Raw genomic sequence first — 48,868 nt, forward strand, 5'->3', positions numbered from 1 at the left:
TATCCTTGTTGTGCTTTACTTTTTTATATCCCCAGTGACCTTTCATCTGGTATTTTTTCTTACCATAATGGTTGTCATTGTACTTGTTCTTATTATCGTATTTGTGTTTATCATTGTACTTGTTATTGTCATTGTACTTGTGCTTATCATTGTACTTGTTATTGTCATTGTACTTATTCTTGTCATTGTACCTGTTATTATCAGGAGCCGCACTTGCTGCAGCAGCTGTCACTGACAGTACAAAACAAAATGCTAGCAAAATACCAAGTATTTTTTTCATTTTCAGCATTTTATTTACCCCAAAACGTTTGTTGTCCATATAGCTTTATTTTTATTATTTTAATTATCTCGCTGACTATTCGCAGCTTGACAATCCTCAATATAAGCCGGTTAAAATATAAACATACTTATATATAAAAATATATAAAAGTATCTCGATTAATAAAATACGGGTTTTAAAAGGTTTAATTAAAAAAATAAAAGTTATAAAAGGTATTATTATGAAACTGGTTGCTAAAAAAGGATAATTATCAAAACGAAGGTTTTGAAACTTTTATTACATTTATGCCCATAAATAAAACATTATATTCCGATATTACTCTTTTAAAGCCGTATATTTAAAAATAAGTTCATTCTAAACCAATTCTATTCCTAAATCCATAAAGTTTCAGAACTGTTCTTTTGATCAGAAACTCGATTGACTATTCGAAATATGAAATCCAGAAGAGCAATTTGAGTTTCGGAACCAGTTCATAGGCAACTTTCTAAAAGTAGTTTTCCGTATCAGACTTAAATTTCATATAGAAGGGCCTTTTAGTATTTATTGACAGGCGAGTAAAAATGTATGCTGAAAGCGATAATCTTCAAGACTACCTCAAAAAGAGTGAAGTCATAGACTTTGATAACAAGCTGATTGTTGATAAGTGCCTTGAACTACAGAAAGGCACCGATGACGAAATCAGCCTGATTAAGAAGGTTTACGAGTTTGTTCGGGATGAGATTCATCATTCAGGCGATATAGGGGAAATGAGAGTTACCTGCAAGGCATCAGAGGTTCTGGAAGCCGGTCACGGGATATGTTGTGCTAAAGCTCATCTGTTTGCAGCCATGCTGAGATATTTTGGAATACCGGCTGGGTTTTGTTATCAGAAACTTTCTTCAAGTCAGGACGTTAACACGAAATTCTTGCACGGCTTAAACGCAGTATATTTAAAAGATCTGGATAAATGGATAAGATTGGATGCAAGAGGCAACAAGCCAGGCCGTGATGCTCAGTTTTCCATATACGAAGAAAAGATTTCCAGGGCAGTTAATACAGAGCTTGGGGAAGAAGATAGTCCCGTAATCTTCACAGAGCCCAATTCGACTGTTGTTGAAATATTGAAGAAAAGTAAAGATATGAAAGAATTATGGGCGCAGTGGGAGCTTGGGTTGAAAGATTTATTTAAAATTTAAAAATTGACCTGGAGAGCTTCAGAGGATCTTCAGGGAGTTTCGGGGAGGCAGAGCTAGCAGCGTTTTTCAAATCCAGCCTTTTGATTCGAGAAATTCAAGGGCTTCCACGGTTCCATCTCCAAAGGAGGCTCCTGTCACGTAATCCGCAGCTTTCTTTATTATTTCATCCCCGTTTCCGACAGCGATCCCGAAACCTGAGACTTCAAACATTTCTACGTCGTTTTCCGAATCTCCTATGGCTACGAAATCTTCGGATTTTAGCCCCATCATGCCTGCAAGTTTCTGAAGGCCAACACCTTTGTTGATTTTCGTGCTTTTGAGATGGATGGCATATTTGGTATCAACCATTTCTACGTCCAGATTCTGGGTTTTGAGAAGGTTTCTGGCTTTTTCGAGATCAAAATCCCTCCTGAGGGCAATCTCGGTTTTTCGGTATAAGGGGTCAAGTTTGGTGAGCTTGAAATATTCGGAAATAAAAGAATAGGCTTTTTCACATTCCTCAAGGCTTTCTTCAAAAGTGCCCTGCAAATCGAAGCGGACAGTAATAGCCCCTCCGTTTTCCGCAATTACTGCTCCTTCCAGGCCGATAAGCCTTGATGCCGTCCTTGCATAACATAGAATATTTCCTGTTGCAAGCACGACAGGAAGTTTAAGAGAACGGATCTTTTTGACGGCCCCCAGATGAAGTTCCCTTTTCTCGCAGGTGATTGTACCGTCGATGTCGGCAACAATAGCTTTGAATTTCATAAAAAAGATTGGGTAAGGGTAGATAAAATATTTCCCTACCCGGCTTTGAATATATTTACCGTTTATTGATCGTTTACTTCAATGACACCGACATCTTAATACGCTTGATTCTTACTTCTACTGATCTGCGTTTCACTGGTCCGTGAGTCCGTCTGTAGTGACTGCGATAACAGCTTCCCCTTCGGGCAGGTTGGGAGAGTCCACCAGACGTATAATCCTTTTATCTCCTTTGGATTTCCGCAGATAGAGCCTGAAGGTTGCTGTATGTCCAACTACGTGGCCTCCGACAGGTCTTGTGGGATCACCAAAGAAGGCATCGGGTTTTGCCATGACCTGATTTGTTACAACCACGCAGGCATTGAATAAATCCCCGAAGCGGAGCAGGCCGTGCATGTGTTTGTTTAGTTTCTGCTGCCGATCGGCAAGGGTTCCCCTTCCTACGTATTCAGCCCTGAAATGAGCCATAAGCGAATCAACAATCAGCAGGCGAACGGGTTTTCCCATATCCCGAAGCTCGTTTGCCAGATCTGTTGCAGAGTCCACAAGAAGGATCTGGTGATTGGAATTGTATGCTCTTGCGACATGGATATTCTGGAGGAACTCTTCTGGGTCAAGCTCCATGCCGTATTTCTCGGAAAGCCCTTTTACCATCTGGGCAATTCTTTCAGGTCTGAAAGTGTTTTCAGTATCTATGATGATAACCGAACCATCAAGTCCCCCGTGCTCCCTGTCCATCTGAACATTGACTGCAAGCTGGTGAGCCAGCTGGGTCTTTCCGGAACCAAATTCTCCGTATAGTTCGGTAATTGCCTGGCTTTCTATGCCCCCGCCCATCATTTCATCAAATTCCGTACAACCGGTCGTCAGCTTGCCTACCATTTTCCGCCTTTCAAGCACGACGTCTCCGGTTTCAAACCCTCCTATATCAGCAGCTTGCCTTGCGGCATTGATGATTTTTGCAGCCGTCGATTCCCCGATTTCGGCTGTAGTTGCAAGTTCAGAAGGAGAGGCTACAGCCACTGCTTCAACGGTGTTAAATCCGGCTTCTTTGAGTTTTTCTGCGGTTGCAGGGCCAACTCCGGGCAGCTCTTCGAGTGTTATTTCGCTCATTACAAGTTCTCCTAAGATGCACATGTTTGTATAAGGTGCATAACAGTTGCTCCACAATGGTTTTGCAGGTATAAATAACTAGAGGGAGCGAGGTGAAAGTATTCTAAAGCGCCTCTAAAACACGGTTATATTGCTGGGAAACCTAGAAAATAGAGGAAGAAAAAAGAGGGAAAAGAAAAAAGAAGAAAAGCAGAAAAAAAGAAGGAAAAGAGAGAAAATGAGTGAAAATTTCCAAAAAGCCGGAAAAAAACCAAAAATTCTTTTTACTTGGTAGATTATCACCCTTCATGCCAAAGGTCGCAGTCGGCGGTACGTTTCAGTATTTTCATGACGGGCACGCCAAACTGATTGAAAAAGCATTTGAGATAGCAGAGGATGGAAAAGTCCATATAGGGCTTACCTCGGACGAGATGCTAAGTAAAAGCCACAGCGTTGATAACTATGAGAAAAGGAGAACTTGGCTGCTGCAATACATAAAAGAAATGGGAATCCCAGATGACAGATATGAAATCACAAAGCTGAATGACCCCTACGGCCCTGCTCTTAAAGAGGATTTCGACTATATAATTGTCTCTCCTGAGACTTATCCGGTCGCCCTTAAAATGAACCGTGTCAGGGAAGAAGAAGGAAAAAAGCCCCTTAAAATCGTATACGTTGAATATGTAATGGCTGAAGATGGAATCCCGATTTCCTCTACAAGGATTGCAAAAGGGGAGATTGACAGGCACGGCAAGTTGAAAAAGAACATTAAGCATTAAGCATTAAGCATTGTAACACGAAGTATTAAACGTTAAGCATTGAGCAATAAGCAATTTCACTAACACTAAACAGTTAAAATCTATTATAATTATACTAAAGTAACTATAAATCAGGACAGAGCTATAAAGTGATAATATGCCCAGAGAATTTACACCGAAGGACATCGAGATTTTTAACAAGCTTGCTCCTGAAGCCAGAGGAAGCTTAACTTCCAGAGAAGCAGGGCACCAGTTCCCTTTTATCCTGCGCCCGGTCTCGCACAAGTTTGCCGAGTCATCTGAAGATTTCAGGAAAAGGCTGGAAAGGCTGGACCCTGAGGAACTTGATTACCTTGTAGGGCTTGCGCTGGAAGGAAAGGAGGATGTTCAGTCCCTAGACGAAGACATCGAAGAGCTGATTGCAGTAGTTACCGAAAAACTGTCTCCTGAGAGAGCAAAGAAGCTAAAGGACTTCGTAGGAATTTTCTGAAAGGACCGTTAAAAATGCCCTCAAAAGAACTACTTTTCGGAACCGGAGGAATACCGAGAAGCACAAAAGGAACAAGCAGTATCTCAGGTATCAAACAAATTAGGGAACTTGGCCTTGACTGTATGGAGCTTGAATTTGTTCAGGGAGTGCGCATGAGCGAAGATGGAGCAAAAAACGTCCTGAAAACTGCAAATAACGAAGATGTAGCCCTGAGTGTCCATGCACCCTATTATATCAACCTGAATTCTTATGAAGAAGAAAAATTAAAGGCAAGCCTCGAAAGGATCTACCATGCTGCAAGGATAGGCAGCCTCTGCGGAGCTCAATCCATCGTGCTGCATGCAGGTTTTTATCAGAAAAGCAGCAAAAAGCACACCTCTGAGAGCATCTCAAAAGCCCTGAAAGAGCTTACCGGACAGATCCGTGATGAAGGAATCCCTGCAATCCTGCGTCCTGAAACAATGGGCAAGCGTACGCAGTTTGGAACGCTTGAAGAAGTGCTTGCTCTGAGTGCAGAAATCGAAGGGGTTATGCCCTGCCTTGATTTTTGCCATCTGCACGCAAGGGAAGGAAAGGAAAATTCCTACTCCGAGTTCACGAGAATTCTCTCGCGAGTCGAGGAAAGCCTTGGAAAAGAGGGTCTTTCGAATATGCACATGCATGTTGCAGGAGTAGAATACGGCATTAACGGGGAAAAGAAACATCTGAACCTGAAAGAATCGGACTTAAACTATCCAGAACTTATGAAGGCCTTAAAAGAATTCAAAGCCAGAGGAAGGGTTATACTTGAGAGCCCTATTCTTGAAGAAGACGCACTTATGCTGAGGAAGCTTTATAACGAGATCTAAGTTTGATTTTATTATCTTTTTAAAATTTACCTGGGGTGCTCATAGCCCAAACAAAAATGTATCCGAGATTCCAGATAAAACTATCTAATATATAATTCTTATTTTTTGATTAAGTCTTTTTAGAAAAAAGCTACTAGGTAAAAGAGATTAATATGTACTTGGCGCTGCAAGCACATATTATTCAAGATAATATTAAGGATACATTTTAAGTAAATACGATTGAGAAAGCAATTCCCATATTTTATGGAATGCCGCTCCAACTGTATTGCTTACCGCTATATTGGTGTTCGCCTTTTTTAGCCTCACGCTTTGCTAAATACTTTGCCTTGTATTTAATCACCATGTAGACTCCAGCCAGGCCCACAAGAATGTAAACCAGCCTCGAGATAAAAGATCTCTTACCAAATATAGCTGCTACTAGATCAAAGTTCAGGAGCCCTACAAAACCCCAGTTAATAGCCCCTATAATTGTCAGCAGCTTAGACGGAATGCATAGATTATCCGCAAGTATCTTATCCATTTTATGCATCTTTATCAAACCTCCCCATTGAAATAGTGCATTCGCAAAGACAGATCATTTTTTTCTGACTGGAAAAGCCAGGTTTTTGATGGTCTAGTCATTTGCTCTTATAAGCAATGTTGGAGCTAAGATATTATGAATCTATTCCTTAACCTTGCTATCGGGTGTAAAAATGAATTTTGAAATTATCCCATAGATCTCAAATCCTATAGATCTCAAATCCTATAGATCTCAATATACTCAAAAGTGCTATAGTGAAATTAGTGAAATCCAAGAGAATCCCGGAAAATAGGAGAAAAAAGGAAAAATTATATCTTTAGCGTTTCAAGGCTGTCTTCGGCCTCTTCTAGCCACTGGCAGCCTTCTTCCCTGTTAATCACTCCAACTGTAAACTCTATCCCGCTTGTTTCCACATATTCCTTTATTCTCTTGAAGGCATGGTCAACCATCCCACCAGCCGTAAGGATAAGGCAGCGTTTTCCGCAAAGTGCCATCAGGATAGATTTGTCTATAACCCCTGAGGAAACGTCCAGCCGGAGTCCATTCTGCTCGGCAAGGATTTTACTCTTTTTGCCCATTGCTCCAACAAAAGCGATTTCTCCTTCCTCAAGGATTTGCTTTATTTCCGGCAGGGAATAGTTGTCAGTATCATAAATCAGAACTCCACCGGCTTTAATTCCTTTACGCTTTAACTCGACAATAGCCCTTCCATTCGGATGTATATGCAGAACTGTGGCGTTAATGGCCTCATAAGGGGACTGAGTCGCATATTCGCCATACATAACCCCAATATTCAAGCTATCGCCTTCCCGGACTCTCGGAGGGACATCAACCCACATAAGGTCCAGTGGTTTTAAGGTATTGACAAGTTCGGGTATGGTTTTTGGGGAGTTCCTTCCATATGCAAGCCCTCTCCTTTCAATTTCGTGATAGATCTCAAGGGTAGTGGGCTGGCGGAGTCCAGCCTTTTTTAGTAGTTCGGGCTCTTTGAAAATCTCTACCGGTGTGCCTTGTCCTATGATTTTGCTGTTTGACAGGAGGAACACATAGTCGGACCATCGGTATGCAAGGTCCACATCATGCGTAGAGATTATTATGGTGCTTCCTAATTGGTTAAATTCATTTATCAGATCCATAATTTCATCGGCGCCCACCGGATCAAGGTTTGAGAGGGGTTCGTCCAGGATGATCACTTCAGGTTCCATCGCCATGACTCCGGCGATTGCAACTCGCTTTTTCTGTCCCCCGCTGAGGTGATGGGGAGGCTTGTCCTTCAAGCGAGAGAGTCCTACTTGCTCAAGAGCTTGCTGCACGCAAGTCTCGACCCTTTCTTTTGAATAACCCAGGTTTGCCGGCCCAAAAGCTACGTCCTGGTACACCGTGGGAGCAAAGATCTGGTCATCGGAATTCTGAAAAACTATTCCTATGGATTTCCTGATGTCCCTTAGCGACTTTGAATCATACCTGAATGGAACGCCGTGAAAAAGAACTTCGCCCTGAGCTGGTTTAAGCGTTCCGTTCAAAAGCAGGAAAAGTGTAGACTTACCTGAGCCATTCTGCCCTACAAAAGCAACCTTTTTTCCTTTTTTAATTTCAAGATTCAGATCCTGAACAGCCACTGTTCCGTCAGGGTAAGCATATTTAAGATCCCTGGCTTCAAGAATAATCATAATCTTTTACCTCAGACAATAGATGCGTTTTTTGTTAGATAAAGAAGTGCAAGAGTAAGGAAAAAATAGGCTGAAGTAAGAAGCAATTCAGGGGCTCCTACGGGCCTGTGTACTTCGAAAAGCGCCATTTTTCCATCATAACATCTTGAATTCATGGCAAGGAAGAGTTTATCTCCCTGTTCCCAGGAACGGACAAAAAGCGTACTTCCAAGCATGCTCAGGGAATGAAGAGACCGCCTGAAACTCGAGTACCCTAGCCTTACAGTCTGGGCATACCTGATGGAAAGAGCCATGTCAAGAAAGACGAAGATATAACGGTAAATCAACATGGAGAGTTCTATAAAGGCTTCAGGAAGCCTGGAAGCTTTAAGCACTGCAAAAAGCTCGATCATCGGCGTTGTCAGCGCCAGGAAGTAAAGGCAGCACATCCCGCTTATTGATCTTGCAAGTACCAGCAGGGCAAGTTCAAGTCCATCTTTCCTTACAGATAGAGGATACCCCATAAGTTTGAAGGATAACAATTCCTGCCCCGAACCTGAGAAGAAGGCAATTATAAGGATACCAACTACTGCAAAACCTAACGGTGCGAGCAAAAGTTTCAGGTATATTTTTAAGGGAGCTCGGCCGAGAGCAATTGTTGTAAAGCTCATACAGAGGGCTATGAAAAGAGGAGGGACCGGGGATGTGGAAGAGACTCCGACAAGTAGCCCGAAAAGAACTATTGCCAGTTTCAACCAGTTGTTTCGGTGCCTTAAAGGGCTTATAAGGGCATAGTCATCAAGAATGTTGGTCATAGGTAACCCCACGGATTGTGGATGAGATTAAAAATAAATATTAAAAATAAAAGGCAAAAGATAAAAACTTTCCTCCCTTTAAGGAAAGAAACAAACATGGTGGAAGAAGAGATTATAGAGAGTGCCTGTCGCTCTCGGGTTTACTTTTTTCCTTGTACCCAAGCTTGTTTTCATAGTTTTTTTTGGCCCTGTAATAGCCAAGGAAATATCCGAGAATTCCTGCACCTATGGCTGCCTGTAGAGCAAATAGAAGGCTTTCAATTTCTGCGCTTGGAGGTTCCCAAATAGGGTTTGCAATGGGTTTGTAAGTTCCACCGGTAATTTGCTCAATAACACCTGCAGGTTTGTCATCAGCTCCACCATATTCGGCATTTGTGGTAGAAGATATGTAGAAAAACTGAGCTGCGAAAATCAGGAGGAGAGCAAGTACGATAAGTTCCAGTTTCCTGCTCATGCAGAAAGCCCCCTGATCTTGCGGACAACTGAGTCTTCGAGTACGTGCATTTCAACAAGGATGTCACTCTTTACCTCAATCACATACTTGAAGAGCAAAGCACTGACAGCACCTTCTACTATTGCCAGAGGCACCTGGGTAATTGCGAAGATTGCAACAAACTTGCTGAATGAACTGAGGAAACCTGCAAAGGAAAGTACGTCTCCTGCAGGAAATGCCAGAGCAAGTTCTGTAGAAGTCACAATGTAAGTGGCCCAGTCTCCGAGAGTTGTAGCTAAAAAGACAACAAAGTAAAAATTAAGTTTTGCCTTCATTCCAGCTTTATAAATCAGATATGACAACACCGGACCAACAATACCCATTGAGAAGACATTTGCCCCAAGGGTGGTCAGGCCACCATGTGCAAGGAAAAGAGCTTGATAGATAAGTACAATTGTCGAGAGAACCGCAGTAATAGCAGGCCCAAACATGATTGCACCTATTCCGGTTCCTGTAGGGTGAGAACAGCTTCCGTTAACTGAAGGCAGTTTAAGTGAAGAAAGTACGAAAATAAATGCACCTGCGACGGCGAGCAAAGGTAAAATTTCACGTTTTTCTTTCACTAACTTATTCAGTTTGTAAATACCTAATGCAATAACAGGTATTGATATTGCAAACCACACTATACACCAAATAGCAGGCAAAAACCCTTCCATTATATGCACTGGATCACCATTAAATATCAGGTAAACATAATAAGTCACTCAAGTAAACATTATTGAGGTTAAGACAAGTTAAATTGCGTTGTTTTATACATAAAGGTTGCGGTAAAGGGGAAGCAGGCGCATGAGAGCTTACAAAATTATTTTTACTACAAAAATGTTTTCAGGGTGATAAATATATAGAGCAAAACAAGATAACTTGAATTAATATTTACATATACTTAAAAAATATCTTTGCTTCTTTCGATTTATGCAGTCAAGAATAGACATGCAATGTCCAATTCTAGCTTTCTGTTTTCACAATCTTGATTTTTCGGAAACATCCAGGCCCTTGAACATAAAGCAAAACTATACCATCTAATTATTTATTAAGATTAATCTCCCGAAAGTTATTAGGGATTATAAGGAAGAAATAAGTAATTTTTATCAGGTCAGCTCGTCTTTTAATTACCTGTCTTTGTATCACTTACTTGATATCAGATGTGGAAACAAAATTTGGATAACTGTTTAAATGTTTTTTTATTCGGTCGATGTCTCAGTCTGTGAAACTTATCCAGGTTCTATTAATAGATTCGATTAATAGATTCGATTAATAAATTCAATTAACAGGTTCAGTGAACAAGTTCAATTATAGCATCTTATGCCGTGCTTTGTACTTTTCCTTTATTTTTTACCTGATCCAGAAAAGCTCCATTCCTTTATTAGAGAAGAAATTAAGGCGAATTCGATAATTCCAGTGAAAAAAGGAAAAAGGACCAGGATAATTGGAGAATATAGACAACAATTGCATAAAAACTTCGACAAAAAAGTGTATGACAGAAGAAAACATTGTTGAAACAGTATTTCCAGTAATAAAAAGAAAGTTTGGAGAAAGAGTTAAAGCAAGAAAATTTTACAATTAAGTAAAATAAATAAAAGTAAAAATCTTAGTGTACAAAATAAATAAAAATAATATCAACTCGTTTTGGCTGAAATTGAGAATTTCTACAAAGCCAGTAATTTTTTTATAGACATTTTCAAGCTCCAGGCTCTTAATTTTATATGGATTTTAATCTCTTTCATTATTTCCGGGAAAGGCGGCAAGTTTTAGTATTTCAACTTCAACTTCATCCCGCAGAAAGGACAGAAGTTGGGAGCAGTGACGAGATTCAGGTTTCTGGAGCAATATGGACAGATCAGTCCAATCCCTTTTTTCTCATTGTGACTTGCGTTTTGGTGGGCTCTGGACTCCTCGGCCTCCTCAACCGAAATTGAGAGTTCAAGCTCTTCAAGAGAATTCATGTCGCAGATATCACCTGAGAAATTTGAAGCTTCGGTCCGAACTTCAGAATCATCACTTGTCAGGCAGCCCCCAAAAACAGGCTCCACGCCAGGGCTTTCGGTCTTATCAGGAGCAGTTCCCGGTGAGGTATTGGATTTATTAATTTTTTCGAGAGCTTTCAATGCAGCCCTTCGCACGCAGGCATCTGGATTTTTTGTAGCTCTGACAAGCCCTGAAACTGCCTCTGGGGTACCGATTTTCTCAAGTGAGTAGATAGCGACTTTTTGTATCAGGCTATCGGGGTTCTCAAGGATTTCCACCAATTTCGGAACAGCTTGCCGCGCCTTGAGATCCCCAAGCGCGGAAACCGCAGCTTCTCTTACTGCTGTTTTAGTGTCATCAAGGGCTCGTAAAAGACCTGAGATAGCCTCAGTAGTGCCTGCTCTTCCAAGACCCAGAACTGCTGATTCTCTGACCGAACTGTCAGGGTCGTGAAGAGCTTTAATTAGCCCTTCTATGGCTTCAGGGGTCCTGCTTTTTCCAAGAGCACAGGTAATTGCCTTCCTGACGGAGTTTTCATAGATATCTAAAGCTTTAACCAGCCCACGGGCCGCTTCAGGAGAACCTATATCTCCCAGGGCATCTGCAGCGCGGCTTCTTAAATACCAATCCGGGTCATCCAGGGCTCTCAAAAGCCCTGAAACTGCTTCAGGCGTTCCTATCTTCCAGAGGGTTTCAACTGAAACTTTTCTCACATCCCTGCTCGAAGCTCCGAGCGCCTTGACAAGCACAGGCACTGAAGTTGACACACTTACGATTTTGCAAAGGGTTTCAGATACAGTTTCCTGTACGGGTTGTCTTGGGTCCCTGAGGGCTTCCATCAGCTCATCAAGCACATCCGACTTGCCCCTTTTTCCCAGGGTTTCGGCGGCTTGCTGCCTTATTTTGTTATCCGAATTTTCAATTGCCTTTACCAGACAGAGAGCAGCTTCATAAGTGTCAATTTTCCCAAGGGCTATTATTGAAATCCTTCTCAGTGAATCATCCGGGTAAGTCAGGGCCTTCTCAAGGCCGTTAATCGCATCTTTTGAGCCTATCCTCATTAAGGATTTCACTGCTTCCTTCTGGACAAATCTGTCCCTGTCCCCAAACCCTTTCACAATGCCTGAGATAGCTTCAGGTGTGCCTATTTTTTCAAGGGAAGCAATTGCAGTCTTTTTAACAGGACTATCAGGATCATTAAGCACCTTTATAAGACCAGGGACAACTCCCGGTATATTGAATTTTCCCAGGGCTTCTGCAGCGGCTGCTCTTACCTTCGGGTTTGAGTCATCAAGCGCTTCAATCAGCGCGGGTAAAGCATAAGGATTTCCTAGTTTTCCAAGTTCTTCGGCAGCAATTGCTCGGTTTCCTGCAAAGACCGAGCGTTCCAATTTCTTAATAAGATCTTTTATATTGTCATCCATTTTCCTTCTATCCCCCATTAGTGTAAAGCTTATCAGGACCAGCCACAAAATAAAATATTTTATTGCATACAGCCCACTGAAAGTAAATAGGATTTCCTTCAGTCTGCTAATTCTAAAATTGGCACTTTCAATTCCCGGTTTTCTAGCCTGGTGCCCATGTAATTCTTACACAACTGAACTCATCTGTTTAAGCTCGGGCCTGAAAAGTTGCAAATGCTCCCCCTCTTTACACCATTAAACTCAGCCCTTAACATTCTGCATTTTTAAATAGATTACATTTTAAGATATATGAAGTTTTAGATTGTTATTACAAATAATATGTAAATTTCGGTTACTCTGAGTTTTATCAGGTTATTCCCCAGGTTGCAGGCAAATTTTAAAGATCTGAGTTTAGAAAGAAAATGTATATTAAAAGTTGAAAAAGGAAAGGTAAAATGAAAAAAGAAACAAATTAAAAAAAGAAAGGCATGTCAGGAAGTTTGCCGAGAAAATCAGTAAAAGGAGGCCATAAGCGAAGGGAAGTAGTAGTGAGCTGTGAGCAGGATAAACAGGCCAGATGCAGGCACTGTAATATTATCATCTAAATTCTCGATTCTTTCTATAAGTGAACATATTATTCCTGCAAAGATCCCAGCAAAGCCCATTTTTGCGCCGATAATTATGCAGAGCACGAGCATACCTGCAGTGCCTTCCCAAGCTTTTGTCCTTTTGTTATATTTAAAATTCCTTATTATGCCAGTAATTCCGTCTCCATACGCCATGAAAAGTACCGGAACCACTCCAAGCCAGAAACTCCTGTCAATGTACCAGGTAAAAAGCACTATTAATCCCCAGCTTAATGTAAAATCTACGTCATAGAGATTTTCGGGGTCCTGAAACCAGTACATTCTCCTGTTGAATTTATGCGGAAGGTATGTTATAAGAGCAAGCCCGAAAGCAGTAGCTGCCGGTACAATGGGCTCATGGGCGACAAAGGGGAGTAGCATTGCTGTCAATCCGCCAGCTAGGAAGTGAATTACTTTTCTTGAAAAATACATTGAGGAATTAATCGACCTGCCCTTTTTCAGAGATATTTGATATACCTTTTTTGAGAGAAACAGGATCACAAACAGATTCCATACTGCAATTACTGTAAAGGCGGGCAGGTCTGCCAGTATAGATTCCCATGAAATCTGAAACACAGCCTCCATAATACATTCCACATCTCTTAAATATAAGACTTTTTTGAATTTATTGTCGTTTCTGTTGAATAAAATTTCTCAGAAAATATCTCTGGTTATAAACCCTGGTTACAGAAGCATTTCTAAAAATAAAATTTCTCCATTTTTATTTTTTTAACTTTTTCAAATAAAAATAGAAATGTCTATATATTTTATAATCTTCCTACTGTCAATGGAGGACCTTTATGAGATTCAACAAGCAGATCATTACAGTACTTATTCTATCTCTTTCACTGGCCCTTTTAGGGAGCGGATGTGTCTCCGAAGGTGAAGGAGCAGTGGACAATGCAACACAGGGAATAAACGAAAGTGAGTTTTCTAATATCAGGGAAAATCCGGTAACACCGTGGAATTCCGTACCTACAGCACCTGTTATTGATTCCACAGCCTGTATTGATCCCCAGGCTTCAGTCATTGGAGACGTGACAATAGGTGCAAGTGTTATGGTTTCTCCCATGGCATCTATTCGGAGTGATGAAGGAATGCCGATTTTCGTAGGAAACAGGAGCAATGTTCAGGACGGAGTTGTGCTTCATGGCCTTGAGACGATCAATGAGGAAGGTGAGCCTGTAGAAAAGAACCTTGTTGAGGTTGGTGGTAAGAAATACTCAGTCTATGTAGGAGAAAATGTTTCACTTGCCCACCAATCCCAGGTTCACGGCCCGGCTTCTGTAGGCAACGATACTTTTATTGGTATGCAAGCTTTCGTTTTTAAGTCAAAGATAGGAAACAACTGTGTACTTGAGCCGACATCGGCAGCAATTGGCGTAACTGTTCCTGATGGAAGGTATATTCCAGCAGGCATGGTTGTCACTTCACAGGCTGAAGCGGATAAGCTACCAGAGATTACTGACGATTATGCATACAGGCATACTAATGAAGCTGTAGTGTATGTAAACGTCCACCTGGCTGAAGGATACAACGAAGCCTCATAATTAGGAATGGCTTACACAGCAGAGAATTAATTTAAATGAAGAAAGTCAATTAATTAAAACCAAAAACTTTTTAACTTAAGGTTTACCCGGGACTTTAGCCTTTATTCCGGGTAAAACTTCTATTTTGCGTTCAGATTTCTTCTCCATATTGATAAGAATAGAAATTTTATCTAGTTCTATGGGTGTGCGTTTAATTCTCAAATACAATTATAAATTTCTTTTAGTAAGTATAGATAATCAAAGATTCTAACTAATAATCCAATTAATTATTTATATTTATATACCTACTTTTGTTAAGTTAACGGTGATAATTTATGAGAATCGCGTACAGGTACTTTTCTTTATTTTTAATATTTGCATTTCTTACCTTATCTGCAGGAGCAGAGCCGGGCATCGTATCTAACTACGGTAACTTTACGGAAGAATCTGGGTGGAACGTAACCCAGAATGTTTCACAGAACTATTTTTCTTCCGATTCGAACCTAACTTATATCCCAAACGGAGAAGTCGGAGGTCATGAAGAAGAAACGTATGCTAACAACCCTGTAGAAAATTATACTGATAACCCTGTAGAGAATATTACTTTTCTTACTGACAGTCCTGAATCAGAATTGTTTCCTGTATGGACTGCCGATGGAAATTATATCCTGTATACGGTTCACAGGGATGGATCCGATAATTTTGAATCTTACATAATGAAAGCAAATGGAAGTGAAATCGAGCGAACACGCATTGGAGAGGGAAACCTTACTGGCTTTAGCGAGATAAATCCCAATGGAACAGAATTGATTCTAACAAAATCAACTGGCTCCCAAACCGGCCTCTACCTTGTGAGCCTGGAAAACGGAACCGTAACCCCTGTTGCGGATGATCCTGACAAATCCGAAGGCTGGGGTGCGTGGTGCCGCCTCGGAAAAAAAGTCGTATACACTCAGAAGTCCGGAGACGCCCCTTCCCAACTCTGGATAGTTAATCGGGATGGAAGCAATAAGACCAAGCTTGGCACCTCAGAAAATGTTGGAATTGGAAAAGACTGGTGTCCTCTTGGCCTGAAGATAATATACAGTGCTAATAATTCAAAAGAAAAACCAGATCTCTGGACAATAGAATGGCATGGAACAAACCAGACCCAGCTTACCGATACCCCATACGGGGAATGGAATCCCTCCTACAGCCCTGATGGAAAATGGATAGTGTACGTATCCGACGAAGGAGGAAAACCTGAAATCTGGCTTAGGGATGCCGAAGGAAACTATAAGACCCAGCTTACAAACAATATCGGAATAATTGATTCAAATCCTAAATGGAGTCCTGACGGCTCAAAAATAGTTTTTACTGCGCATAATCCGCAGAATAACTCGGGCAATTTTACAACGAATAGCTCGGATATTGGTTTGATTAATATGTTTAACAACTCTATGATAATAAATAACTCTATAATCACAAATAACTCTATGATCACAAATAATTCTACAGCAGAAGGTAGTTCTGCAATAGTAAATAACTATGTAACAGTTAATAGTTCATTCGTGAGGCCATAAATGAAAGAAAAGAATACGATACATGGGGTATTAATTTGAATCTAATTGTCAAAACTTATCGTATTCAGTTCCAGAGTTCTGCAGCTGATTTAAACAAATCTTCTACAAAGCTGAGTTTTCTACTTAACTACTGTCTGAAAACTTTTATTTTTGCAACATAAATCAAACAGTGCCGCGATGTATTTATATGAGCGTCGTTAAGTAGTGACAACTATAAAAATAAATGAATTCTAAAATTGGTATATGGATTTTAGCATATAATGTTGTGAACTTTGACGTATAATAAGCGGGTCGTAGCAATAATTAAACGGTAAAACTATAAATATCGATGAGCAAAAATGAAAATAAATAAACAAATATTAACAGTTACAGTCCTTGTGGCTATTTTAATAACATTCATACCTCTTGGAGCAGCAGCCCCTGTCGGAACTTCAGAAAGCGCAACCGTAGAAGCCGCAAACAGTTGGCTTGGAGTTAAATCCGTACATGAAGGCAATGATATATCGGGCATTGATTGTTCTCACTTAGTTTATCAAGTATACGAAAAAGTCGGTGCTAAAGGCATAATTTTCCAAAAAGTACCCGATATGAAAAAAAATACAAATTACGTTATTACAAGTTCTCCTGCTCCCGGAGATGTGATTTTTTGGCAAAAGGATGTCACTCAAAACGGCAAAACATACTGGCTTTCCGCTCATGTGGGAATATACATAGGAAATAATCAGTTTATAGATACATCATTTGATACTAAAAATGTTGCCGTAGAAAATATCACTGGTGTGTATAAAGCCGGAATGCCGTACTTTGCAAAATGGTCCCATATTTAAGAGACCATCAAATTTCTATTATCTCTAGAGGATAAAGACTCCTCATAAGACAATGGAAGCTTGATGTTATAAGTCTAGGAATCCTGAGATTGAAATATTTATCCTATAGGTATAATCTGATAACGTCTCTCAAACATTACTAGGTTTTTTTTACAGACTATGAACTCAAGATACTAAGAAAAAGAATTACCGAAAAGGGGATGCTAAAATGATCTCCTTTTCATTGATTCTTGTATAAAGTGATTTTTATTAATTCTAAATAAGGTATTTAAAAGATTTGTAATTGCCCACTGCCTTAAAATCAGCTTTTACAATTCCTTTTGAAAAATCTGGGACCTGCAATTCTACAGGGTAAACCCTGCCTTTTTCCACACAGAGCTCTTTCCAGACACCCTCAGGATAGGCGAATTTGAGGAGGGAACGGAAACCTCAAACTTGGATAACTGTCGGAATTGTGCGCCTGCAAAGATCACAACCTACAATGTCTGTTCCTTCTTACAACATAACGTATTTGAAAGAACAGAACATAGAGAAAAATACAATGGGTCTTAATATTCACGAGATAGGGAAAGAAGCTCTGTGTGTATTGCTTCCTGAATTTTTTAATAAAAAGGGTATGTAGAACTTGCATATCTCTTTGGTTCGACAGCAGAGGGAACAGAAGGGCCGTTAAGCGATATTGATATAGGTGTTTATCTTTCCAGCAAACTTACAAAAGGAGAAAGGATAGAAAAGCGTCTGGAATTAATAGGAGAGCTTTCAACCCTCCTCAAGAATAATCATGTAGACCTCCTGGTAATGAACGATGCTGCACCCGTTATCAATTTTGAAGTTATAAGGCCCAATGTGCCGTTATTTGTAAGAAATGAAGACCTTAAACTGGACGTGGAGCAGTATGTTATGTCCAGATACCTGGACCGAAAGTACCATGAAGATTTTTTAAACCGGGAATTACTGAAACGAATCAGGGAAAAGAGGGGTATTCAGGATGTCAGCAGCAGATAAGTTATTTAGAAAGTTGAACTTTATGCAGCGTTGCGTAGACTACCTTAAATCAATAGATCCCGAAAGCCCGGACCTTGAAAGCAACTATGAAAAGCGTTACGAAGTAGAGAGAAATTTTCCACTTGAAATTGAATGTGCTATTGACATAGGAGAAATCATTATCTCAAAAGAGGGGCTTGAAAGGCCTGAAGATTATAGGAGTGTATTTCGGATTCTTGGAAGACATGGAGTTCTCCCCAGGGATTTTGCAGAAAACCTCTAGTCTGCTGCAGGTTTCAGAAATTTTCGGGTTCACATTGAAGATATTGACCTGGAAATAATAAAAAATTTCTTGTGGAAAACCTTGATGATTTCGATTTATTTGCGTCTTATGTAACTGAATATATGGAAAGGCTTGAAAAATAAATAGTCCATTCAGAACATTATTGAGACCTTACAGGACCTGCAGGTCGTGTATTAGTAGCTGGTGATACTTTGTTTGAGTGTTTTTTTATTTTCCTTTTCGTTTCTTATTTGGTTCTTTTACTTTGTTGTCCGATTCCTTAACTTCCTCAACTGGTTTTAAAACTTTGCCGCCTGCTTCTTTATCTAACTTCTCTCGCTTTGCTGCCTTCTGTTTCTTTGTCACCAAGTTATCAATCTCCGTAAGTCATTTTTATAAATTAATACTTATAAAGGAGTCTATTATTATAAAAAGGTTCATCTTTTCTTAAATCAGTTCTCCGATTTCCTTAGTTTTCCAAGTTAGTCAGGAACTTTTTAACTGTTAGATTTCTGGATTTGGGTGATTCTAAGGCATTTTAATCACTTAGTTGACCCCAAAACTCAAAATTGCATCTCTCAATCCTCGTATCCTGAATTGTCAATTGAGTTTCTTATCATGAAAAATAGTTCTGAAAACTTTTACTCAGTGAAAATAACTTTTATATGAGAGGATGAGAAGAATCGGAACGATCACATGCTACCATCTATCAATAGTAGTATTTTCTTTATAATCTCATTAAAATCTACAAGAGCTAGTTATAAAGAAATTTGATTTGAGATCAGCAACAAATATTGAATTAAAAAAGTTGAAAAAAGAAGAAAATTAATAAATCGGACACCGACATAAAAAAATTCGCCATAAGAAAATAAAGCCGCAAACCGCAACTTTACTCAAATTCAATGTCCATGCCCGTGATCACAAGCCGAACGTTCGATCTGCTCTCTTTTGAACCTGATATGAGTCTCATTTATGGATTCCAGGCACTTTGTGCAGACGTCTACTTCTCTTTTTACGATTCCCTTTGAAAAATCAGGGACTTGCAGTTCCACAGGGTAAACTCTGCCTTTTTTGCCGCAGAGAACGCATTTGTTTCTCCTGCAGGAGATTTCGTCTTTATTGACGCTTAGATAGGTTTTCTGGGCAGAATCGAGGCAAATCTCACAGAGCCCTTTCCAGACACCCTCAGGATAGGCGAATTTGAGGAGAGGACGGAAAACCCGGACCGGAATAACGCTCGGGAGTGCACGTCCGCAAAGATCACAATCTGTCATTTCTCATACCTCCTTAGATCAATACCTTTGCTGCTTCCATTGCCCACTGCAAGAAAGGTTCAGGCCAGAGTCCCATAGCCAGTACGCCTGCCGCTGAAAGCAGGAGGGCTGCTGCATATGGAAAAGGCAAGCCTATCTTTTTACCTTCAGGGGAAAGGAAGTACATGTACCTTACAAGCCGTGCATAATAAAACAGTGAAAGGGCACTGTTCAGGATTGCAATTACCGCAAGCCAGGTCATGCCTGCCTGAATGGCTGAAGAGAAAAGCACGAACTTGGCCATGAAACCGGCAGTAGGTGGAATCCCTGCAAGGGCAAAGACGAAAATCGTCATGCAAAGGGCTGTCAGGGGCATTCTCTTTCCAAGGCCTCTGAAATTGTCCAGATGGTCGGGAACTTCCAGATCCCCTGTTCTTTGAGTAGTTATCATCCAGACAACTGCGGCTGCTGCGATAAAGGCTCCTCCTTTCATAAAGGCATGGGCAAGGGTATAGAAGATCCCACCTGTAAGGGCCATCGGGGTCATTACCACAAAAGCCATTGCAATATATCCTGCTTGGGCCAGGGAAGAGTAAGCAAGCATGCGTTTTACGCTGGTCTGAGACACTGCAATCACGTTTCCGAAGGTCATGGTTACGACTGCTAAGATCGCAAAAGTGAATTGCCAGTCAGGCTGGAGGGCTGCAAGGGCCACAACGAAAACCCTGAAAGCTGCCACAAAACCCATTTTTTTCGACCCGGCTGCAAGCAAGGAGGAAACAACTGAAGGTGATCCCTGGTAGGCATCCGGAGCCCACATGTGGAAAGGCACAAGAGCCATCTTGAAACCGAAGCCTGCAATGAGTAGCACGACTGCAACAAGCCCGATCGGGTTTTCTGCCAGGAGAGAGGCGTTTTCAGCAATTGTGGAAATGCTGGTAGTGCCTGTTGCTCCGTAGACAAAAGAGATCCCAAAGAGCATAAGTGCTGAAGAAACTGCACCTATTAAAAAGTATTTCATGGCTCCTTCAAGAGACTTTGGGTTCTGTTTCTCAAAACCTGCAAGGGCATAGGTAGCAAAGCTTGCCAGCTCAAATGCGCAGAAGAGCAAGATAAAGTCGTTTGCGGATGCAACAAACATCATCCCGAGGGTTGCAAAAAGTACCAGGGTATAAAACTCTTCAGTATGGTCGCTGTTTTCATTATACTTGATTGAAGCAACCGAAACAATCAGTGTAACTGCCAGGAAGACAAGCTTGAAGAACTGAGAAAGGGCATCAATGCTAACAGTGCCAGAAAACATTGTAGCTTCGGTCCCGAAACTCTGTACCGTTAGGACCAGAGCTGCAAGGACTCCAAGAGTTGCTAGGTAACCCAGCACATTCTTGGTCCTTGGGGACATGAAGACCCCCATAAGCAGTATAATCAGGCCGGTTGCAACGACTGCAATTTCAGGTGCAAGTAACATTAAATTCTCCATTTCTTACACCCCCAGGGCAGCAGCGAGGCTTACTATTGCTTCTGAACTCGTAATCATCATATTAAGCACCGGATTCGGGTTCAGGCCGAAATAAAGCACAAGAAGAGCAATTACGCCCATCGAAAAAACCTGAAGGGAGTTTATGTCCCTGACATCCCCAAGCTTCTCGTTATAAACTCCGAACATTGCCCTCTGCATTGCCCAGAGATAGTAACCTGCGGTAATCACTATTGCCAACAGGGCAAGCAAGACAAAACCAGGCAGGTTGACGTAGCTGAAGGCCAGCACCAGGAACTCGGCAATAAAGCCAGTCAACCCTGGCAGGCCAAGGGATGCCATAAACCCAATCATCATAATCACAGTCAGCCTCGGCATCTTCTTTGCAAGTCCGCCAAGGTTGTTAATTATCCTTGTGCCTGTACTGCTCTGGATAACGCCTGCAGACATGAACAGGATGCTCATTATAAGTCCGTGGGAAAACTGCTGGAACATAGCACCTGAAACCGAAAGGGTAACAAGGCCTGCCGAACCCAGTAAAACATATCCCATGTGGCTCAAACTGGAGTAAGCGATCATACGCTTGAGGTCTTTCTGTCTCAGAGCTACAAGAGACCCATAAAGGATGCTGAAAGCCCCAAGGAAGCCCAGCAGCATTATCATCAGCTTGGGATTGCCAGTATTCGGGAGCATGGGAAGTGAGATCCTGAAAAGCCCGTATCCTCCGATTTTGAGCAGAATAAAGAGTACACTGCCTGCGGTTGGGGCTTCGGTATAAGCATCCGGAAGCCAGGAATGAAAAGGGAAAGTCGGCAGCTTTGCAAGGAACCCGAAAATGATTGAGAGAAAAATTGCATTTCTTAGCAGGCCGGACCCTAAAAACTGGAATTGTGCGACCAGCTCCCTTATGTCAAATGTAGGAACCCCGGTCTGCTGCCAGGAGGCATAGAAAAGCCCGAAAATCCCAAGAAGCATTATCAAAGAGGCAACATGCGTGTAGATAAAGAATTTATAAGATGCATGAACCCGTTTTTCTCCTCCCCAAATGTTCACCATGAAGAAAAGAGGAATCAGGGTAAGCTCCCAGAAGATATAAAATACCATGAAATCAAGGGCTACGAAGACCCCTATAACTGCAGCCTGCATGGTAAGGATCAGCCCATAAAATCGGTTAGGGGCTTCTCTTTCTTCCTTCCAGCTGTAAAGAATAAGGAATGGGATAACTATTGCATTCAGGAGGATAAGGGGCATGGAAATGCCGTCAATTCCGACGGAATAGTTAGCCCCAAGTGAGGGAATCCACTCGATTGACTCAAAGAACTGCATGGCAGCCGTACTGCTGTCAAAGTTCAGGTAGGCGTCTAGAGTAAGGCCGAGAGTCGCAAGGGATCCTAAAAAAGCCAGGCCTGCGGCCTGATCTTTCGTTTTTGTGAAAAAAGTCACTGCTGCGAAAATCAACGGCACCAGAATCAACAGTGATGCGACCGGCAGCATCAGAGTACCTCCATTATTAACTTAACAAGTATGATCAGCAGGCTCACACCCGCAATTACTCCAGTTGCATAAGTCTGGATAACTCCGGTCTGAACTCTCCGGAGCTCCTCACTTACACCGACTGTAAGAATTCCGATCCCTTCCACGACACTGTCAATGATCACATCAAGAATCTGCAAAAGGAAAGCGATGACTCCGTATACGATTCCGAGTGAGAAGAATTCGGTATATATCTCATGCTGGTAATAACGCTTGTAAAGCAGCCTGTAAATCGGATTCTTCATGGAAGCAAGCGGCCCGAGTTTAATTATCCTTAGATAATAGATCATAAAGGCAATTGCAAAACCTGCAACAGCAACTATCATCGGAAGCCACAGAACAAAGACAGGCTCGTGCCCTGCTGCCTCTAAAAGCTCATTTTGACCTATGACTGCAAGGCTTCCTATATCAAGATTCACGAAGCGGTTGGCAAAGGTCTCTTCAAGGAAAGCCGTGAACCCTGTTTTTGTCAACCCACCGAATACAAGGGCAAACAATGCTAGGATGGAAAGAGGGATGGTCATAATAGCAGGTGACTCGTGTCCCTGATAGTTGCTTCTAGGCTTCCCGGTAAAGGTCATGAAGATCAGCCTGAAGATATAAATTGAAGTAAGGAGTGCAGCCGCAATTGAGAACAAATAGGGAACCCAGTTGTTGCTGTGTTCTCCGAAAAGGTATGCAGCTTCAATAATTGCATCCTTTGAGAAGAAACCGCTTGTTTCTATTGAGGTTCCTGGAATTCCAAAGCCTGCAAGGGCAAGGGCTGCAATTGTCATAGTAGCTGCTGTAACTGGCATTACCTTTCCTAGGCCTCCGAGTTCCCTCATGTCCTGGGTGCCTACTGCGTGAATTACGCTGCCTGCACAGAGGAAAAGGAGTGCTTTAAAGAAAGCATGGTTGATCAGGTGGAAGAGAGAAATACTGACTGCTTCAATTCCGATTGCCGAACCCAGGCCAAGGCCAAGCATCATGTATCCAAGCTGGCTTATGGTTGAGTAGGCAAGTACACGCTTGAGGTCGTTCATTACAATGCCCATCGTGCCTGCAAAGAGTGCAGTAAAGCCTCCAAGGTAGGCGACCACCATAAGAGAGTCAGGGGCTGCAATAAACATAGGGAAGGTTCTTGCAACCAGGTAGACCCCGGCAGTAACCATTGTTGCGGCATGGATAAGGGCTGAAACCGTTGTCGGGCCTTCCATTGCGTCAGGCAGCCAGACATGCAGGGGGAACTGCCCGGATTTTCCTACGGCTCCTCCGAAGAAGAGCAGAGTGATAATAGTAAGGTGGCTTATTTCAAAGCCGAAAATGTTTGCCTGAAGCGCAGACAGCTGGGGGATGTAGCTAAAGATTTCGTCAAAGCGGAGCAGATATGTTCCGTCCGAAAGTCTTCCTGCAAGTTTCAGTAGATCGGAGGTCAGTACAATTATTCCTGTAAGGAACATCACGTCTCCGACCCTGGTTGTCAGGAAAGCTTTCTTGGCAGCCGCTGCAGCCGAGGGTCTTTCGAACCAGAAGCCGATCAGGAGATAGGAACACAGCCCTACAAGTTCCCAAGAAACAAAGAACTGAAGGATGTTGTCCGAAAGCGCCAGAGAAAGCATTGCTGCGGTAAAGAGAGCCGTTTCTGCAAAATACCTGGACTCTCCTGGGTCACCGGAAATATAGCTAACTGCATAAATATGGATCATCAGGCTCACAAAGGAGACCATTGACAGCATTACTGCTGCCAGAGGATCAATTAATATTCCGATATTGAGCACTGCAAACCAGGGATAGGACTGGCTTATAACCTCGTTGGGGTTGGCTAGCAGCCTGAGAGTAATCATTAAAGAGATTACGAAGGAAACGGTAATTGCCAGTATAGGTACTATTGCGCCACCTGATGGCATTTTCCTGCCGAAGAAGAAGGTGATCACAAAAGCCAGTGCAGGAAGCAGTGGAATTATAAATGCAAGTTCTTCCGGAGCCGTTTTTACCACCTCAGGATTTTGAGCTCATCAAGGTTGATCTTGTCGTGCATTCTATAGATTGCCATGAGGATTGCAAACCCAACTGCTGCTTCGGCAGCTGCAAGGGCAATTGAGAATATGGCGAAAACTTGCCCGTTAAGGGTGTCCGTGTAACTGGAGAAAGCTACCAGGTTCAGGTTTGCAGAGTTGAGCATAAGCTCAATGCACATAATCATCCTGATGCCGTTTTTATGTGTCATTACACCATAGAGTCCAATTGAGAAGAGCAAGGCTGCAAGCCCCAGGTAAAAGATTAAAGGAATCATTTATTGCCCTCCCCTTTTGCCATGTAAATTGCTCCTACGAGGGAAGCAAGCAGGACAATTGAAAGGATCTCAAAAGGCGCTACATAATGAGTAAAGATCAGCATGCCTATGCCCTCGATATTACTCTGGTCAGCCGGATTTTGGGGAAGTTCGGAAACTGTGTTCCAGGAGGTCCCAAAAGCCCCGACTACTACAACAGCTGTAAAGAGCAAAGCTACGAGAAAGGCTAAAGGGCGATTAATCCTCACCGGGTTCCCCTCCTATCTCGTGCTTTGTCAGCATAACCGCAAAGAGAATGAGCACTCCTATTGCTCCGATGTAAACGAGTACCTGAATAACTCCCAGGAACTGAGCATTCAAAAGAATGTAGAGAGCTGCGATTCCAAACATGCACATGATCAGGGCAAGCCCGGCCCGGACAATATCCTTTGCATTTACCACAAAGACTGCAAAGAATACCGTAGCGATAGCAAGAATCCCGAATACGGCCATTTCCAGAGCTGATCCAATTGTTTCGAGTCCGATCATCTCTCGTCACCTTTCTCAAGATCAACTTCCCTGGCGAGTTTTTCAGGAGTCATAAGCAGGTCTTTGTGATGCCATTTAACAAGACCTTTAGTGTATTCCTTACCGCTTGAAAGCGCGCCTTTAGGACACTGGTCGATGCAGAGCCCGCAAAAAAGGCAGTGGCCTATGTCAATCTGGGGAAACCAACGCTGTTTTACGCTGCCTGGAGCAATTGGAGCTTTTACGATCTTGATTGCGGCATTGGGGCAGGTATTGGCGCAGATTCCACAGCCTATGCATTTACTTTTATCAAGTATCTGAAGCCCCCTGAACCGCTCGGAAAGTTCACTGGGTTTTTCAGGATACATCCTGGTTACGGTAGGCTTTGTGATATTTCTAATCGCGTACTTAATGTTTTTAAGAACCATGATCTCACGCTCCCAGGTAAAGTCCGAGCCCCACTGCCCAGACAAGGTTCAAAAGGGCAAGCGGAAACATCTTCTTCCAGCTCAGGTCGACAACCTGATCGATCCTGAATCTCGGAACAGCCCACCTGAGCCCTACAATTACCATAAGTACGAAGATAGTTTTTATAAGCAGGAAACCTGTAGGGGCAATAAGGCCAAGCACCGAATTGTTTGCAATAAAACCTGGTACATTCCAGCCGCCAAGGAAAAGGAGGGCTACGAGGAAAGAACCAAGCACCATATGCATATATTCGGCAAAGAAACCGAGCCCGAAACGCATTCCACTGTATTCCGTAATCCAGCCTGCTATGATTTCTTCTTCGGATTCGTTCTGGTCAAAGGGAAGCCTTCCCATATCAGCCATAAGGGATACGAAAAATACAAAGCAACCAAGGGGCTGGAGGAAAATATTCCAGTGCAGGCCCTGAGCACTCGTAATATCTACTATGTTAAGGGAGCCTGTCATGACAGCTACACTTATGATTGAGATTCCGAGAGGCACTTCATACCCTACCATCCTGGCGAAGTTTCGGAAAGCCCCGAGCAGGGAATATTTACTATTCGAGCCGTAACCCACCATGAAAATCCCAAAAATGGATAATGCAGATACTGCTTCGATGTAAAGTACGCTGATGTCCATCTCGGTGACTGCAAGCGGATATTCGACCCCATTAATAAAAACCGCACCCACGGGAAGGGCAACCAGCATAAGAAAAACAGAGCCTATCATGAAAATGTTAGCATTATTAAAAAGTAAACTATCAGCATTCTGGGGTTTTATATCTTCTTTAGTAAAGAGTTTGATTGCATCGGCTACAAGCTGAAAAATCCCGTATTTTCCTACGCGGCAGGGGCCCACCCTTGACTGGATATCGGCAGAAAGCTTTCTCTCGACCCAGACCGCTCCCATTGCTGCGAGGAAGATAGCTCCAATCATAACAAGGCCAACTATTCCACGGACCCAGGGAATTAAAGGTGCTATATAATCAGGAATCACTACTGTCATAAGAATCACCTGTCCGCCTCACTGGTACAGCCGTCCATGCTGCCCGAGATTGCTGCTACGTCTGCAACAGTAGTGCCTATGATAAGGGGAGGCAGTGCCTGCAGGGTGGGATAGTAAGGACCCCGGATTTTTACTCTATACGGTCTGTCTGAACCGTCGGATACCATGTACATCCCCATTTCTCCCCTGGGGTCTTCCACTCTATAGAAGACTTCTCCTGCTGGAACTCTCATTACAGGCGTTCTCCTGCCATATAGGGTATTTTCCGGAAAGAGAGGACCGTCCGGGATCTGGTCCAGGCACTGTTCCAGGATATAGATGCTTTCCCGAATCTCATTAAGCCTGACCTGGACTCTTGCAAAACAGTCTCCTGCGGTTTCGGTGCAGACCTTGAAATCCAGATCTTCGTAAACCAGGTAAGGCTCGTTTTTCCTGATGTCAAAAGGCACACCGGTTGCACGCAAAACAGGTCCTGAAACCCCGAGATCCTTTGCAGCATCTGCAGTCAGAACCCCGACTCCGACAGTACGTTCCCTGTAGATCCTGTCTGTGTGAAACATTTGCTCGAAGTTATCGATTTCTTTTTTGAGGCCTTTAAGGACAGGGAGGGTTTTTTCTTTAAATCCATCCGGAAGATCGTTGCGTACTCCTCCGAATTTCAGATAACTGTGAGTAACCCTTGCCCCTGTTACCATATCTATTAGGCTGAGAACTTCTTCTCTTTCCCTGATCGCGTACATGAACATAGAGACAAAGCCGATAAATTCTGCAAATTCCCCTATACCCAGCAGGTGGCTCTGAATCCTTGTAAGTTCTTCAAGAATAACCCTGATATATTTAGACCTCTCAGGTGGTTCGATATCCAGTAATTTCTCAACACAGCCTACAAAACACTCTTCGTTTACAAGAGCTACAAGGTAGCAGATCCTGTCCACAATTGTGATTCCCTGGAGGTAAGTCCTGTTCTCCAGAATCTTTTCAATGCCTTTGTGAATGTAACCCAGTTCAATATCAGCATCAATAACTGTTTCCCCTTTTAACCTCAGGTTTAGCCTGAAAGGTCCGGGCTGCATGGGATGCTGAGGGCCTAGGTGTATTATCATCTCATTTGGTTCAAGACGTTCTTCCATTTTTCACCCTCACACCAAATTTCTGGCTGTTTTATTCGGAAAGCCCTCGTAGTCTTTCCTGAGGGGCCATTCTCCAAGCATCTCTTCCGGAAGTATCAGTGGCTTCAGGTTCGGGTGGTTTTTGAACACAATCCCGTAGAGTTCGTAAGTTTCCCTTTCGTACCAGTTTGCATTCCAGTACACCGATACAATGGATTCGATCTCCGGATTTTCCCTCGGAAGTATGGCTTTCAGCATCAAAACCACAGGATGATTGTATGAAGCGATATGATAGACGACCTCGAACTCATTCCTTTTTATGTAGTCCACCCCGCAGACGACGCAGAGATGGTCAAATTGAAGGGAATCCTTAAGGTACTGGCAAACTTCTTTCACCTTCTCCTTATCCACGTATGCCCTGGCGCGGATTTTTGATTCGACGGCTGCTTCGGAAATTGCCTCAGGAAATGTACCTGTTAATGAATTGAAAATCTCTGTGACATCCATAATTTTCCCCCAAATAATTCTGAAATTTAATTCTGAGATTTCAGAAAAAATCAGTAAGCTTAACTCAATAAGCTTAATTCAATAAGCTTAATTCAACAACCTTAATACTCCGTGCCAAGGTCTTTTTTGGCCTTTATTTTCTCCTGGAGTTCTACAAATCCCTGGAGCATGGCTTCGGGCCTTGGAGGACATCCTGGAACGAAAACATCGATTGGAAAGATTTCATCAATGTTCTGAACCGTGCTGTATGATTCATAGAATGGGCCGCCACTAATTGAACAATCTCCAATAGCAATGACCCACTTAGGAGAAGGCATCTGTTCCCAGAGCCTCTTCAAAGCAGGCAGGTATTTCTTTGTCACGTAACCGCTGATGAGCATAACATCGGCCTGCCTTGGGGAGTTTCTTGGAATTATCCCGAAACGGTCAGTATCATAGTGGGCACAGCCCATAGCAATCATCTCTACCCCACAGCATCCCATAGGCTGGACCATGAACCACATTGAATTTTTCCTTCCCCAATTGATAAGATCCTGAGCCTTAGTCTTCTTGAGGAAGTCACTGATCGCACTGGCGGTTGTTGTAATAACCCCAGGAATTTCTTCTACAGAGGTCTCATTTGGTGTACTCGTTTTTTTCCCCTTCACTTCACCCACGTAAGGGCCCCCTTCTTCCAGAGATAAATGTATCCAAAGAGTAGTATAAAGATAAAGGCAAACATCTCAACTAATGCGATTGAGGTAATCCCATGTCCCTTATAGACTGTAGTCCAGGGGTAAAGGAAAAGCACCTCTACATCAAAGAGCACAAAAGCGATAGCATAAAGATAATACTCAACATTGAACTGGATCCTTGCAGTTCCTGTGGGAACCGAACCTGATTCATATGTCGTGTATTTGCCGGCTGCCTTGCTTCTCGGGCTCAGTTGCTTTACCATAAACATTGTCATTGGAGGCATAACGAGTGCCACGACAAGGAATATTGCAACTGGTATGTAGCTATCAATTATTCCAGACATTCATATCACCTATTAAGTGCAGCAACCTGAATTGCAGCATTACATGACATGGATTGTGGGTTTTTGGACAAAAAATTGCATCCGAACATCCGGGTGGTTTAAGGGAAATGGCTTTCGGTCCAGACACAGGTCCCTTTGGAAATGCCTGAATCCACGGGTCCTTAATTTCAATAAAAGGGCCCCTGTATACAGACGCTTGCTTCCGGGCTCTGAAAATTTAGATTCCTTTGCCCGGGATTATATAATAAATTGTCAGAAGTGCAGGAGAGCTCCTGCTTCAAGCAGCATAGATTCAATTGAGTGAAACTAGTATGATTAATAGTTAAGATTAGTTAGCCCCACCAATTAATAAGGAGTTATTTATAGTTATTTGCTAGATATTTAATATTATATAAATATATAGTTTAAATAATTAAAAAACATTTTCTTGAAATATAGATATGTCTAAAAAATCAGAGTAAAACCATTAGTCCGTTTACGAAATTAAATCTAAATCATAACAGGTTATTATCCTGAGATTACTGAATATAACAATAATATAACTTATGATATATATAATTAATTTTCAATAAGTACAAATAATTATATATAGACATTAATTGTTTCAGATTTAATAAAAAGTTTGCATATATAATATAAATAATCGTGATTAATTTAGAATAAAAAGGTTTTCAGGCAGCTGTTAAAAATAAAAAAAATAAAGGACTGAGAATCCTGAGAATACACTGTACCAATACATTATAATAAGTCTTTTCATGATAGAAAAACTGGTGGAATCGCATGAAGATTAATGATAACTGTGTAGGGTGCGGCCAGTGTGCTTCTTTTTGCAAAAAAGGAGCAATAGAGGTAAAAGGAAAGGCACTAGCTACTGACGCCTGCGTAGACTGCGGAGTCTGTGTTCTCTACTGCCCTGTTAAGGCCATAGAGGTGCTGGCGTGAAAGCGGTTGTAATTGGTGCGGGACTTGGAGGGCTCTTAAGTGCGGCCAGGCTCTCAAAGGCAGGATGCCAGGTAGACATTTTTGAAAGGCTTCCCATCACAGGAGGAAGGTTTACAAACCTCAGTTACAAAGGATTCCAGCTTTCGAGCGGAGCTTTCCATATTCTTCCTCATGGACCTGCAGGTCCTCTAGCTCAGTTTCTCAACGAAGTCGGAGCCGATGTAAAGATTGTGAGGTCAGATATTATAACCGTGCGCGTGCCTCTGAAAAAAGGCAGCCAGGATTATGAGAAAGGCTTCAAAGATATTCCGTTTAACGATTTTTCCACACTTCTCTCGCATAAAGACCGCCTGAAGATTGCCTTTCTTATAGTAAGTACGCGAAAGAACCGCCCTTCAGGAAGCACTTTGCAAACATGGATCAGATCACAATTTAAGGATGAGTGGCTTGTGAGATTTGCCGATGCTTTCTGCGGTTGGGCATTGAGCCTTAAAAGTGACGAAGTTCCTGTGGAAGAAATTTTCGAGATAATTGAAAACATGTACAGATTCGGTGGCCCAGGCGTTCCCATAGGCGGATGCAAAGGAGTAATTGATGCTCTGGAAAGTGTGATTGCTGAAAACGGCGGAAAAATTCATACTGAAACCGAGGTTTCAAAAATCCTTGTGGAGAACGGAAAAGCCGCAGGTGTACTTGTTGGCGCGGAGGCTCATAAAGCAAATCTGGTCATCAGCAATTTGGGACATGCCGCAACGGCATGCCTTTGCGCGGAGGCTCTGTCAGGAGAAAAAGATTCTGGATACCTCAGAAGACTTGAAACCCTGAAGCCTTCTGCCGGCATAAAGATTTGTCTTGCTGCGGACGAGCCGCTTGTGGGGCATTCGGGTATCCTTCTAACCCCATATGCAAAAAGGGTAAATGGGATAAATGAGGTTACGCAGGTCGATCCGAGACTAGCTCCACCTGGCAAGCATCTTACAATGTCCCATCAGTACGTAGCCCCTGATAATGTGAAAAATCTTGAGTCTGAAATTGAACTGGGGCTTCAGGACCTTAAAGAAATCTTTCCCGACAAAAAATACGAAACTCTACTCATCCAGTCATATCACGACAGCTGGCCAGTAAACAGGGCAGCCTCAGGTATGGACCCCGGTAATGAGACTCCTATTCCCGGACTTTATGTCGTCGGGGATGGAGCCAAAGGCAAAGGGGGCATCGAAGTCGAAGGCGTAGCTCTTGGTGTAGCTGCAACTATGAAGAAAATCCTAGGCTGAAATTCTAGAAAACAAACCCAGCAGGTGTTTTATCATTCCACCGAAAAATCCCAATTTTGTAACATATTCGAAAAACGTTTTCATTCCTGTAACCAATATTTGCAGGAATCGCTGCGGTTACTGCGGCTTTCGGCGGGAGCCCGGACAACCGGGTGCCAGGCTCATGAAGCCCGGAGAAGTTCTTCCTGTACTTGAAAACGGGGTAAAGGCAGGGTGTACCGAAGCCCTTTTCACCTTCGGGGAGTATGCAGAGGAGGTTTCGGAGTATAGGAAGTGGCTTAAAGAACTTGGTTATTCTTCCACTATTGAATACCTTCTTTTACTCTGTGAAGCTGCAATCGATAGTGGAATCCTTCCTCATACGAATGCGGGAATTATGACGCGCTCGGAGCTGAAGGCTTTAAAGCCTTTGAATGCAAGCATGGGGCTGATGCTTGAGAGCACGGCAAGCCTGGACGCCCATAAGGACTGTCCCGGTAAACTTCCCGAACTCAGGCTTAATACCATCCGGGAAGCAGGAAAACTCCAGATTCCCTATACTACCGGTCTCCTTGTAGGAATTGGAGAGAAAAGGGGAGATAGAATAGAGTCACTCGAGGCTGTTGCAGCTCTCCACAGAGAATACGGGCACATCCAGGAGGTTATTATCCAGAATTTTGCCCCAAAGCCTGGAACGCCCATGGAAAACCTTTCTGCACCCTCAATAGAAGAAATGATTGATACTATCTGCCTGGCCAGGCAGATTCTTCCACCTGACGTTGCAGTGCAGGTTGCCCCAAACCTTATAGACCCAAAGGCCCTTATCGCAAAAGGGGTGACTGACCTGGGAGGTATATCCCCATTGACAATTGACTGGATCAACCCCGAAGCCGAATGGCCGGATGTAAAAGACCTGCAGGGTAAACTGAAGCCTATTTTGCTCAGGGAACGCCTGCCAATTTACCCTCAGTATGTAAGAAAAGGGTGGTACTCGGACCGGATAGGCGGACTTATAGAACAACTCTCAGATAAGGAAGGCTACAGGAAAAAGCCCTGAAAAGGGGTACGCGGAGAAATTATAAAATGAACAAAAGGATTCCCGAAGATCTCATAGAACGCGCATACCAGGGGAAGAGCACAAAAGAAGATGGGCTCCTGCTTCTAGAGGTACATCTTTTTGAACTCTTCAGGTTTGCGGATGAACTCCGCTCCCTTACGGCAGGAGATACAGTTACTTACGTAGTGAACAGGAATATTAATTTTACCAGCCGCTGTGTGGGTACCTGCGGATTCTGTGCATTCAGGACAAACAATGGTAGAGTCCTCAGCATCGAAGAAATTATGGAAAAGGTTAGAGAAGCTGAAGTGGCAAAAGCCACTGAAGTTTGTATCCAGGGAGGCCTGCTCCCGGATGTGGGTATGGACTTTTACCAGGGAATTGTAGAAGCCATAAAAGCCGAATTTCCGGAAATGCATATTCATGCTTTTTCTCCTATGGAAGTTTACCACGCTTCTCGTATCAGTGGAATAAAGGTAAATGAAGCCCTTTCAAGGCTGAAGCGAAGCGGGCTTGATACAATGCCAGGAACTGCAGCCGAAATTCTCTCTGACCGCGTGAGGAAAATTATCTGTCCTTCAAAACTCAGGACTGCGGAATGGATTGAAGTGGTCACACAGGCACATGCTGCAGGAATCCCTACTAATGCAACCATGATGTACGGGCATGTCGAAACTCCAGAAGAAAGAATCAAGCATATCCTGACTATCAGAGAGATTCAGAAGGAAACTGGCGGAATTACCGAATTTGTTCCCCTGCCTTTTATGCCTTATAATAATACAATTGGAGAAAAAATGATTCGAGAGGGCAGGTACTCTACTCCTGGTCTCGAGGATCTGAAAATCTATGCTATTTCACGTATCCTTCTTCACGAATACGTAGATAATATTCAGGCAAGCTGGATAAAATTGGGGAAGAAGCTGTCCCAGTTTGCTCTCCATTGCGGTGCAAACGACCTTGGAGGCACACTTATGGAAGAAAGTATTTCCAGATTGGCAGGAGCCTCCAATGGAGAAAGCATTTCTGTTGAAGAGCTGGAATGGATGATCTACGGAGCCGGTAGGATACCAAAAGAAAGGACAACCCTTTACAGAGGAGCACATAAACTGGCTTCCAGGAATCCTGGAAGGATTACCGGGTGTGGAGCCTCAGAATAAGCCGGACAATCAAGTAACAGTCAGGGAAATTATGGAATTTTAAAAAGGATGATCGGATGTACACGAAAAAACCGACAACTCCAGAAGACGTAGTTGAAAGGGCATACAAGGGAAAATGTACTAAAGAGGATGCCCTTCTTCTGCTTGAAGGAAACCCTTTTGAGCTATTTGAGCTCGCCAATAATCTGCGCGCCAGTACGGTGGGCGATACTGTCAGCTATGTGGTGAACAGGAATATCTATATCACAAACAAATGTGTTGGAAACTGCGGGTTCTGCGCCTACAGGACAGAAAAAGGATATATCCTGAGCGTTGAAGAAATATTGGAAAAAGTAGGAGAAGCGAGAAAAGCTGGAGCTGTGGAGGTATGCATCCAGGGTGGATATACTCCGGAAGCTGACATGGAGTTCTATCTTGAGATTATAGAATCAGTAAAAGCCGAATTTCCTGACCTGTGTATTCATGCCCTGTCCCCTATGGAAGTAAATTACGCAGCAGGAATCTCAGGCATGTCGGTTGAAGAAGCCCTGCGCAGACTTAAAAAAAGCGGGCTTGATTCCCTTACCGGGACTTCGGCCGAGATCCTTTCTGACAGGGTAAGAAAGATTATCTGCCCTGGAAAAATCAATACCCAGAAGTGGATTGATACCATAACTGCAGCACATAAAACAGGGATTTCCACCAATTCCACTATCATGTATGGACATGTTGAATCCCTTGAAGAACGCCTGGACCATGTCTTTATTATCCGTGAAATCCAGAAAGAGACAGGCGGGTTTACGGAACTTATCCCTATGGCTTTTTTGCCTTATAATAATCCTATAGGGGAAAAGATGCTTGCATCCGGAAAATTCTCGACTACAGGGCTTGAAGACCTCCAGCTCATTGCTATTTCCCGCGTAATTTTGCATACTTATGTTAAAAATATTCAGGCCACATGGGTAAAACTAGGAAAAAAACTTGCTCAGGTAGCTTTACAGTGCGGAGCAAACGACCTTGGAGGCACGCTTATGGAAGACCAGATTTCCACAGCATCAGGAGGCAGCTATGGTGAATATGTGTCTCCTGCCGAGTTCGAATGGATGATAAAAGGGGCAGGAAGAATCCCTATGCAGAGGGATACTCTATACCGTAAAGTGGAGCGAAATTTTCCTAACAGGGTAGACCCCCTTCCCAGTTTAGGAAAGACAAAGATAGGCAGTAGAGAGTAAGCGCCCGAGTCGCAAGCCTTTTGAGAAAATTGCTTGCCCGCAAACCTTTTGAGAAAAGGTTTGATCGAAAACCTCAGCAACGTTTGAGTTTGATTACTTTATCCCCGAACCCTATCGGCGTGATCACAACCCTTTTCAAAAAAGGCTTGACCGAAAACCTTGGCAACGTTTGGATTTGAAGACTTTGTCCCCAAACCCTATAGGCGTGATCAACCGGCGCAACGGTTGCGGGTCAACGGTTTGCGAAAATCCCTAGTAACCTTTAGGTTTGAGGACGGCACGAATTCAGTTCAGGCAAAGTTGCAGCTCCCAAGTTTGGACTCGGGAGCGCTGTCCGTTTCGCTCACTTCGCTCGCTTAAGCGGACTAATTTAAAATATAGAAAAACTGAATTTCGCCTGAGAGGATGAGTTTTAGAAAGCTAATTACTTTCCATGTACCTCTTTCAGTGTGATTAATTATCTAAAATAAGCCAGAGTTGGTGAAAGCGCCTGCAAGCCGGAACCAGAAGAAAAACGAGTTTATTTTTCCGGGCCGCAGGAGTTTTAATTAATTATATAATTTCAGTGAATTAAGCTTAATATTCGTTTATATTTATGTCCAAACCCAGATTTCCAGGAATCCAGATGAAAGCCGTAATCCCCTTTAAAAAAGCCAGTGCAAAATCCAGATTGTCTCCTGTCTTGACTCGGGAAGAGCGAGAAGAGTTTGTGGAACTGATGCTGAATCAGGTAATAGACACCCTTAAGGAAGCCGGTATAGAAACAATTGATATTCTCAGTCCTTCAATGTACGGGCTTGAGAATATGAAAAAAGCCAATGTGCTTCTTGATAAAGACGATCTGAACGAGGCTCTTAACAGGTATCTTGAGCAGGCTGAAGAACCGGTTATTATTTTTATGGCTGATCTTCCCCTTCTTTCTCCTAAGCACGTAAAGGAGATAATATCTACTAAAAAGGATATCTGTATCGTCCCTGGAAAAGGTGGAGGTACCAATGCCCTTTTTATAAGGGACCCTTCGAACTACAGGGTAAGGTATTATGGTTCAAGTTTTCTGACTCATTGTTCAATTGCAGCCGATTCAGGGCAGAATTTTGAAATATATGACTCTTTCTTCGCAGGTACGGATATTGATGAACCAGAAGACCTGGTAGAACTTCTCATACATGGAAGAGGACCTGCAAAAGACTACATTGACCGAAAGTTCAAAATCGAAGTCAGCAGAGGAAGGGTTGGACTGATTCCTCTTTAAAAACCCTCTTCTTTGACCTAAATTTCATACAATTTGTCTGTACATTTTAATATTAACTAGTTTTTATAGATTAGTGGACTATCAAAGGATAAAAACTATTATTGGAATATTTGAAATTATAGAAAAAGAGAATAGAGAGCATATAATGAAGATAATCTCATGTATTTTTATCTAATAAAAAGATAGAACCATCTCAGGTTCTATCTTCTGGAATTTAAAGCACAACGGCTGTCACACTGGCAGAACTCAGTCCGCAAGAGTAACGACTTCGTGCTTCTTTACAGTCTTTAATTCGTTCTGTAAGTGAACCCAGATAGGTACATACAGGAGAAGCACAACAAAACCAACCGTTGTGGCAATCCACCCGCTTTCCAGAGTGCTGATATATACGATTCCAATTAGGAAGAAGGGGATGTTCAGAATTCCGGTTGCAAAAGCTATCTCAGTCCAGCCGCGAGGAGCTTTGAAGGGTCTTTCCAGTCTTGAAAATTCAGGATTCTTTTTCGATTTTACGTAGGCAAAGAGACTCATCCCATTTGCGACGATGTACCCAACTGCAGAAGCTGAGAGAATTGCAGTCGGACTCCCAAGAAGGATCAGGCACATGTTGAAGAGACCATCTGCGATCATTGCATTCACAGGGTTCCCGTTAGCGTTCAGTTTTCCAAAGACAGCTGGCAGGTTACCTTCAATCGCCATTGAGTAGATCGACCTTGCCGAAGACAGAAAAGCAGTCTGGATGATCAGGATCATGGCTGCAACCAGCATGAGAATCGCAATTGAGCCTCCAACCGAACCTAAAGAAAGCTTTGCAAGGGGAAGCATCGGAGAGACCGTGTCTGCAAGTACGCCTTTAACTCCTAGAGCCCCTATAACCGAGGTCTGGACGAGCACATAGAGCACAAGGCAAATTAGACCGCAGACCAGCAGAGCTTTTGGCGTATCGGTATTGGGGTTCTTATACTCTGGCCCAAATATTGCTGCACTTTCCCAGGCAACAGCACTCCATTCGGTCATTGCGAAAAGCCCGAGGATAATTAAGATATGCTTTAGGTCCCAGGACCAGTCCTGAGGCAGCCAGGCACCTGTAATGTTGGTAAGGTTGAAGTCTCCAGTAAAGAATGGAGCAAGGGTAATAACAACCAGGGGCAACAGTGATACCACAGCCAGAATATACCCAAGGGTAGCTCCGTTTTTGAGTCCTTTGGAGTTTATAATGATCATGGACCCAAACACTAGCGCTCCGACTGCTAAGTTGAAGAGAGTCTGGGGAATAGCGCTAAAGATAGGGAGCATCCCGTGCAGGTAAGTCCCGATAAGGATAGCATAGATCCCAATTACTGGGCTCCAGCCTAACCAGTAACTCCAGGCACTGAAACCTCCTATGAATTTTCCTATCAGCCTGGATCTTTCACTCATGTTTTCATCTGTATTCGAACCAAAAACAATCTGAGTATAACCTGGTAGCCCTGAAGCCTTGGGTAAAACAGTTGCAAGCTCTCCGAACGAAATGTTCTGGAAAAAACCCAGAAGGACGGTTAAACCCCAGACTATTATTGAAAGAGCCCAGACATAATTGGTGAGGTAGCCTATGGAAGGTAAAATCAATAATGGAACACCAAGAGCAATTGCAAGTCCCTGTTTCCAATCAATCGTCCTTTCGAGTTCTTTTGCTTCACATATCACCTTACTGCACTGAGGACCGTGTTCCCAATCTACTCCTGAACCGCTACTTTGTCTACTCAAAAATAACACCTCTTATATATTTGGTTTTATAAGAGGCAGGGGCAGCCGACCTTCCATTAAAAAATTATAAATAGAACTCATTTTGCCAGCCGGCTTGAAGTTGAAAATTTTTTTGTGGAAGATATCGAACCTCATCTTCTATATGGCAACGGTAACATCTTTTCTGTCGCAGTAAATGGTTAAATTAGAAAATTTTTGATCAAACTCTACTTCTGCAATCATTTTTGGCATCTCTCAGGTTTAATAATAGTTTAGTCCAAAGTCTACATAAAGGTAAACAGAATCCTAATTCCGATTTAATGCTATATAACTATTTCTCTTTATATCTGTTAAAAAGCAGAAACGTATTAATATAATAATAAAATTTAATAAATTATTACTACAAGTTGTGGATTGAACTCAGGTTAATCAGTAAAGAATTTGCTCATATAGTGCCTGCCTCAAAAACAATTTTTATTCCCATAATTTATGAGAGTTCTAAAATTAATTTCCTGGTCAGAAGCTCAATTGACATTTTCAAAAATGAGCTTCAAAGAAGTAGATTTTAAGTTTTGGGGTTTTCTCATCCAAAAACTTTAAATAAAGAATATCGTTATTAATCTATGAATGTAAAACCCAATGATTCATTGGTATTAATACTTTAAATTTTGAATAGAATCAAGATATTATATAGTCAGCAAAAATCTGAGATAGCTATTTCCAGAGGAGAGCTATGAGATCTTTCACAGATGAAGAAAGAGAGATTATAAGAAGGAAAATTATAGACCGGGGCAAAGATTGTTTTGCAATATACGGAATCAAGAAAACGAGCATTGAAGATCTTACCAAAGACCTGGGAATTGCAAAGAGCTCTTTTTATTCCTTTTTTAACAGTAAAGAGGATCTCTTTCTACAGATATTTAAGGAAGAGCGGGAAGCCTTAAAAGACAGCTTACTCGAAAATTCCTTCCTTAAATACAGGACGGAACCTGATAAAGCTGTAAGAGCTTACCTTCATTACTTGCTGAATATTGTGAATAACCATCCAATCTGGAAAAAAATTTTCATAGAAAAAGAATACGTTGAGCTGACAATCTTCCTGTCTTCTGAAGAAAAAATTAGAAATATTCATAGAGAAAACGTGGCAATGATTCTACCTTTTTTTGAGGAGTGGGCAGATGCTGGTCTTCTGATTAACAAAAATGCCAGGATTCTTGCTGAAACCACATGCGCGGTTTTTTCCCTCACCCGTTTCAGGAATGAAATTGGAGATGAGGATTTTCCGGAGATTATGGATTTTTTTATTGATCTCCTGGCAAAGAGTATTGTAAAAAGAAATGTGTAGAACCAAATACAGGATATAGAATTTTCCTGAAAAGAAACAGGTTTTTTAAAACCTGAATACTTATCAATGACGTGTATAAGGTGTTTGAATGAAACGCATTTTATCTGTTTGTCCAGAGTGCAAAAAAGTTCTTGATTCCACTTTGTTTGAAGAAAATGGCAAGATAATGATGAAAAAAATTTGCCCTGAACATGGAACCTTTACGGACATTTACTGGTCGGACAGCAAACTATACGACAGGTTCAGGCGCTATTCTTATGTCGGCAGTGGAGTTTCCAATGGGACTAACTCTTCTTCCTGTGGCTGTCCCTGGGACTGTGGAATTTGCTCCAAACATAAAACAGGGACATTGCTTGCAAACATTGACGTCACCAATCGCTGTAACCTCAATTGTCCGGTATGCTTCGCTAATGCCAGAGCAAGCGGTTTTGTATATGAACCAGACTTTGAACAGATTAAAGAAATGATGCTGACTCTCCGAAATCAAGAACCTGTTCCCTGCTATGCCGTCCAGTTTGCAGGAGGAGAACCTACAGTTAGGGAAGACCTTCCTGAAATTATTGAAACAGCTCAGAAACTTGGGTTTTCGCAGATTCAAATTGCAACTAATGGTGTCAGACTAGCAAAAAGCCAGGAATACTGTGAAGCCTTGAGGGCCGCAGGGCTCCATACTGTATATTTATCCTTTGACGGAGTCTCCGATGAACCATACAGGGCGACCCGGGGATTTAATGCTTTTCCTGTAAAACAAAAAGCTCTTGAGAACTGCAGGCAGACAGGCCTGGATAGTGTTGTGCTCGTGCCCACCCTGATAAAAGGCATTAATGATCACCAGGTTGGAGATATTGTCCATTTTGCGGCTAGAAATGGGGACGTAGTGAGAGGTGTAAACTTCCAGCCAGTAGCGTTCGCGGGCCGCATTGATCAGGCCCTACACAAAGAACAGAGAATAACAATTCCTGATCTAGTAGCACTCCTGGAAGAACAAACAGAAGGAGAAATTCCCAGTTCAGCCTGGTATCCTGCATCTGCTGCAGTCCCCATCATTCGGTTCGTGAGTGCGGTGCGAAGGGTTCCACTTCCCGAGTTCACGGTGCACCCTCTCTGTGGAGCCGCCACTTATATCTTTGAGAGCAAGGGAAGGCTAATTCCGATAAGTGAGTTTGTGGACGTGGACGGGTTCCTTGAGTTCCTTGAGAGCGTTACTCCAGAATTTGAAGGGCAAGGTTCTAACGTAACGAAACTTGCAAAAGTTCTCTATCATATTCCGCGCTACATCGATGAAGCCAGAAGCCCAAAGGATCTTAACATAGTCTCCCTGATAAGTAATTTTCTTAAAAACGGCACAAGAGAACATGCTGCCCAATTCCATCGAAAATCACTTTTCTTCGGAGCTATGCACTTTCAGGACCTCTACAACCTGGACCTGGAAAGGGTCGAACATTGCGGAATTCACTATGCTACCCCTGATGGCAGGGTAATTCCCTTCTGCACTTATAACAATTTTCACAGAGAAGGAGTAGAAGCAAGGTATTCAAAACAATATAGAAAAAATATGGAGCTTGAGACGGAACCTCTGGACGTTCAGGAAAGAGGAGCAGCTTGATTTCTCCTGTTTTCTTTATGCAATGAATTTAGAAATTTAGGACTGCTTCTTGGGACTTCAGGCAGGTTTTCAGTCTGTTCCAGTTTAAAAATAAACTCATAACAATTTCTCTTAAAAAGCAAAGATATAATTCATGGTGGTGTAATACAAAATATTTATATTAGAGAGAAAATTAACTGAAAGAAATTTTTATACCCAATGCATTAGTTCAATAGAGCCAATAACTTTAACTGGACAAATACATTAATTGTGAAAACTATTCGGAAGAGTAAACATATAATGAATAAATCGAAATTCTGATCTGACCTTCCTGGTAATAAATTTTAAGATGAAAATATACCTCAGAAAGTCGAAAAGTATTCATTGACATAAAAAATAAAACCTTAAAAATATAATAATTAAAAAGAACTTTCAGGACTCTATTGAAGTCATCAGTAAAAATAATGTAGCATCATACTGTCAAGCTTTTAGATCCATGTCACATTATTTGCAAAAAAGAGGATGTCTGCTGGAAATATTATAATACTTTTAAAATTTACAGGTGAGCTGGTGAGCCTTAAGATAAACAGATTTAAGTGTGGATACTGTGGTGCCTGTGTGGGTGTCTGCCCAAAGGGAGCACTCGAACTTGTAGAGACCTGGGTTGAAGTAGATGAAAATACGTGCATGTCATGCGGGATATGCGATCGCATCTGCCCTGTGGGAGCAATTGAGGTAATGAAATGAAGGACATGTATGACGTTTTAGTGATAGGAGCAGGTCCTGCAGGTTCCATTGCTGCTAGAACTGCAGCCGAAAAAGGACTGGATGTACTCTTAATCGAGAAACGCCAGGAGATAGGTGATCCTGTACGCTGTGCCGAAGGCGTGAACAAAGCAGATCTCAAAAAATACGTGGAAATTGACAAGAGATGGATTTGCGCTGATCTTAATGCTTCCCATATTTACGCGCCGGACGGTACAAAGATAGAGATGGCAGAAGAAATCGCTGGTGGAGAAGTGGGTTACGTCCTTGAGAGAAAAGTGTTTGATCGAGCCCTTGCAGAACAGGCCGCCGAAGCCGGGGCGGAAGTTAGGGTAAAAACCAGAGCAACTGGCCTTATCATTGAAGACGATTTTGTCAAAGGAGCCAGGCTCATGCATCTTGGAAAAGAATATGATGTGCGGGCCAAGATAGTAATAGGTGCTGACGGAGTCGAATCAAAAGTGGGCAGATGGGCAGGCATCGATACTTCCTTAAAGCCGATAGACATAGAGACCTGTGCCCAGTACCTGATAGCTGGAGCGAACATAGATCAGCATCACTGCGAATTTTACACAGGCAATGAAATTGCACCGGGCGGCTATATATGGGTCTTTCCGAAAGGCGATGGAAAAGCCAATGTAGGGATTGGAGTTATCGGGAGCAAGACTGGAAAATTCAAGCCAAGGCCTGTAGACTACCTTAACAAATTTCTGGAAAAGAAATTTCCTGATGCCAGGATAGTTGAGATGGTTTTTGGAGGAGTTCCGGTTTCGGGTAGCATTGAGAAAACTTCCACTAACGGGCTGATGCTAATTGGAGACGCTGCCCGCCAGTCCGACCCTATCACAGGCGGTGGAATTCTTAATGCAATGGATGCTGGAAAGATAGCAGGAGAAGCTGCGTATGCAGCTATATCCACAGGAGATGTTTCCCTCGAAAAACTTGAAGAAGTTTATGAGAAACCATGGAGAGCAACCCTGGGGCACGACATTGACATGAGCCTCATTGTAAAGAACTGCTTTATCAACCTGAGCGACGAGGACCTGAATTCACTTGCCTATTCCCTGAAAGATGTAAAATTCGAAAGAATGAGCCTTCTTGACCTGCTACAGGCTCTCTTTAAAGCCAATAAAAAACTTCTCTGGGACCTTCGAGTACTTTTCAAAGATGCCGCAAAAGAAGTGGTAAAGAGTAAGATGTAATGTAGAGTAAGGTAGAGTAAGATGTAACGCCTGAAAACTCAGGCGTCTTCTATTTACAAATTTCCTTTTTTAGTCACCTTACAGGAAGTTCTCTCATCTCAAGTCATCCAAACACAACCGTTGCGCCGGTTGATNNGGTTGATCACGCCGTTGCTAGGGTTTTCGATAAAACCTTTTTTGAAAAGGTTTTCGGTCAAGCCTTTTTTCAAAAGGGTTGTGATCACACCGGATAGGATTTGGGATAAGGTACTCACTCAAACGTGAGCTGTTTTCTATCAGACTTTTTCTGGAAAGGCTTGCGTATGACTCGATAAGAAGTTCAGGTAAATCAGTCTTCATGAGCAAGCTGAAAATGCAACCTTTTTTACTCCTAAATTAGCCCTTCTGGCTCAGCTCAGCATCTTCATTATAACCCATCCTTGGGCTCAGTTCAGAATCTTCATTATAATTCAGCCCTCTTGAGCGAAGCGAAAAGGGCCCTGTCCTCCCGAGACAGAACTCGGGAGGTCACTTGCTCCAGAATTCAGGCGTAAAAAGTAGAATTACAGTATAGACTTCAAGCCTACCGATCCACATATTTGCAATCAGGACCAGTTTACCCAGGGGGGAACTGGATCAAAACTGCCCATCGGGCCTACGACATTCAGGCCTGGCCCAATATTACCAAGCGTAGCTATAGACGCAGTAACTGAAGTTATGATGTCCATACCCAAAACCGAAAGAATCAGGGCACTTGAGAGAAAGACAAGCAGATAAATGACAACAAATGAAACTATATAATTGACAATCTCGTCGGGCACTTTCTTATTATTAAATCTGACGCCCTTAATGGCTTTGGGATGAAGAGCTTTGAACAATTCTACTCGGCTGTGTTTGAGAAGGATAAGAATACGTACAACCTTGATGCCCCCACCTGTAGAACCGGCGCAGGCTCCAATAAACATAACTATAATAAGTATCATTTTCGCGGATTCGGGCCAGAGATTGAAATCAGTTGTCGCAAACCCTGTACTTGTCATGATTGTAACTACCTGGAAGATTGCAAACTTGAAAGAATCAGGAAGGTTTGTGCCAAGGTCTCGCCAGAGTAGGAAGGTAAGAAGCCCGCTTGCTGCAAGGGTCAGGGCGGTATAGAATCGGAACTCTTCGTCTTTAAAAAGGAGATTTTTGTCTATAAATATTGCTCGATAGTAGAGGGCAAAGTTTGCGCCGGCAACGAACGTGAAAAACGTTATTATATATTCAACAAGAGGACTATGAAAAGCTCCGACACTCAGCGCATAATTTGAGAAACCTCCGCAACCCATTGTAGCAAACATATGATTAAGCGCGTCATAGAGGGAGACTCCTGCGAGTAAGAGGGCGGCAACTTGCAGGAAGGAAATTACGAAATAAACCATCCAGAGAATTCTCGCAGTTTCCCTTATTCTTGGCTTTAGCTTGTCCTCGGTAGGCCCAGGTGATTCCGCCCGGAAAAGCTGGCGGCCCGCAACCCCAAGTTTGGGAAGGATAGCAATGAAAAGCACGATAATGCCCATGCCGCCGAGCCACATGATCAAACCTCTCCAGAAAAGGATACTTTTAGGATGGCTTTCGATATCAGTAAGAATTGACGAACCTGTAGTGGTAAATCCAGACATTGATTCAAAGATAGCGTTTAAGGGAGAAATCCCGTCCAGCATGAAAGGAATTGCCCCGAAAACAGCGGCTGCAAGCCAGCCCAGGGCAACGATTGCAATCCCCTCTTTGCGCATCCATTCCTCGTCGGTTTTATAATAAAGCAGGAGAAGACCTGTAACGAGGGTTATGAGAATCGAAACCAAAAAAGGAGTTAAACTCTCTCCATAATAATAGGCGACTCCGAGAGGAATTACCATGAACAGTCCCAGGAGCCTGAGCAAGCCGCCAAGCACATATAAGACAACTCTAAAATTCATTGCGGATCCTCAGTTTTAAAAACTGTTAGATCTTTTTGAATTTTTTGTATTTATTCTTTACTTAAAAAATTTCTCAACTGCCGAAACTGCGGAAGATAGCGCAAAAACTATTACCTTATCTCCTTCCCGAATTACGAAATCTCCTCTAGGTATGATAATGTCATCGTTATGAACTACTGTGGTAACTATCGCATTTTTAGGGAACTTGACCTTGTCGAGGGATTTTCCTATAATTTTTGAGTACCTTGAGGTAGTGTACTCGATAATTTCTGCCTTTTCACCTTCCAGCATGGTAAGCTTTTCGATACCTTTTCCCATTGTAAGCTTAAGTACTTCATTTACGGTCGCTTCCCTGGGACTGACTGCCATATCAATTCCAATCATTTCAAAAAGGGGCACATAGTCAGGGCGGTCAGCTCTTGCGATAACTTTCTTTGCCCCCATTTGCTTTGCCAGAAGCGAGCACAGAAGATTTTTTTCGTCATTGTCCGTAACTGCAAGCACGACGTCCATATCTTCGATATTCTCTTCCCTGAGCAGATTGAGGTCAGTGCCGTCCCCGTTTAAAATAAGGGCATTTTCCAATATCTCGGCTACTTCTATGCAACGGCTCTTCTTGTACTCGATAATTTTAAGGTCTGCATTCTCGTCTTTGTCTATCAATTTGGCAAGATAAAATCCTACAATGCCGCAGCCTATGAGGAGAATTCGGTTTCTGTGAGGCTCCACGTTCCCGAAGATGCGGCCAAGTTCTTCCAGAGCTTTGGGCTTGCCTACAACTACCACATGGTCGTTTGCGTTAATGACATCGCTTCCATGGGGAATAACGATTTCCTGCTTCCGAAATATTGCACTTACAATGCAGCAGTCATCAAGCTTGAGATCCCGAATCTGCTTTCCTACAAGCTTGCTGTCAGGACGGATGGCAAATTCCATCATCTGAACTTTTCCCCCGGCAAAGACTTCCGTATCTATAGCTGAAGGGCTTGAAAGTACCTCGGCAACCTCCGAGGCGAGCGCAAGTTCAGGACAGATCATGATATCGACTCCAACCTGAGACCTTGAGGTTACAGGCACATCGATATAATCAGGGTTGCTAACTCTTGCAATTGTCTTTGCTTCTTTCCAGCCGGGATGGGATCTTATGATAAGTTTTGCAGTCATGCAGGCAACAATGTTAACTTCATCAATTCCTGTGACAGCCACTAAAATATCCGCATCGTGAAGGATACTGGCGAGAATATCGGCGTTTGCACCATTTCCTTCCAGAACCTGGACATCGAGCTCGTCAGCCCTTCGTGCAACCTCTTCATCTTTTTCGACAACAACTACATCGTGTGTGAGGGAGAGGAACTTTGCGATATGATATCCAACCTCGCCAGCCCCGATCACTATTGCTTTCATAAACTACCCTCAAAAAAAGTTTTATCTTAGGTAAATTCATTTGCTTGCTTAAGTAATATTTGTAAAAAGGAAAACTTAGACAGGCGTATATTCTAAGGAATAATCGTTCTGTAGATGAATATTTCACTATTAAGAGTGTTTAATAAGTACATTTTTTAAAAAATTGAAACTTTTGCGGTAATTGTAAAAACATTCTAATTCTTCGATCCTGAGCCTTCACTAAAAAGTCTGCCATTCTCATTCTCCAAAACTCAATTAATAATTATTATAATTTTTCAAATATTATCAAAAAAAACAATAGCGTGCAAGGCATTATTATTTTTTGAAACAGATTTAAAAATTTGGATACACTAAACAAATTCAAATACTATAACTCAGATTGTGAGTTAAATATCTTGTGTGAATTTGGGTAATAGGCGTGAGTTATTGAAAAACGTAAGCAAAAGAATATCTCTCAATTTTTTCAAACATGGTGAATCTACTCTCTTTTTGTAATTGGTCAGTAACTCGCAGACACGACCTGAATTTGAGGCTTTATAATTGTTATTTATAAAGACCAAAAATAAAACGTAGGCTAATAAGAATGCAAGATAGCGGAATATATGATAAAAAATTAAAGTCTTTAAAAACTTTAATTCTTGGAGAGCCCCGTAACCCTTTTGATTCTGATATTTTCCATAAAGTTTCTTTAATAGCGCTCTTCGCATGGGTCGGTCTGGGATCTGATGCAATGTCTTCTGCATCATATGGTCCAGAAGAAGCATACTTGGCACTGGGACATCATATTTACCTTGCCATATTTGTAGCACTGAGTATTATATTAACTATTTTTGTAATTAGTACAAGTTATTCTCAGATAATCGAACTATTTCCCACAGGTGGTGGTGGTTATTTGGTTGCTAGCAAGTTGTTATCTCCATCGCTTGGAATGCTTTCTGGCTGTGCACTCCTTATAGATTATGTACTTACGATTGCTATTTCGATAGCAAGCGGTGTAGATGCCATGCTAAGTTTTCTACCAACAAGCTGGCACATGTTCAAATTAGGGTTTGCTTTTTTTGTAATCATGGCAATTATACTATTGAATTTAAGAGGAATTAAAGAATCAGTTTTATTTTTAATACCTATATTCGTATTATTCATAATTGCTCATGTTGCCTTAATATCATATGCGTTTTTTACCCATTTTACAAGTGCGCCAATAGTAATGAGTAATACTGTAACTGATGTCCATAATATAGCATCCGGTGCAGGGCTTTCAGCGTTGCTTTTCATTGTCATACATTCATATAGCATGGGGGCAGGAACATATACAGGAATTGAAGCCGTAAGTAATGCGGTTCCAGTAATGAGAGAACCAAGGGTAAAAACAGCAAAGAAAACCATGCATCTCATGGCGCTTTCGTTGGCATTCATGGCAGCAGGTCTAATGCTTACTTACATATTTTACCATGTATCTCCAGAAGCTGGAAAAACTCTGAATGCTATTCTTTTTGAGAATATTACTAGGTCCTGGGGACCTCTAGGTCACTATTTCGTAATAGCAACTCTTGTATCTGAAGCAGGACTCCTATTTGTAGCTGCACAGACCGGTTTTTTAGATGGCCCAAGGGTTCTGGCAAATATGGCACTGGATAGATGGGTTCCTACAAGGTTCGCAACGCTGAGTGATAGACTTGTAACACAAAACGGCGTATTAATAATGGGTGTCTCAGCGTTAGTTATGGTCTTTCTTACCCAGGGATCGGTCAAACTCCTGATAGTGCTTTATAGCATAGCGGTTTTCATAACATTTATTCTGTCCCAGGCAGGTATGGTTCGCCATTGGTGGAAGTCTAAAGCGAAAGTTAAAGACTGGAAGAAGAAATTAATTATCAATGGTACCGGGCTGCTTATGACAGTTTTGATATTGATGTCAGTAATAGCCGTTAAGTTCGGTGAGGGCGGATGGGTAACATTGCTTATTATCGGAGCATTTGCTGGAGTTGTCATCCTCATAAGACGCCATTATGACAATACCTCAGAACTTATTAAAGAACTGAATGCAAAGGTAATCAATTCTCCTGAATGTATGAATATAACTAAAAATGATAAACCTGATGAGATTATTAACATGCAGGATAAGACTGCAGTGCTTCTGGTAAACGGTTTTAATGGTTTAGGGATGCAGGCACTGTCCACTATATTCAAATTATTCGGTGGGATGTACAAGAATTTTGTATTTGTACAGATTGGTGTAATTGATGCTGGTGTGTTCAAAGGAGTAGAAGAAATTCAAGGACTCCAAACCGAGGTGTGCAAAGATGTAGACAAGTACGTAAAACTAATCTCGTCACATGGTTACTATGCTGAAGGTTTTACTGCAGTCGGCACTGACGTTGTGGAAGAGATCACAAAATTGGCACCAGAGATCTTAAAGAAGTTCCCTAATGCTGTGTTCTTTGGTGGACAGATTGTCTTTCCGAATGATTCGAGACTTACAAGGTGGCTACACAACTATACTGTCTTTGCATCACAGAGAAAACTATATGCAGATGGCATTCCTTTCGTAGTTTTGCCAATAAAAGTATAAAAAAGTTAGAAAAAGTAGAAATCTTAGCTTTATGTTCAATTATAAATCTTAGGCTTTATGTTCAATTATAATACTCTCTAAAATTCACGAAAAATATACAATCTAAGTTACAGGCGAAGCTGGCTTCCACTTAGCTTCCAATATTTTATATTAGCTGATCCTTAAATGAGCTGATTCCAAAATTCCATATTGATTATCTGAATCTCGCGTTCTTAATAATCAATTGAGTTTCTCATTATTAATCAGCCAGCATATTATCAAAGTCC

General features: G+C 42.2%; 45 protein-coding genes and 2 pseudogenes. 20 read left to right on the forward strand and 27 right to left on the reverse strand.

All coding sequences use genetic code 11. The features are described from left to right. On the reverse strand, positions 1-289 hold a 289-nt coding region (locus BP621_RS06360), incomplete at its 3' end, for a hypothetical protein (RefSeq protein WP_292388597.1). Positions 290-840: 551 nt separating this feature from the next. Here BP621_RS06360 and BP621_RS06365 point away from each other — a divergent pair. Further along, on the forward strand, positions 841-1,455 hold the full coding sequence (locus tag BP621_RS06365; protein ID WP_292388598.1) for a transglutaminase-like domain-containing protein: 615 nt from the start codon (positions 841-843) through the stop codon (positions 1,453-1,455). Between the two features lie 66 nt (positions 1,456-1,521). On the opposite strand, the gene BP621_RS06370 is transcribed toward BP621_RS06365, so the two are convergent. Together BP621_RS06370 and radA are read right to left on the reverse strand one after the other, a co-directional pair. Beyond that, entirely contained in the window at positions 1,522-2,202 is a 681-nt protein-coding gene (locus tag BP621_RS06370; RefSeq protein WP_292388599.1) for a phosphoglycolate phosphatase, read from the reverse strand. A 132-nt stretch (positions 2,203-2,334) separates the two neighbouring features. Continuing rightward, positions 2,335-3,312: a DNA repair and recombination protein RadA gene (gene radA, locus BP621_RS06375; protein WP_292388601.1), complete on the reverse strand. Its 978-nt coding sequence runs from the start codon at positions 3,310-3,312 to the stop codon at positions 2,335-2,337. A gap of 287 nt (positions 3,313-3,599) precedes the next feature. Between radA and BP621_RS06380 the strand changes: the two genes are divergently transcribed. From BP621_RS06380 to BP621_RS06390, 3 genes are all read left to right on the forward strand, one after another. Continuing rightward, positions 3,600-4,070, forward strand: coding sequence for a phosphopantetheine adenylyltransferase (locus BP621_RS06380; RefSeq protein WP_292388602.1), 471 nt, complete (start codon positions 3,600-3,602; stop codon positions 4,068-4,070). A gap of 136 nt (positions 4,071-4,206) precedes the next feature. Further along, positions 4,207-4,539 (forward strand): hypothetical protein, encoded by a 333-nt coding sequence (locus BP621_RS06385; protein WP_292388603.1) that lies wholly within the window; start codon positions 4,207-4,209, stop codon positions 4,537-4,539. 14 nt (positions 4,540-4,553) lie between these two features. Then, a complete protein-coding gene (locus tag BP621_RS06390; protein ID WP_292388604.1) occupies positions 4,554-5,387 on the forward strand; it encodes a TIM barrel protein in 834 nt (277 codons plus the stop codon). 241 nt (positions 5,388-5,628) lie between these two features. Here the strand turns inward: BP621_RS06390 and BP621_RS06395 are convergent, their stop codons facing one another. The 7 genes from BP621_RS06395 to BP621_RS06425 form a co-directional block, all read right to left on the reverse strand. After that, positions 5,629-5,916 (reverse strand): DUF378 domain-containing protein, encoded by a 288-nt coding sequence (locus BP621_RS06395; protein ID WP_292388606.1) that lies wholly within the window; start codon positions 5,914-5,916, stop codon positions 5,629-5,631. 299 nt (positions 5,917-6,215) lie between these two features. Beyond that, positions 6,216-7,577, reverse strand: a complete 1,362-nt coding sequence (locus tag BP621_RS06400; RefSeq protein ID WP_292388607.1) for an energy-coupling factor ABC transporter ATP-binding protein — start codon at positions 7,575-7,577, stop codon at positions 6,216-6,218. An 11-nt stretch (positions 7,578-7,588) separates the two neighbouring features. Beyond that, positions 7,589-8,371 (reverse strand): cobalt ECF transporter T component CbiQ, encoded by a 783-nt coding sequence (cbiQ, locus tag BP621_RS06405; protein ID WP_292388608.1) that lies wholly within the window; start codon positions 8,369-8,371, stop codon positions 7,589-7,591. Between the two features lie 112 nt (positions 8,372-8,483). Continuing rightward, a complete protein-coding gene (locus tag BP621_RS06410) occupies positions 8,484-8,825 on the reverse strand; it encodes an energy-coupling factor ABC transporter substrate-binding protein (RefSeq protein WP_292388609.1) in 342 nt (113 codons plus the stop codon). Then, complete coding sequence (locus BP621_RS06415; protein ID WP_292388610.1) at positions 8,822-9,529, reverse strand: energy-coupling factor ABC transporter permease; 708 nt, start codon at positions 9,527-9,529, stop codon at positions 8,822-8,824. The genes BP621_RS06410 and BP621_RS06415 overlap by 4 nt, the downstream gene beginning before the upstream one ends. A gap of 1,083 nt (positions 9,530-10,612) precedes the next feature. Further along, a complete protein-coding gene (locus BP621_RS06420) occupies positions 10,613-12,253 on the reverse strand; it encodes a HEAT repeat domain-containing protein (protein ID WP_292388611.1) in 1,641 nt (546 codons plus the stop codon). 491 nt (positions 12,254-12,744) lie between these two features. After that, positions 12,745-13,443, reverse strand: coding sequence for a dolichol kinase (locus tag BP621_RS06425; protein ID WP_292388612.1), 699 nt, complete (start codon positions 13,441-13,443; stop codon positions 12,745-12,747). A 215-nt stretch (positions 13,444-13,658) separates the two neighbouring features. On the opposite strand from BP621_RS06425, the gene BP621_RS06430 reads away from it, so the two are divergent. The 5 genes and pseudogenes from BP621_RS06430 (at position 13,659) to hepT (ending at position 18,043) form a co-directional block, all read left to right on the forward strand. Beyond that, positions 13,659-14,408 carry a carbonic anhydrase gene (locus tag BP621_RS06430; protein ID WP_292388613.1) on the forward strand — a complete coding sequence of 250 codons (750 nt, stop codon included), beginning with the start codon at positions 13,659-13,661 and terminating at the stop codon, positions 14,406-14,408. Between the two features lie 314 nt (positions 14,409-14,722). After that, a complete protein-coding gene (locus BP621_RS06435; protein ID WP_292388615.1) occupies positions 14,723-15,949 on the forward strand; it encodes a hypothetical protein in 1,227 nt (408 codons plus the stop codon). A 338-nt stretch (positions 15,950-16,287) separates the two neighbouring features. Then, positions 16,288-16,776 (forward strand): C40 family peptidase, encoded by a 489-nt coding sequence (locus BP621_RS06440; protein ID WP_292388616.1) that lies wholly within the window; start codon positions 16,288-16,290, stop codon positions 16,774-16,776. A 675-nt stretch (positions 16,777-17,451) separates the two neighbouring features. After that, positions 17,452-17,781 (forward strand): annotated as a pseudogene (locus BP621_RS06445) (nucleotidyltransferase domain-containing protein); the annotation flags it as partial. Next, positions 17,765-18,043 carry a type VII toxin-antitoxin system HepT family RNase toxin gene (gene hepT / locus BP621_RS06450; RefSeq protein ID WP_292388617.1) on the forward strand — a complete coding sequence of 93 codons (279 nt, stop codon included), beginning with the start codon at positions 17,765-17,767 and terminating at the stop codon, positions 18,041-18,043. The pseudogene BP621_RS06445 and the gene hepT, both read left to right, overlap by 17 nt. 228 nt (positions 18,044-18,271) lie before the next feature. Here the strand turns inward: hepT and BP621_RS06455 are convergent, their stop codons facing one another. The 14 genes from BP621_RS06455 to fpoA form a co-directional block, all read right to left on the reverse strand. Further along, positions 18,272-18,412 carry a hypothetical protein gene (locus BP621_RS06455; RefSeq protein ID WP_292388618.1) on the reverse strand — a complete coding sequence of 47 codons (141 nt, stop codon included), beginning with the start codon at positions 18,410-18,412 and terminating at the stop codon, positions 18,272-18,274. Between the two features lie 530 nt (positions 18,413-18,942). Continuing rightward, positions 18,943-19,317: a F420H2 dehydrogenase subunit FpoO gene (locus BP621_RS06460; RefSeq protein ID WP_292388620.1), complete on the reverse strand. Its 375-nt coding sequence runs from the start codon at positions 19,315-19,317 to the stop codon at positions 18,943-18,945. 13 nt (positions 19,318-19,330) lie between these two features. Continuing rightward, a complete protein-coding gene (gene fpoN, locus BP621_RS06465; protein ID WP_292388621.1) occupies positions 19,331-20,776 on the reverse strand; it encodes a F(420)H(2) dehydrogenase subunit N in 1,446 nt (481 codons plus the stop codon). 3 nt (positions 20,777-20,779) lie between these two features. Continuing rightward, the gene (fpoM, locus tag BP621_RS06470; protein WP_292388622.1) at positions 20,780-22,267 is read right to left on the reverse strand and encodes a F(420)H(2) dehydrogenase subunit M; all 1,488 of its coding nucleotides are present in this window, start codon (positions 22,265-22,267) and stop codon (positions 20,780-20,782) included. After that, a complete protein-coding gene (fpoL, locus tag BP621_RS06475; protein WP_292388623.1) occupies positions 22,267-24,285 on the reverse strand; it encodes a F420H2 dehydrogenase subunit FpoL in 2,019 nt (672 codons plus the stop codon). The genes fpoM and fpoL overlap by 1 nt, the downstream gene beginning before the upstream one ends. Then, entirely contained in the window at positions 24,279-24,581 is a 303-nt protein-coding gene (gene fpoK, locus BP621_RS06480) for a F420H2 dehydrogenase subunit FpoK (RefSeq protein ID WP_292388624.1), read from the reverse strand. Before fpoK ends, fpoL begins: the two co-directional genes overlap by 7 nt. Beyond that, complete coding sequence (fpoJ, locus tag BP621_RS06485) at positions 24,578-24,829, reverse strand: F420H2 dehydrogenase subunit FpoJ (protein WP_292388625.1); 252 nt, start codon at positions 24,827-24,829, stop codon at positions 24,578-24,580. The genes fpoK and fpoJ overlap by 4 nt, the downstream gene beginning before the upstream one ends. Next, a complete protein-coding gene (locus BP621_RS06490; RefSeq protein WP_292388627.1) occupies positions 24,819-25,109 on the reverse strand; it encodes an NADH-quinone oxidoreductase subunit J in 291 nt (96 codons plus the stop codon). Before BP621_RS06490 ends, fpoJ begins: the two co-directional genes overlap by 11 nt. Continuing rightward, positions 25,106-25,516, reverse strand: a complete 411-nt coding sequence (fpoI, locus tag BP621_RS06495) for a F420H2 dehydrogenase subunit FpoI (protein WP_292388628.1) — start codon at positions 25,514-25,516, stop codon at positions 25,106-25,108. The genes BP621_RS06490 and fpoI overlap by 4 nt, the downstream gene beginning before the upstream one ends. 4 nt (positions 25,517-25,520) lie before the next feature. Further along, on the reverse strand, positions 25,521-26,561 hold the full coding sequence (gene fpoH, locus BP621_RS06500; RefSeq protein ID WP_292388629.1) for a F420H2 dehydrogenase subunit FpoH: 1,041 nt from the start codon (positions 26,559-26,561) through the stop codon (positions 25,521-25,523). A gap of 5 nt (positions 26,562-26,566) precedes the next feature. Next, positions 26,567-27,691, reverse strand: a complete 1,125-nt coding sequence (fpoD, locus tag BP621_RS06505; protein WP_292388630.1) for a F420H2 dehydrogenase subunit FpoD — start codon at positions 27,689-27,691, stop codon at positions 26,567-26,569. Positions 27,692-27,700: 9 nt separating this feature from the next. Beyond that, positions 27,701-28,177 (reverse strand): F420H2 dehydrogenase subunit FpoC, encoded by a 477-nt coding sequence (gene fpoC / locus BP621_RS06510; protein ID WP_292388631.1) that lies wholly within the window; start codon positions 28,175-28,177, stop codon positions 27,701-27,703. Positions 28,178-28,278: 101 nt separating this feature from the next. Continuing rightward, on the reverse strand, positions 28,279-28,833 hold the full coding sequence (gene fpoB / locus BP621_RS06515) for a F(420)H(2) dehydrogenase subunit B (protein WP_292388632.1): 555 nt from the start codon (positions 28,831-28,833) through the stop codon (positions 28,279-28,281). Beyond that, positions 28,821-29,195 carry a F420H2 dehydrogenase subunit FpoA gene (gene fpoA, locus BP621_RS06520; RefSeq protein ID WP_292388633.1) on the reverse strand — a complete coding sequence of 125 codons (375 nt, stop codon included), beginning with the start codon at positions 29,193-29,195 and terminating at the stop codon, positions 28,821-28,823. Before fpoA ends, fpoB begins: the two co-directional genes overlap by 13 nt. Before the next feature lie 780 nt (positions 29,196-29,975). Here fpoA and BP621_RS06525 point away from each other — a divergent pair. The 6 genes from BP621_RS06525 (at position 29,976) to cofC (ending at position 36,067) form a co-directional block, all read left to right on the forward strand. After that, entirely contained in the window at positions 29,976-30,137 is a 162-nt protein-coding gene (locus tag BP621_RS06525; protein WP_292388634.1) for a 4Fe-4S binding protein, read from the forward strand. After that, on the forward strand, positions 30,134-31,411 hold the full coding sequence (locus tag BP621_RS06530; RefSeq protein ID WP_292388635.1) for a phytoene desaturase family protein: 1,278 nt from the start codon (positions 30,134-30,136) through the stop codon (positions 31,409-31,411). The genes BP621_RS06525 and BP621_RS06530 overlap by 4 nt, the downstream gene beginning before the upstream one ends. Before the next feature lie 34 nt (positions 31,412-31,445). Further along, positions 31,446-32,447: a 7,8-didemethyl-8-hydroxy-5-deazariboflavin synthase subunit CofG gene (gene cofG, locus BP621_RS06535; protein WP_292388647.1), complete on the forward strand. Its 1,002-nt coding sequence runs from the start codon at positions 31,446-31,448 to the stop codon at positions 32,445-32,447. A gap of 26 nt (positions 32,448-32,473) precedes the next feature. Then, positions 32,474-33,604: a 5-amino-6-(D-ribitylamino)uracil--L-tyrosine 4-hydroxyphenyl transferase CofH gene (cofH, locus tag BP621_RS06540; RefSeq protein WP_292388636.1), complete on the forward strand. Its 1,131-nt coding sequence runs from the start codon at positions 32,474-32,476 to the stop codon at positions 33,602-33,604. A 56-nt stretch (positions 33,605-33,660) separates the two neighbouring features. After that, positions 33,661-34,815, forward strand: coding sequence for a 5-amino-6-(D-ribitylamino)uracil--L-tyrosine 4-hydroxyphenyl transferase CofH (cofH, locus tag BP621_RS06545; protein ID WP_292388637.1), 1,155 nt, complete (start codon positions 33,661-33,663; stop codon positions 34,813-34,815). A gap of 625 nt (positions 34,816-35,440) precedes the next feature. Continuing rightward, entirely contained in the window at positions 35,441-36,067 is a 627-nt protein-coding gene (cofC, locus tag BP621_RS06550; RefSeq protein ID WP_292388649.1) for a 2-phospho-L-lactate guanylyltransferase, read from the forward strand. 246 nt (positions 36,068-36,313) lie between these two features. On the opposite strand, the gene BP621_RS06555 is transcribed toward cofC, so the two are convergent. Beyond that, the gene (locus tag BP621_RS06555) at positions 36,314-37,813 is read right to left on the reverse strand and encodes an APC family permease (protein ID WP_292388638.1); all 1,500 of its coding nucleotides are present in this window, start codon (positions 37,811-37,813) and stop codon (positions 36,314-36,316) included. A gap of 712 nt (positions 37,814-38,525) precedes the next feature. Between BP621_RS06555 and BP621_RS06560 the strand changes: the two genes are divergently transcribed. The 4 genes from BP621_RS06560 (at position 38,526) to BP621_RS06575 (ending at position 42,689) form a co-directional block, all read left to right on the forward strand. Then, the gene (locus BP621_RS06560) at positions 38,526-39,137 is read left to right on the forward strand and encodes a TetR/AcrR family transcriptional regulator (protein WP_292388639.1); all 612 of its coding nucleotides are present in this window, start codon (positions 38,526-38,528) and stop codon (positions 39,135-39,137) included. Between the two features lie 88 nt (positions 39,138-39,225). Further along, positions 39,226-40,743, forward strand: a complete 1,518-nt coding sequence (gene tes, locus BP621_RS06565; protein ID WP_292388640.1) for a tetraether lipid synthase Tes — start codon at positions 39,226-39,228, stop codon at positions 40,741-40,743. 549 nt (positions 40,744-41,292) lie between these two features. Beyond that, positions 41,293-41,469 carry a 4Fe-4S binding protein gene (locus BP621_RS06570; RefSeq protein ID WP_292388641.1) on the forward strand — a complete coding sequence of 59 codons (177 nt, stop codon included), beginning with the start codon at positions 41,293-41,295 and terminating at the stop codon, positions 41,467-41,469. Next, positions 41,466-42,689 carry a digeranylgeranylglycerophospholipid reductase gene (locus BP621_RS06575; RefSeq protein WP_292388643.1) on the forward strand — a complete coding sequence of 408 codons (1,224 nt, stop codon included), beginning with the start codon at positions 41,466-41,468 and terminating at the stop codon, positions 42,687-42,689. Before BP621_RS06570 ends, BP621_RS06575 begins: the two co-directional genes overlap by 4 nt. 507 nt (positions 42,690-43,196) lie before the next feature. Here BP621_RS06575 and BP621_RS06580 read toward each other — a convergent pair. Both BP621_RS06580 and trkA read right to left on the reverse strand, forming a co-directional pair. Then, positions 43,197-44,626 (reverse strand): annotated as a pseudogene (locus BP621_RS06580) (TrkH family potassium uptake protein). A 57-nt stretch (positions 44,627-44,683) separates the two neighbouring features. Continuing rightward, positions 44,684-46,030: a Trk system potassium transporter TrkA gene (gene trkA / locus BP621_RS06585; RefSeq protein ID WP_292388644.1), complete on the reverse strand. Its 1,347-nt coding sequence runs from the start codon at positions 46,028-46,030 to the stop codon at positions 44,684-44,686. Positions 46,031-46,613: 583 nt separating this feature from the next. On the opposite strand from trkA, the gene BP621_RS06590 reads away from it, so the two are divergent. Then, positions 46,614-48,602, forward strand: coding sequence for an APC family permease (locus BP621_RS06590; RefSeq protein WP_292388646.1), 1,989 nt, complete (start codon positions 46,614-46,616; stop codon positions 48,600-48,602). Positions 48,603-48,868 lie beyond the last annotated feature (266 nt).

Source organism: Methanosarcina sp. UBA5, from assembly GCF_002505485.1.
Classification (GTDB): Archaea; Halobacteriota; Methanosarcinia; order Methanosarcinales; family Methanosarcinaceae; genus Methanosarcina.

Coding starts and splice junctions, on each gene's coding strand:
- BP621_RS06365 (WP_292388598.1), top strand. CDS start 841: ATGTATGCTGAAAGCGATAATCTTCAAGACTACCTCAAAAAGAGTGAA.
- BP621_RS06370 (WP_292388599.1), bottom strand. CDS start 2,202: ATGAAATTCAAAGCTATTGTTGCCGACATCGACGGTACAATCACCTGC.
- radA (WP_292388601.1), bottom strand. CDS start 3,312: ATGAGCGAAATAACACTCGAAGAGCTGCCCGGAGTTGGCCCTGCAACC.
- BP621_RS06380 (WP_292388602.1), top strand. CDS start 3,600: ATGCCAAAGGTCGCAGTCGGCGGTACGTTTCAGTATTTTCATGACGGG.
- BP621_RS06385 (WP_292388603.1), top strand. CDS start 4,207: ATGCCCAGAGAATTTACACCGAAGGACATCGAGATTTTTAACAAGCTT.
- BP621_RS06390 (WP_292388604.1), top strand. CDS start 4,554: ATGCCCTCAAAAGAACTACTTTTCGGAACCGGAGGAATACCGAGAAGC.
- BP621_RS06395 (WP_292388606.1), bottom strand. CDS start 5,916: ATGCATAAAATGGATAAGATACTTGCGGATAATCTATGCATTCCGTCT.
- BP621_RS06400 (WP_292388607.1), bottom strand. CDS start 7,577: ATGATTATTCTTGAAGCCAGGGATCTTAAATATGCTTACCCTGACGGA.
- cbiQ (WP_292388608.1), bottom strand. CDS start 8,371: ATGACCAACATTCTTGATGACTATGCCCTTATAAGCCCTTTAAGGCAC.
- BP621_RS06410 (WP_292388609.1), bottom strand. CDS start 8,825: ATGAGCAGGAAACTGGAACTTATCGTACTTGCTCTCCTCCTGATTTTC.
- BP621_RS06420 (WP_292388611.1), bottom strand. CDS start 12,253: ATGGATGACAATATAAAAGATCTTATTAAGAAATTGGAACGCTCGGTC.
- BP621_RS06425 (WP_292388612.1), bottom strand. CDS start 13,443: ATGGAGGCTGTGTTTCAGATTTCATGGGAATCTATACTGGCAGACCTG.
- BP621_RS06430 (WP_292388613.1), top strand. CDS start 13,659: ATGAGATTCAACAAGCAGATCATTACAGTACTTATTCTATCTCTTTCA.
- BP621_RS06435 (WP_292388615.1), top strand. CDS start 14,723: ATGAGAATCGCGTACAGGTACTTTTCTTTATTTTTAATATTTGCATTT.
- BP621_RS06440 (WP_292388616.1), top strand. CDS start 16,288: ATGAAAATAAATAAACAAATATTAACAGTTACAGTCCTTGTGGCTATT.
- hepT (WP_292388617.1), top strand. CDS start 17,765: ATGTCAGCAGCAGATAAGTTATTTAGAAAGTTGAACTTTATGCAGCGT.
- BP621_RS06460 (WP_292388620.1), bottom strand. CDS start 19,317: ATGACAGATTGTGATCTTTGCGGACGTGCACTCCCGAGCGTTATTCCG.
- fpoN (WP_292388621.1), bottom strand. CDS start 20,776: ATGGAGAATTTAATGTTACTTGCACCTGAAATTGCAGTCGTTGCAACC.
- fpoM (WP_292388622.1), bottom strand. CDS start 22,267: ATGCTGCCGGTCGCATCACTGTTGATTCTGGTGCCGTTGATTTTCGCA.
- fpoK (WP_292388624.1), bottom strand. CDS start 24,581: ATGATTCCTTTAATCTTTTACCTGGGGCTTGCAGCCTTGCTCTTCTCA.
- BP621_RS06490 (WP_292388627.1), bottom strand. CDS start 25,109: ATGATCGGACTCGAAACAATTGGATCAGCTCTGGAAATGGCCGTATTC.
- fpoI (WP_292388628.1), bottom strand. CDS start 25,516: ATGGTTCTTAAAAACATTAAGTACGCGATTAGAAATATCACAAAGCCT.
- fpoH (WP_292388629.1), bottom strand. CDS start 26,561: ATGACAGTAGTGATTCCTGATTATATAGCACCTTTAATTCCCTGGGTC.
- fpoD (WP_292388630.1), bottom strand. CDS start 27,691: ATGGAAGAACGTCTTGAACCAAATGAGATGATAATACACCTAGGCCCT.
- fpoC (WP_292388631.1), bottom strand. CDS start 28,177: ATGGATGTCACAGAGATTTTCAATTCATTAACAGGTACATTTCCTGAG.
- fpoA (WP_292388633.1), bottom strand. CDS start 29,195: ATGTCTGGAATAATTGATAGCTACATACCAGTTGCAATATTCCTTGTC.
- BP621_RS06525 (WP_292388634.1), top strand. CDS start 29,976: ATGAAGATTAATGATAACTGTGTAGGGTGCGGCCAGTGTGCTTCTTTT.
- cofH (WP_292388636.1), top strand. CDS start 32,474: ATGAACAAAAGGATTCCCGAAGATCTCATAGAACGCGCATACCAGGGG.
- cofH (WP_292388637.1), top strand. CDS start 33,661: ATGTACACGAAAAAACCGACAACTCCAGAAGACGTAGTTGAAAGGGCA.
- cofC (WP_292388649.1), top strand. CDS start 35,441: ATGAAAGCCGTAATCCCCTTTAAAAAAGCCAGTGCAAAATCCAGATTG.
- BP621_RS06560 (WP_292388639.1), top strand. CDS start 38,526: ATGAGATCTTTCACAGATGAAGAAAGAGAGATTATAAGAAGGAAAATT.
- tes (WP_292388640.1), top strand. CDS start 39,226: ATGAAACGCATTTTATCTGTTTGTCCAGAGTGCAAAAAAGTTCTTGAT.
- BP621_RS06575 (WP_292388643.1), top strand. CDS start 41,466: ATGAAGGACATGTATGACGTTTTAGTGATAGGAGCAGGTCCTGCAGGT.
- trkA (WP_292388644.1), bottom strand. CDS start 46,030: ATGAAAGCAATAGTGATCGGGGCTGGCGAGGTTGGATATCATATCGCA.
- BP621_RS06590 (WP_292388646.1), top strand. CDS start 46,614: ATGCAAGATAGCGGAATATATGATAAAAAATTAAAGTCTTTAAAAACT.